The sequence below is a fragment of the Oscillospiraceae bacterium genome (assembly GCA_025758045.1).
GTDB lineage: Bacteria > Bacillota > Clostridia > Oscillospirales > Ruminococcaceae > Gemmiger.
Genome location: CP107208.1, coordinates 1,724,068 through 1,781,144 on the forward strand (window position 1 = coordinate 1,724,068; position 57,077 = coordinate 1,781,144).

Annotated in this window: 56 protein-coding genes (1 of these 56 running past the window's edge); 45 read left to right on the forward strand and 11 right to left on the reverse strand. The window is 55.1% G+C overall.

Going from position 1 to position 57,077, the window contains the following annotated elements; genetic code table 11:
- Window positions 1-172 precede the first annotated feature (172 nt).
- Both OGM81_08105 and OGM81_08110 read left to right on the forward strand, forming a co-directional pair.
- Window positions 173-1,018, forward strand: a complete 846-nt coding sequence (locus tag OGM81_08105; GenBank protein UYJ42314.1) for a glycerophosphodiester phosphodiesterase family protein — start codon at window positions 173-175, stop codon at window positions 1,016-1,018.
- A gap of 59 nt (window positions 1,019-1,077) precedes the next feature.
- A complete protein-coding gene (locus OGM81_08110; protein UYJ42315.1) occupies window positions 1,078-1,596 on the forward strand; it encodes a DUF4830 domain-containing protein in 519 nt (172 codons plus the stop codon).
- 177 nt (window positions 1,597-1,773) lie between these two features.
- Here OGM81_08110 and OGM81_08115 read toward each other — a convergent pair whose 3' ends face one another.
- The gene (locus OGM81_08115; protein UYJ42316.1) at window positions 1,774-3,036 is read right to left on the reverse strand and encodes a hypothetical protein; all 1,263 of its coding nucleotides are present in this window, start codon (window positions 3,034-3,036) and stop codon (window positions 1,774-1,776) included.
- Window positions 3,037-3,153: 117 nt separating this feature from the next.
- Here OGM81_08115 and OGM81_08120 point away from each other — a divergent pair, with 117 nt between their 5' ends.
- Window positions 3,154-3,696, forward strand: coding sequence for a phosphatase PAP2 family protein (locus OGM81_08120; protein ID UYJ42317.1), 543 nt, complete (start codon window positions 3,154-3,156; stop codon window positions 3,694-3,696).
- 53 nt (window positions 3,697-3,749) lie between these two features.
- Here OGM81_08120 and OGM81_08125 read toward each other — a convergent pair whose 3' ends face one another.
- Window positions 3,750-4,370, reverse strand: a complete 621-nt coding sequence (locus OGM81_08125; GenBank protein UYJ42318.1) for a flavodoxin family protein — start codon at window positions 4,368-4,370, stop codon at window positions 3,750-3,752.
- A 346-nt stretch (window positions 4,371-4,716) separates the two neighbouring features.
- Here OGM81_08125 and rlmD point away from each other — a divergent pair, with 346 nt between their 5' ends.
- The 9 genes from rlmD to OGM81_08170 all read left to right on the forward strand — a co-directional run bounded on the left by rlmD (window position 4,717) and on the right by OGM81_08170 (window position 15,347).
- The gene (gene rlmD, locus OGM81_08130) at window positions 4,717-6,132 is read left to right on the forward strand and encodes a 23S rRNA (uracil(1939)-C(5))-methyltransferase RlmD (protein UYJ42319.1); all 1,416 of its coding nucleotides are present in this window, start codon (window positions 4,717-4,719) and stop codon (window positions 6,130-6,132) included.
- Window positions 6,133-6,289: 157 nt separating this feature from the next.
- A complete protein-coding gene (locus OGM81_08135) occupies window positions 6,290-6,517 on the forward strand; it encodes a helix-turn-helix transcriptional regulator (protein UYJ42320.1) in 228 nt (75 codons plus the stop codon).
- Window positions 6,514-8,046: a type I restriction-modification system subunit M gene (locus tag OGM81_08140; protein UYJ42321.1), complete on the forward strand. Its 1,533-nt coding sequence runs from the start codon at window positions 6,514-6,516 to the stop codon at window positions 8,044-8,046. Before OGM81_08135 ends, OGM81_08140 begins: the two co-directional genes overlap by 4 nt.
- Entirely contained in the window at window positions 8,046-9,209 is a 1,164-nt protein-coding gene (locus tag OGM81_08145; protein UYJ44988.1) for a restriction endonuclease subunit S, read from the forward strand. Before OGM81_08140 ends, OGM81_08145 begins: the two co-directional genes overlap by 1 nt.
- Window positions 9,210-9,218: 9 nt before the next feature.
- On the forward strand, window positions 9,219-9,410 hold the full coding sequence (locus OGM81_08150; GenBank protein UYJ42322.1) for a hypothetical protein: 192 nt from the start codon (window positions 9,219-9,221) through the stop codon (window positions 9,408-9,410).
- Between the two features lie 9 nt (window positions 9,411-9,419).
- Window positions 9,420-10,187 (forward strand): hypothetical protein, encoded by a 768-nt coding sequence (locus OGM81_08155; GenBank protein ID UYJ42323.1) that lies wholly within the window; start codon window positions 9,420-9,422, stop codon window positions 10,185-10,187.
- 18 nt (window positions 10,188-10,205) lie between these two features.
- Entirely contained in the window at window positions 10,206-10,880 is a 675-nt protein-coding gene (locus OGM81_08160; GenBank protein UYJ42324.1) for a hypothetical protein, read from the forward strand.
- Between the two features lie 98 nt (window positions 10,881-10,978).
- Window positions 10,979-11,965, forward strand: coding sequence for a DUF4238 domain-containing protein (locus OGM81_08165; GenBank protein UYJ42325.1), 987 nt, complete (start codon window positions 10,979-10,981; stop codon window positions 11,963-11,965).
- A 4-nt stretch (window positions 11,966-11,969) separates the two neighbouring features.
- Window positions 11,970-15,347, forward strand: a complete 3,378-nt coding sequence (locus tag OGM81_08170) for a DEAD/DEAH box helicase family protein (protein ID UYJ42326.1) — start codon at window positions 11,970-11,972, stop codon at window positions 15,345-15,347.
- A 518-nt stretch (window positions 15,348-15,865) separates the two neighbouring features.
- On the opposite strand, the gene OGM81_08175 is transcribed toward OGM81_08170, so the two are convergent.
- Complete coding sequence (locus OGM81_08175) at window positions 15,866-16,708, reverse strand: helix-turn-helix domain-containing protein (GenBank protein UYJ42327.1); 843 nt, start codon at window positions 16,706-16,708, stop codon at window positions 15,866-15,868.
- Window positions 16,709-17,024: 316 nt separating this feature from the next.
- Here OGM81_08175 and OGM81_08180 point away from each other — a divergent pair, with 316 nt between their 5' ends.
- The 15 genes from OGM81_08180 (at window position 17,025) to OGM81_08250 (ending at window position 30,949) form a co-directional block, all read left to right on the forward strand.
- Window positions 17,025-17,645 (forward strand): CHC2 zinc finger domain-containing protein, encoded by a 621-nt coding sequence (locus OGM81_08180; GenBank protein ID UYJ42328.1) that lies wholly within the window; start codon window positions 17,025-17,027, stop codon window positions 17,643-17,645.
- Window positions 17,617-18,990 carry a phage/plasmid primase, P4 family gene (locus OGM81_08185; protein ID UYJ42329.1) on the forward strand — a complete coding sequence of 458 codons (1,374 nt, stop codon included), beginning with the start codon at window positions 17,617-17,619 and terminating at the stop codon, window positions 18,988-18,990. The genes OGM81_08180 and OGM81_08185 overlap by 29 nt, the downstream gene beginning before the upstream one ends.
- 395 nt (window positions 18,991-19,385) lie before the next feature.
- Entirely contained in the window at window positions 19,386-19,604 is a 219-nt protein-coding gene (locus OGM81_08190) for an LLM class flavin-dependent oxidoreductase (GenBank protein UYJ42330.1), read from the forward strand.
- On the forward strand, window positions 19,601-20,578 hold the full coding sequence (locus tag OGM81_08195; GenBank protein ID UYJ42331.1) for a plasmid recombination protein: 978 nt from the start codon (window positions 19,601-19,603) through the stop codon (window positions 20,576-20,578). The genes OGM81_08190 and OGM81_08195 overlap by 4 nt, the downstream gene beginning before the upstream one ends.
- Window positions 20,568-20,744 (forward strand): hypothetical protein, encoded by a 177-nt coding sequence (locus tag OGM81_08200; GenBank protein UYJ42332.1) that lies wholly within the window; start codon window positions 20,568-20,570, stop codon window positions 20,742-20,744. The genes OGM81_08195 and OGM81_08200 overlap by 11 nt, the downstream gene beginning before the upstream one ends.
- A gap of 83 nt (window positions 20,745-20,827) precedes the next feature.
- Entirely contained in the window at window positions 20,828-21,832 is a 1,005-nt protein-coding gene (locus tag OGM81_08205) for a virulence RhuM family protein (GenBank protein UYJ42333.1), read from the forward strand.
- A 20-nt stretch (window positions 21,833-21,852) separates the two neighbouring features.
- Window positions 21,853-23,529, forward strand: a complete 1,677-nt coding sequence (locus OGM81_08210; GenBank protein UYJ44989.1) for a recombinase family protein — start codon at window positions 21,853-21,855, stop codon at window positions 23,527-23,529.
- A gap of 38 nt (window positions 23,530-23,567) precedes the next feature.
- On the forward strand, window positions 23,568-25,307 hold the full coding sequence (locus tag OGM81_08215; GenBank protein UYJ42334.1) for an AAA family ATPase: 1,740 nt from the start codon (window positions 23,568-23,570) through the stop codon (window positions 25,305-25,307).
- Window positions 25,304-26,347 carry a 5-methylcytosine-specific restriction endonuclease system specificity protein McrC gene (mcrC, locus tag OGM81_08220; GenBank protein UYJ44990.1) on the forward strand — a complete coding sequence of 348 codons (1,044 nt, stop codon included), beginning with the start codon at window positions 25,304-25,306 and terminating at the stop codon, window positions 26,345-26,347. Before OGM81_08215 ends, mcrC begins: the two co-directional genes overlap by 4 nt.
- Before the next feature lie 86 nt (window positions 26,348-26,433).
- A complete protein-coding gene (locus OGM81_08225) occupies window positions 26,434-26,934 on the forward strand; it encodes an HD domain-containing protein (protein UYJ42335.1) in 501 nt (166 codons plus the stop codon).
- Window positions 26,935-27,082: 148 nt separating this feature from the next.
- Complete coding sequence (locus tag OGM81_08230) at window positions 27,083-27,544, forward strand: DUF2975 domain-containing protein (GenBank protein UYJ42336.1); 462 nt, start codon at window positions 27,083-27,085, stop codon at window positions 27,542-27,544.
- A 12-nt stretch (window positions 27,545-27,556) separates the two neighbouring features.
- Entirely contained in the window at window positions 27,557-27,769 is a 213-nt protein-coding gene (locus OGM81_08235) for a helix-turn-helix transcriptional regulator (GenBank protein UYJ42337.1), read from the forward strand.
- Between the two features lie 102 nt (window positions 27,770-27,871).
- Window positions 27,872-29,467 carry a DUF4173 domain-containing protein gene (locus tag OGM81_08240; protein UYJ42338.1) on the forward strand — a complete coding sequence of 532 codons (1,596 nt, stop codon included), beginning with the start codon at window positions 27,872-27,874 and terminating at the stop codon, window positions 29,465-29,467.
- Between the two features lie 42 nt (window positions 29,468-29,509).
- The gene (locus OGM81_08245) at window positions 29,510-30,202 is read left to right on the forward strand and encodes a sigma-70 family RNA polymerase sigma factor (protein ID UYJ42339.1); all 693 of its coding nucleotides are present in this window, start codon (window positions 29,510-29,512) and stop codon (window positions 30,200-30,202) included.
- 327 nt (window positions 30,203-30,529) lie between these two features.
- The gene (locus tag OGM81_08250) at window positions 30,530-30,949 is read left to right on the forward strand and encodes a BlaI/MecI/CopY family transcriptional regulator (GenBank protein UYJ42340.1); all 420 of its coding nucleotides are present in this window, start codon (window positions 30,530-30,532) and stop codon (window positions 30,947-30,949) included.
- Window positions 30,950-31,059: 110 nt separating this feature from the next.
- Here OGM81_08250 and OGM81_08255 read toward each other — a convergent pair whose 3' ends face one another.
- Window positions 31,060-32,226 (reverse strand): aminotransferase class I/II-fold pyridoxal phosphate-dependent enzyme, encoded by a 1,167-nt coding sequence (locus OGM81_08255; protein UYJ42341.1) that lies wholly within the window; start codon window positions 32,224-32,226, stop codon window positions 31,060-31,062.
- A 157-nt stretch (window positions 32,227-32,383) separates the two neighbouring features.
- On the opposite strand from OGM81_08255, the gene OGM81_08260 reads away from it, so the two are divergent.
- The 6 genes from OGM81_08260 (at window position 32,384) to OGM81_08285 (ending at window position 38,641) form a co-directional block, all read left to right on the forward strand.
- On the forward strand, window positions 32,384-32,881 hold the full coding sequence (locus OGM81_08260) for a hypothetical protein (protein ID UYJ42342.1): 498 nt from the start codon (window positions 32,384-32,386) through the stop codon (window positions 32,879-32,881).
- Between the two features lie 81 nt (window positions 32,882-32,962).
- The gene (gene rffA, locus OGM81_08265; GenBank protein ID UYJ42343.1) at window positions 32,963-34,093 is read left to right on the forward strand and encodes a dTDP-4-amino-4,6-dideoxygalactose transaminase; all 1,131 of its coding nucleotides are present in this window, start codon (window positions 32,963-32,965) and stop codon (window positions 34,091-34,093) included.
- On the forward strand, window positions 34,083-35,600 hold the full coding sequence (locus tag OGM81_08270) for a hypothetical protein (GenBank protein UYJ42344.1): 1,518 nt from the start codon (window positions 34,083-34,085) through the stop codon (window positions 35,598-35,600). Before rffA ends, OGM81_08270 begins: the two co-directional genes overlap by 11 nt.
- 34 nt (window positions 35,601-35,634) lie before the next feature.
- The gene (locus OGM81_08275) at window positions 35,635-36,162 is read left to right on the forward strand and encodes a GNAT family N-acetyltransferase (protein ID UYJ42345.1); all 528 of its coding nucleotides are present in this window, start codon (window positions 35,635-35,637) and stop codon (window positions 36,160-36,162) included.
- A gap of 28 nt (window positions 36,163-36,190) precedes the next feature.
- Window positions 36,191-37,696, forward strand: a complete 1,506-nt coding sequence (locus OGM81_08280; protein UYJ42346.1) for a hypothetical protein — start codon at window positions 36,191-36,193, stop codon at window positions 37,694-37,696.
- A gap of 15 nt (window positions 37,697-37,711) precedes the next feature.
- Entirely contained in the window at window positions 37,712-38,641 is a 930-nt protein-coding gene (locus OGM81_08285) for a glycosyltransferase family 2 protein (GenBank protein ID UYJ42347.1), read from the forward strand.
- Between the two features lie 69 nt (window positions 38,642-38,710).
- Here the strand turns inward: OGM81_08285 and OGM81_08290 are convergent, their stop codons facing one another.
- Window positions 38,711-38,905 carry a hypothetical protein gene (locus OGM81_08290; GenBank protein UYJ42348.1) on the reverse strand — a complete coding sequence of 65 codons (195 nt, stop codon included), beginning with the start codon at window positions 38,903-38,905 and terminating at the stop codon, window positions 38,711-38,713.
- A gap of 2 nt (window positions 38,906-38,907) precedes the next feature.
- On the opposite strand from OGM81_08290, the gene OGM81_08295 reads away from it, so the two are divergent.
- From OGM81_08295 to OGM81_08305, 3 genes are read left to right on the forward strand one after another with little or no spacing between them, the layout of a single operon-like run.
- On the forward strand, window positions 38,908-39,072 hold the full coding sequence (locus OGM81_08295; protein UYJ42349.1) for a hypothetical protein: 165 nt from the start codon (window positions 38,908-38,910) through the stop codon (window positions 39,070-39,072).
- Between the two features lie 33 nt (window positions 39,073-39,105).
- Window positions 39,106-39,468, forward strand: a complete 363-nt coding sequence (locus tag OGM81_08300; protein ID UYJ42350.1) for an EamA family transporter — start codon at window positions 39,106-39,108, stop codon at window positions 39,466-39,468.
- The gene (locus OGM81_08305) at window positions 39,465-39,812 is read left to right on the forward strand and encodes an EamA family transporter (GenBank protein UYJ42351.1); all 348 of its coding nucleotides are present in this window, start codon (window positions 39,465-39,467) and stop codon (window positions 39,810-39,812) included. Before OGM81_08300 ends, OGM81_08305 begins: the two co-directional genes overlap by 4 nt.
- 92 nt (window positions 39,813-39,904) lie before the next feature.
- Here the strand turns inward: OGM81_08305 and OGM81_08310 are convergent, their stop codons facing one another.
- The 6 genes from OGM81_08310 to OGM81_08335 all read right to left on the reverse strand — a co-directional run bounded on the left by OGM81_08310 (window position 39,905) and on the right by OGM81_08335 (window position 46,812).
- Window positions 39,905-40,582, reverse strand: coding sequence for a phosphatase PAP2 family protein (locus OGM81_08310; GenBank protein UYJ42352.1), 678 nt, complete (start codon window positions 40,580-40,582; stop codon window positions 39,905-39,907).
- Window positions 40,583-40,976: 394 nt separating this feature from the next.
- The gene (locus OGM81_08315) at window positions 40,977-42,623 is read right to left on the reverse strand and encodes a CTP synthase (GenBank protein UYJ42353.1); all 1,647 of its coding nucleotides are present in this window, start codon (window positions 42,621-42,623) and stop codon (window positions 40,977-40,979) included.
- Window positions 42,624-42,768: 145 nt separating this feature from the next.
- Window positions 42,769-43,293, reverse strand: coding sequence for a response regulator (locus OGM81_08320; GenBank protein ID UYJ42354.1), 525 nt, complete (start codon window positions 43,291-43,293; stop codon window positions 42,769-42,771).
- An 82-nt stretch (window positions 43,294-43,375) separates the two neighbouring features.
- Window positions 43,376-43,720 (reverse strand): Hpt domain-containing protein, encoded by a 345-nt coding sequence (locus OGM81_08325; GenBank protein ID UYJ42355.1) that lies wholly within the window; start codon window positions 43,718-43,720, stop codon window positions 43,376-43,378.
- A 37-nt stretch (window positions 43,721-43,757) separates the two neighbouring features.
- The gene (locus tag OGM81_08330) at window positions 43,758-46,160 is read right to left on the reverse strand and encodes a diguanylate cyclase (protein ID UYJ42356.1); all 2,403 of its coding nucleotides are present in this window, start codon (window positions 46,158-46,160) and stop codon (window positions 43,758-43,760) included.
- 220 nt (window positions 46,161-46,380) lie between these two features.
- A complete protein-coding gene (locus OGM81_08335; GenBank protein UYJ42357.1) occupies window positions 46,381-46,812 on the reverse strand; it encodes an RrF2 family transcriptional regulator in 432 nt (143 codons plus the stop codon).
- A gap of 331 nt (window positions 46,813-47,143) precedes the next feature.
- Between OGM81_08335 and cysK the strand changes: the two genes are divergently transcribed.
- From cysK to OGM81_08380, 9 genes are all read left to right on the forward strand, one after another.
- Window positions 47,144-48,076 (forward strand): cysteine synthase A, encoded by a 933-nt coding sequence (gene cysK / locus OGM81_08340; protein ID UYJ42358.1) that lies wholly within the window; start codon window positions 47,144-47,146, stop codon window positions 48,074-48,076.
- Window positions 48,077-48,159: 83 nt separating this feature from the next.
- Window positions 48,160-49,239: a tRNA 2-thiouridine(34) synthase MnmA gene (mnmA, locus tag OGM81_08345; GenBank protein UYJ42359.1), complete on the forward strand. Its 1,080-nt coding sequence runs from the start codon at window positions 48,160-48,162 to the stop codon at window positions 49,237-49,239.
- Between the two features lie 640 nt (window positions 49,240-49,879).
- A complete protein-coding gene (locus OGM81_08350) occupies window positions 49,880-51,169 on the forward strand; it encodes an O-acetylhomoserine aminocarboxypropyltransferase/cysteine synthase (protein ID UYJ42360.1) in 1,290 nt (429 codons plus the stop codon).
- Between the two features lie 183 nt (window positions 51,170-51,352).
- Window positions 51,353-52,180: an RNA methyltransferase gene (locus tag OGM81_08355; protein ID UYJ42361.1), complete on the forward strand. Its 828-nt coding sequence runs from the start codon at window positions 51,353-51,355 to the stop codon at window positions 52,178-52,180.
- Window positions 52,181-52,328: 148 nt separating this feature from the next.
- Window positions 52,329-53,696, forward strand: coding sequence for an MFS transporter (locus OGM81_08360; GenBank protein ID UYJ42362.1), 1,368 nt, complete (start codon window positions 52,329-52,331; stop codon window positions 53,694-53,696).
- Window positions 53,697-53,755: 59 nt separating this feature from the next.
- Window positions 53,756-54,673, forward strand: coding sequence for a zinc dependent phospholipase C family protein (locus tag OGM81_08365; GenBank protein UYJ42363.1), 918 nt, complete (start codon window positions 53,756-53,758; stop codon window positions 54,671-54,673).
- Entirely contained in the window at window positions 54,670-55,140 is a 471-nt protein-coding gene (locus tag OGM81_08370; GenBank protein UYJ42364.1) for a peptidylprolyl isomerase, read from the forward strand. Before OGM81_08365 ends, OGM81_08370 begins: the two co-directional genes overlap by 4 nt.
- Before the next feature lie 300 nt (window positions 55,141-55,440).
- The gene (locus OGM81_08375) at window positions 55,441-56,424 is read left to right on the forward strand and encodes an NAD-dependent 4,6-dehydratase LegB (GenBank protein ID UYJ42365.1); all 984 of its coding nucleotides are present in this window, start codon (window positions 55,441-55,443) and stop codon (window positions 56,422-56,424) included.
- A 72-nt stretch (window positions 56,425-56,496) separates the two neighbouring features.
- Window positions 56,497-57,077, forward strand: the beginning of a protein-coding gene (locus tag OGM81_08380; GenBank protein UYJ42366.1) for a DUF2142 domain-containing protein. The gene runs 1,036 nt beyond the window's last position; only the first 581 of its 1,617 coding nucleotides appear in the window; it begins with the start codon at window positions 56,497-56,499; its stop codon lies off the right edge, out of view.

Here is a 57,077-nt window from a genome sequence, read left to right on the forward strand (position 1 = left end):
TAGCGCTTCCTTTACGTCCGCAAGGGTGCCATCCTCTACCGCACCCCGCATTGCGAGCACGTCATGCGGGCGGGCAGCGGCGGCATGGTCAACAGCAACATGTTGCCATAAGTAAAAACAGCTTGCATTTTGCCGCGCCGCGCGGTACAATGGCGGCGGAGCGTGAAAGATTATGATTTTGCTAGTAATACTTGTGATTTTGGCTGCGCTGGTGCTATTTGCCGTCTGGCCCGGCGCTAAGCGCGAGGACCTGCGGGCCCCGTTCTATGGCCGCAACTATGCCCACCGCGGCTACTTCGGCAAGGACCAGCGCCCGCCGGAAAACAGCCTGCCCGCTTTTGCCGCCGCGGCCCGCCACGGCTACGGCATTGAACTGGACGTACAGTTTACGTCTGACCATAAGCTGGTGGTTTTCCACGATGATACGCTGGACCGCATGACCCCCGGCAAGGGCTTTGTCCACGATGTCGCATGGGCGGAGTTCTCCGCCATGCCGCTGGCGGGCAGCGATGACCACCCGCCGCTGTTTGCCGACATGCTGCGCACTGTGGCCGAGGCCAATCCCGCCACGCCGCTGATCGTCGAGATTAAGAGCCGCCACGAGTACACCAAGCCCTACCTGGAGGACCTTTGCCGTGCCACCCTGGCCGCACTGAAAGCCTACCCCGGCCCCTACTGCATCGAGAGCTTCGACCCCCGCGTGGTGGGCATCATCCGCCACCAGGCGCCCGGCGTGCTACGCGGTCAGCTGTCCGACAGTTACCGCAGCTACCGCCATGACGGCACCCATCCCGTCCCGGCGTATGTGTTGTCCCACTGCTTTGGCAACTTTTTGGGCCGGCCGGATTTTATTGCCTGGTGCCCCGATAAGCGCAACTGGGCTGTCCGCCTGGCCGACGCCCTGGGCGCGATGCCGGTGATGTGGACCGCCCTGCCGGAACATAACACCAAGCAGCTGGAAGCCGAGAACGATGCTGTGATCTTCCAGTGGTACGAGCCGGTGGAAAAATACAAATAACATACAAAACGCAGCCCCCGCATACCATTATGTGAAAACGAATGGCAGGGGGGCTGCGTATGTTTTTATTTACGGTAACAAAACCCGGCTTGCGGCAGGCGGGGGCGCTTGCCCTGTGCGCGGTATGCCTGTGCGGCACGGTGGCGGCAGCGGTGCATTTCTCCGGCGACGCGGTGGCTGCGGCTGCACCGGTGACGGCCACGGTGGAGACCACCCAGGACATCGGCACCTACTTTACGGGCTACGGGTTCGAGACGGACCTGTCCAGCGCGGCGGTGGATAAGGTGAAGATCCCCAAAAAGTGGGACGACAGCTTTACCGCTTTCAACCAGGTGGTGCAGGAAAGCGGCCTGGACCTGGGCAGCTACAAAGGCAAAACGGTGGAAAAGTGGACGCTGCTTTGCCCGCAGCTTTCCACCGGCGACGAGGATACCTACTGCGTTTTGCTGGTGTACAAAACCAAACCGGTAGGGGCGTACCTGCTGGAGAAGCCCTCCGGCGAGGTAAGCGGGCTGGTTACGGCGGCGAAGACCGCCGCGGAAGCCGACGGCGTGGAGATCGAATACCCTGAGGATTAAGGTACAGCCCTGCGGGCGTCACCATCATGCGGTGACGCCCTTTTATCATGGGTTGCATCCATAAGGGCTTCCCTTTTTGGTCACAAAAGAGTACGCATAACGGTTAGATGCCGTTAAAAAAGTGGCTCACCGCAAGGTGGTGAGCCACGTAAGCCAGCTGCGACAAGCGGGCCAAAATCAATCTGAAAGCGAATCCCCAAACACTGCTGGTACCAGCAGCAACAGCGCCGGGTCGCTGGTGATGTGGATGACCTGCGTCTCCATATACCCATAAAACAGCGCCACCAGCAAACAGGCCGCCGCCTGCCAGCGGCCGTGCCGGGCCAGCCGGTACAGCGTCACGGCCATCAGGATGCCCGCCAACACCACCAGTACCGGTCCAAACTGGTACAGGAAATACACAAAAATATTGTCGATCGCCGGCCAGTCCATCAGCATCTGGCCGGCAATTTTTATGTCGTATATGCGGTACGCCGCCCACGCCAGCGAGATGCGGCAGGTCAGCAGGCTGTCCAGCTTTGCCAGCCACGCAGGACCGATTTCGTCCGCCCAGGGACCAATTTTTACCACGAACAGCGGCAAAATATAGCTGATGGCCCCCACCACCGGCACCATGGCGGCGCACAGCCCGGCGGTGAGCTTGCGCCCTTTGCGCGCGTCCATCGGTTTGGCGCAGACCAGCAGCACTGCCAGCAAAAACGTGCACAGCGCAGGCGACCGAGACGCCGGGCCCTTGTATAAAAACAGCCCCACGCCCGCTACGGCGGCGATCTCGGCCCAGGTGATCTTTGCCTGGCGCAGCAGCACCCAGGCCAGCACCAGCCCAAGCACGATGCCGCCAAAGGTGTTGGGGTGCCCGTACCCGAACATCAGCCGGTAGCTGCCGCTGCGCTCGCTCAGCGCGTCGGGGGCGATAATGCCCGCAAAATGCAGCACTTCCACCAGCGCCAGCGTGGGCACGCCGCAGCCTAAAAACGCCTGCAAACTGCGCCGCAGCGGCACAGCTTTGGCTGCCAACAGCACCATCACAAGGCCCAAAAACCAGATGTTCTGCCCGTTGAAATATACCCACCGCGCCACAAAATACAGCGCACCGGCGCAGATCAGCTCCCGCCAGGTGTAGCGGGTGCCCAGCAAAATCTTGCCGCACAGCAGCGTGTACATAATCATGTCTAACACCGGGGCAAGCTGCCCCTGCAAAAAGGGCCAGTTCTCCCGCGCCATGCTGTTGCAGAACACCACCGTGAACTCATACAGCATCAGCGCCAGCAAAAAGGCACGCTGCCCCCACCGGGCACGGGCCTCGCCGCCCCAATCCCCAAACAGATAGTGCGGCACGGTAAACAGCTGCCCCACTGCCTTGCGGCGCAGCGCCAAAACCAAATCAACACCCGCTGCGGCAAACAGGGCCAGCAGCAGCGCATTTGCAAAACCAAACAAAACAGGATCCTCCTATTTTTACATTACACCTATTATATTGTGCGCCGCTGCGTTTGACAACCCTTTTGCGCGGTGTTATGCTTATGCTGTACTATTTTACACTAGGGAGGTCTACCCATGAACGAACAGCAATATCGCACGGTGATCGGCTGGTTCAACGCCCGCCCGGCGGCAAAAAAGGCGCTGCGAGCTGTCAGCACGGGGGCTGTGGTGGCGGTGTATCTGCTGTATCTGGGCCTGCTGGCCTGGTTGGCCTGGCATGCCATGTGGGTGCCGCTGGGGGTTACTGCCGTGGTGCCTGCGGCGGCGTTTGTGGTGGGTACGGCTCTGCGTGCGGCCATTAACCGTCCGCGCCCTTATACGAAATATGGCTTTGTACCATTGTTTCCAAAAGATAAGACCGGCCAGAGCATGCCCAGCCGCCACTGCTTCTCAGCCGCGGCCATTGCAGCGACGGTGTGGTACGTGCTGCCGCCGTTGGGGGCAGTGTTGGCGGTTCTGGCCGTCATCATAGCGGTCTCCCGCGTTGTCACGGGCGTACACTTTGTCAGCGACGTGCTGGCCGGGCTGGCCTTTGGGCTGGTGTTTGCCGTGGCCGGGCGTGTGGCCTATATCGCGGCGGCTTCGGCGCTGGGATTTTACGCCATCATGGTAATTTAATTTGTACCCATAAAAAAAGGAGCCGCCGCGCGGCTCCTTTCAAAAACAGCTTATCAACGGATAAAATTCGTCCGCTTGCCGCCCTCGGCGGTGGGGACTTCCACACCGGCGGCCTTGCCGGCCTCGATGCACTTCAGCAGCCAGGCCATATTGGTGCCCAGGTTGCGCATGATCTGGCAGCCCTCCTCGTCCAGGGCCACCTGATCGCCGCTGGTGCCGTGGACCATCGGCCAGTAGGTGGAGCTGACCAGCGGCATCTCGTAGAACTGCGGGATCTTTTCCATAGCCTCAATGGCGGTGGTGGTGCCGGCGCGGCGTGCGCTGGTCACGATGGCCGCCGGTTTGTGCCGCAGATACCGCCCGGCGCTGTAGGCCAGCCGGTGCATAAAGCCCAGCATGCTGCCCGCCGCCGTGGCATAGTGTACCGGCGCACCAAACACGATGCCGTCGGCCTTTTCCACCAGTGGCAGCACATCCACCACCGGCCCGCCGAACACACAGTGCCCGGCCTTGGCGCAGCCGCCGCAGCCTACACAGCCGCCCACCGGCGCGGGGCCGATGTGGTAGATCGTCGTCTCAATGCCCGCGGCGTTCAGCGTATTGGCAACCTCACACAGGGCATGGTAGGTGCAGCCCTCCTTGTGGGGGCTGCCGTTGATCAGCAGTACGTTCATACAAAGTCCCTCCGTTTGTACAATATGCGGCACACGCCGCAAAAAATGCTCTAGCTTTATTGTAACATACCGCGCAAGACCTTGGGCAACACCGCACAATTCCCGCCTAACGGCTTAAGCACCGCTCCGGCGGATCTCCGCGCCAAGAGCCGCCGCAAAGCGTCGGTTGCGCTCCGAAGCGCCTCGCTGCGGCTCGGTGTGCGGCACGGCATCTGCGTTGCCAAAATGCTCGATAATACACAAAGTATTATCTGCGCTTTTGGCTTAGCAGCTGCCGCACCTCGCTCGCCGTATCGGCACTTAGAATTATGCGGTATTGCCCTTGCAATTTTAAAGGAGATGCCCCATGGCCAAGACCTGTGTTAATTTTAGTAAAAAGTGCGGCGGCTGCCCGCTGCTGGCACTGCCCTATCCGCGCCAGACCGCCGAAAAGCAGCAGCGCCTGCAAAAGCTGCTGGGCGGTTTTGCTCCGGTGGCCCCGCTGCGCACCATGGCCGAGCCGTGGCATTACCGCAATAAAGCCATCGCCAGCTTTGCCACCCAGCAGGGCAAACTGGTCTGCGGTTTGTACGCCGAGGGCACCCATAAGGTGCTGCCCTCGGCCGACTGCCTGCTGCAAAACGAGGTGCTGAACCGCACGCTGGCCGCCGTGCAGGACGCCGCCCGCGCCTGCCGCTACACGGCTTTTGACGAGGACAAGCGCACCGGCCTGCTGCGCCACGTGGTGCTGCGCTGCTCCCGCAAGGGGCAGGTGCTGGTCACACTGGTCACGCCGGGGCCGGAGCTGCCCGGCAGCCGTAATTTCTGCGCGGCTCTGCGCAAAAAAGCACCGTGGGTCGTCAGTATTGTGCAAAATATCAACCCCACTTTAAGCAGCGCTGTGCTGGGCAACCGGGAAAAAACGCTCTACGGCCCCGGTTTTGTGTTGGACACGCTGTGCGGGCTGCAGTTTGCCATTTCCTCCCGCAGTTTTTACCAGGTCAACCCCCGGCAGACCGAGGTGCTGTACCGCGCCGCGCTGGACGCCGCCAAGCTGACCGGCAAGGAGACCGTGGTGGATGCCTATTGTGGCATCGGCACCATCGGCCTGTGCGCCGCGCCCCACGCAGGGCAGGTCATCGGTGTGGAGCGCAACCCCGCCGCCGTGAAAGATGCCGCCGCCAACGCCCGGCATAATAAACTGTCCAACGCCAAATTTGTATGCGCCGACGCTACCGAGTGGATGGCCGCCGCCGCAGACGAGGGCCTGCATCCGGACGTGGTCTTCCTGGACCCGCCCCGCGCCGGCAGCACGCCCGAGTGCATCACCGCCGTGGCCAAAATGGCCCCCCGCCGGGTAGTCTACGTCAGCTGCGACCCCGAAACCTTGGCGCGGGATGTAGCGCTTTTTGCCCGCCATGGGTATAAGGCAAAGGGCTTCACCCCGGTGGATCTCTTCCCCCAGACTCGGCACGTGGAGACGGTATGTTTATTGTCCAAACTTCAAAGCAAGGAACATATCGAGATCGAAGTGAAGATGGACGAGTTGGATTTGACTTCGGCGGAGAGTAAGGCAACCTATGATGAGATCAAAGCCTATGTGCTGGAAAAGCACGGCCTGAAGGTGTCCAGCCTGTATATCTCCCAGGTTAAGCGGAAGTGCGGGCTAGATGTGGGGCAGAATTATAATCTGTCAAAGAAAGAAGACGCGAAAGTACCACAGTGCCCGCCGGAAAAGGAAGCTGCAATTATGGATGCACTAAAGCATTTTCAAATGATTTGATGGCAAGCCTGTCTTGCTCAAAGCAAAACGTGGTCTGGGATTCCAATATCCAGACCACGTTTTTGCCAATCAATAGCTCACGATTTCGTGAATTTTATTTGTCTTTTAGCACAATATCCGTTATACTAGTAAATAGGAAAAAATCAGGAGGTGCGGGATGGCAATCAGTTACAATCGGCTGTGGAAACAGTTGATCGATCATGGTTTGAGCAAAACCGACATGATGCACCGTGCAAAAATCAGCACCAATGTTTTAGCACGATTAAGTAAAGGTGAGCCTGTCTCCATGGACAGCATGGAAAAAATCTGCACCATGCTGGGATGCAATATCGGAGACGTGATGGAATTTATCCCTGATACAGAAAACGGAGGAATAGATGCATGATTACAGGTGTGATTAAAAATAAAGTAGATAAAATCTGGACGGACATCTGGGCGGGCGGCATTACCAATCCTCTAACCGTCATCGAACAGCTGACCTATCTTATGTTTATCCGCTCTCTGGACGAAAAAGAGCTGGAAACGGAAGAATTTGAGCATATGACTGGCGAGAAGATGGAGAAGATTTTCCCCCAGTCTGCCGTTGGACAGTCCATGCGCTGGAGTAAATTCAAGAACAACGATCCCCGCGATATTTTCAATGTAATTTCCCAGCGGGTCTTCCCTGCCATCAAAAACATGAAACATGGCCGCCTGCCGGACTTCACCGAGCAGGGGGAACTGGTGGAAATCGCCGACGATTCCAGCAGTGATGTGCAGAATGAGACGGCCTTTGCCCGGTACATGAGCGATGCGATGTTCCTGATTCCTACGCCGCAGGTGTTGCAAAAAATCATCACAGGGTTGGATGACCTGTATGAGCATGACATTGCCGATTTGGATATGCAGGGCGACTTGTACGAGTACATGCTGGGCAAACTGGCTACCGCTGGGCAGAACGGCCAGTTTCGCACTCCCAAGCACATCCGGGAAATGATGGTGGAATTGTTGCAACCCACCCCGAACGACACCATCTGCGACCCGGCCTGCGGCACGGCAGGCTTTCTGGTCTCCGCCGCGGAGTACATTCGCAACCACTACGAGGATACCATGACTTCCGAGCAGTGGGAGCACTTTGCTGGGGATGCCTTCACCGGCTTTGACACAGACCGCACCATGCTGCGCATTTCTGCGATGAACCTGATGCTGCACTCCATCAGCCACCCGGAGATCGACTACAAGGACAGTGTTTCCAAGCAGAACCAGATCAGCGATAAGTTTACCATGTGTCTGGCAAATCCACCTTTCAAGGGCACCGTGGACGCGGAAAGCATCAACGACAACCTGAAAGCCGTGACCAACACCAAAAAGACCGAGCTGTTGTTTCTGGCCCTGTTCCTACGGATGCTGAGAAAGGGTGGTCAGTGCGCCTGCATCGTACCGGATGGCGTGCTGTTCGGCTCCTCCAAGGCCCACAAGGCCATCCGTAAGGAACTGGTGGAGAACCACCAGCTGCGCGCAGTGATCTCTATGCCCTCCGGCGTGTTCAAGCCTTATGCGGGCGTGTCCACGGCGGTGCTGGTGTTCACCAAGACCTGCGCGGGCGGCACGGAAAACGTGTGGTTTTATGACATGAAGGCCGACGGCTTTTCCCTGGACGACAAGCGTAGTGAGGTGACGGAGAACGACATCCCGGACATTATCGAGCGGTTCCACCATCTGGACCAGGAAGCCGAACGCCAACGCACCGAACAGAGCTTTTTTGTGCCCAGGCAGGAAATTGCCGACAACGACTATGACCTGTCCATCAACAAGTACAAAAAGGTGGAGTATGTTCCGGTGGAGTACCCCTCAACCACGGAGTTGATGGCAGACTTGCATGAGCTGGAAATGGAGATCAACGCAGGGCTGGAGGAATTGGAGGGGATGTTGTGATGGCGAGATTGGGGGATGCTTTTTCGGTTATAAGAAATGGAGCATCAATTAGACAAGCAGATGGAGCAGGCGGGCTTCCGATTACGAGAATTGAAACAATTTCAAATAGAGAAATTGATCGAAGCAAGTTTGGCTACGCTGGGATTGAAGATGCAGATAAATATCGTGAGTACATTCTTCAGGATGGGGATATTTTGATGTCCCATATCAATAGCGAAAAACATTTGGGGAAAGTTGCACTCTATAAAAAACAGGGAAATGAAAAAATCATTCACGGGATGAATTTGCTAATGTTGCGCGCGAATAAGTCCATTGTTTATCCGCCGTTCGCAACTTACTTTTTTGCAACAAATATATTTTTAGGCCAGATTCAAAAAATTACAAAAAAATCTGTTAACCAAGCAAGTTTTACTGTTTCTGCATTAAAAGAAATTGAGATGGATCTACCAACCCTTGACGAACAGCGTAGAATTGCGTTGGTGCTGGACAAAGTCAGCGACCTGATTGCCAAACGCCGCCAGCAGTTGGGCAAGCTGGATGAGATGGTCAAGGCAAGGTTTGTGGAGATGTTTGGAGACCCAGTGGAGAATCCTATGGGGTGGGAGAAACTTGCACTGGGAAAACGATGTGATATAGTTACCGGAAACACACCCTCTCGTGCTGAGCCGGAGAATTATGGGAATTTTATTGAATGGATTAAATCAGATAACATCAATACCCCTGCTGTATTGCTTACAGAGGCACAGGAATACTTATCGGAGACAGGTTTTCATAAGTGCAGATTTGTAGAGGCAGGCAGCTTGCTCATGACTTGTATTGCTGGAAGTATTAACTGTATAGGCAATGTAGCAGTAGCGGATCGCCGGGTGGCATTTAATCAGCAAATCAATGCTATTGTCCCAAAGCAAGATGATGTGCTGTATTTATATTGGCTTATGCTACTATCAAAGCCTGCAATACATAGCACCATAAATATGTCACTTAAAGGGATACTAAGCAAGGGACAACTATCAGAAATGACCTTTCCTTTCCCACCCCTAGAACTACAAAATCAATTTGCTGTGTTTGTAAAGAAAACCGAAAAGACAAAAGCCAACATCAGCCGCAGCCTTGAAAAGCTTGAAACGCTAAAAAAGGCACTAATGCAGGAATACTTTGGGTGAGGTAATAAAATGGAAGAATATAAATTAACACTGGGGATGGAGCCCACAGACGATTATAAAAAAGCAAAGCAGGATTTGATTCAGGCAATGAGATCAATTCAAAAATTATCCCCTCAACAGCAGCAAATGTTGGCAGAGGAGTTATTTGGAGCAGCAAATGTTATGGTTTTGAGTCAAATACTACGCCAGTATCTGAGGTGAGTATAAAGTATGTTAGAGTTTATAAAAGATAACTGGGCAAACATTTTGCTTATTATCGTAGGTAGCTTTGCCCTTGCAACTTACATATTGCAGGAACGGAAGAAAAAGATTGATGCAGCTTCTCTTATCGTCCTTCAAATTGATGAATTCCAGGAGCGGTTAAGGGAAATCTCTACGTTCATTGTTGACGGACAATTAAACGAAACGGCGTTCTATGAATCACTACCCTTGATGGATACGGATTATTGGAACAAGTACAAACATTACTTTGTCCGAAAAATGGACGCGACCAGCTATACAGCACTGAATCAACTATATGAGTATGTGTCAGAGATTCAGGAACAACAGATGCTCATGAAGGCTTTCCAAAAGAATTCCTTTCAGATAACACAAAATGTTTTGGCAAATATAGAATCGCAGTTTATTGTGGCCGATCTTAATAATGCTTGCACCGGAGTTACAGCGCAAAATATCACTTCTGCTATGGGAAATATGATTCCGCAAGGCGTTTCGGAAGCAGATCGAAATACGCTTAACGCAATGGTGCAACAAATAGCGGCACAGAATCCCAATTTTGATATGAATCGTTTTTGGAGCCTCTATAATCAGCAAAGAAATTGGACGAAGTCTATCATTAACCAAGGGGCATTAACTTCTTATACCCCTGTCCAAATTCGTATAAGTTTAGAGAAAATGCTAAAGAAATATTCGATGCTTGAAATTAGCGGAACAGAAGGCTATCAAATGCTCAAAAAGACTTCTAAACAAAAGTTTTAAGCAAGTGAGAGGTCTATTATGGAAGAAGATGTTACAAAGATATATGAGGAATATTCGGAGGAACTTCTGTTTTGCAAATATTTTATAGCTGAAAAGTTAAAACATCATGCTGAGATGGGTAGATGTGGAGAAAACATTCTCAAAAAATGTCTCCAGGAACGGTTTCAAATGCTAGAATTTGTTACCGGCTTTATTGCTTGGGCTAATCATCAAAGCCCACAATGTGACATCATCGTATGTAGGAAAAATTTTTATAGACGTCAACTAGCCGGAGACATTTTCCTGGTTGAACCAAATGATTGCATAATGGTTATAGAAGTCAAGGGAAATGCTACCTTGGATGATTTAACAGAAACGATTGAAAAAAATAAATTTTTCCAATTGCATGATGAAACAAAACATATAAAATTAGCGATGTTTGCTTTTAAAACTCGTATTGGAAAACAACGATTATATAAAGAGTTCGGTTATAAATATGACAGAAGTACAAAAGGATATATCCAGGAACGGCTTCCAGAAGAAAAGACATTAGACTATTTTGTATGCTTACATAGAGAGAGCCTAACTAGCTCAGCACGGGATAAACAAGTATTCTTCTTGAAAGATGGGCAAGATCGGCAGTTCTATGTACTAGATAACCATTTTCCAATAATGCAGAATTTTTCGAGGCTAATACAAAGCTTGCAGAATTAGGGCTAGATAAAATGATGATTTCTTGATCGATTTTAGTGCTGAGACCGCGATGCTGAGAAGATTTGAATATAGGAAATATTGGTGGGAGCAACATTGTCATGGAATATACAGAGGTTTTAGACAAGCAAATCACGAGAAAACAACATTATGTCCCCAAGGCTTACTTAAAAAACTTTTCTGTGAGTAATCAAAAATCAGAACAAGTTTATGTTGTTTTTGCTAATGATGAAAATGCAAAAATGGTTTCAATCGACAATATTTGCTGTCGTTCTTACCTATATGATCAAATTGCAATTGATCCAGATAGCAAAACTCATGTTTTTGCAGCACCAAATGAGATCGAGAACAGTTTTATCGAACTGGAAGGCGAATACGCAACAATTATCTCAAAGATAAAAAATGCTTTACGAGATTCAGATGAATTTGAGTTGGCGCGGGTGGAAATTGATAAACTAAGGCAATTTATGTCATCACTACTGTTTAGAAACCCTGTTTTTGTACATCTGTCAAATTATATTATTGATACACAATACAAAAACGATCCGCAGCATATTAAACATGTAAAGGACATGTTTCCTGATGTACCGCAAAATGTTTACCTGGCCATGCTGGCAAACGAGTTTTTGAAGATAAACATTGCTCCGGATGTTGGCTTGTTTCCTCGGGCTTTGGCTGAGACAATGAAGGAATCGCAACTGTGTATTTTTAAAGCCAAAGGTTCCGTATTTGTTACAAGCGATATGCCGGTAGTCAATATTTACGGTGAAAAAGATGGTATAGAATATGACTTGCTTGGTATGCCAATTACGCCAGAATTATTTTTGGCGTTTGTCGATACTGTTCAGCGCGTTCCCAGAATAATCATAATTGATGACAACAGTGTAAAGCGCATGAACAGCAAGCAGATAAATAAAGAGCTGTTAATTTCTAACCGTATAGACTTATTATCGTATATTGATTTTTCAATAGATGCCGAAAAAGAAGATGATGAACAGGTTTACCAACTACTTCATACAGATAAGGAAACCGCGTTGAAACAATATGAGGACATGATGAGTTCAAAAGAAATAAAATACTGGAGATGATGTGATGACTAACTTCTCCTTTCTCAAAGCCAAAACTGAATATGCCCTCTTCGCCCCCGCCTGCATGGAAGCTGAGAAAATTTATGTTTCTGCTCCTGCCATGTGTGCAGTAGGCTGCCGTAAGGCATTGGAGCTGGCAGTAAAATGGGTATATGCAGCGGACAAGTCCATGAAAATGCCCTACAAAGACAATCTGCAATCCCTCATTCACGAGCCAACTTTCCGCTTCGCTGTGGACTCCGACACTTGGGGCAAGATGCCTTTTATCATCAAGTTGGGCAATCTGGCGGTACATACCGAGCGCAGCGTTCAGCCAAGTGATGCGCTTGCTTCTCTGCGCGGTCTGTTTGAGTTTGTGCAGTGGATCGACTATTGCTATGGCGCGGACTATCAGGAGCGCACCTTCGACGAGAATCTTGTCCCCACCGGAAAGGTGGCGGTGGACACCCGGAAAATCAAGGAACAGGAAAGTCTGCTGGACCAGAAAGATGCCGAGATCGAGGCGCTGCGCAAGCAAATCGAGCAGATGTCCACCCGATACACCGCCGAAAAGGAGCAGCATCAGAAGGAACGCACCTTCCAGCCGGAGGACCTCTCGGAATTCAAGACCCGCAAAATCTACATCGACGTGGACCTCAAACTGATGGGCTGGAAGTTCACCGGCCCAGATGCTGATGTACAGGAGGAGTATCGTGTGGAGGATATGGCCGGGATGCCAGGTCAGCCTGGCTTCTGCGACTATGTGCTGTTTGGAAAGGACGGCCTGCCCCTGGCGGTGGTGGAAGCCAAGCGCACCAGCAAGGACCCAAACATTGGACGCAAACAAGCGGTTTTGTATGCGGATTGTCTGGAACGGAAATTTGGCCGCCGCCCCATGATGTTCACCACCAATGGCTTTGAAACCTACTTCTGGGATGACCAGACCGCCCCGCAACGGAAGGTCAGTGGCATTTTCAGCAAGGATGACCTGCAAAAGCTGATGAACCGGCGCACCGAGCGGATGGATTTGATGGGCGTTTCCATTGATGACAAAATCACTGACCGGTATTACCAGAAGGAAGCCATCCGAGCGGTGTGCGAACAGATTACGCAGGGGTTCCGCAAGCATCTGCTGGTGATGGCCACCGGCACCGGCAAAACCAGAACCGCGTCCAGCCTGACCGATGTGCTCAGCCGAGGCAAATGGGTGACCAACATTCTGTTTCTGGCCGACCGCACCGCGCTGGTGAAGCAGGCAAAGGACGATTTCAAGAACTATCTGCCGGATATGTCCCTGTGCAACCTCTGCTCCAACAAGGACGACCGGAACGCCCGCATTGTGTTCTCCACCTATCCGACCATCCTCAACGCCATTGATGACACCAAGTCCAAGGACGGGCGGCAGCTGTTTACTCCGGCGCACTTCGACCTGATTATCATTGACGAAAGCCACCGGAGCATCTTCAAAAAGTACCGGGCCATCTTTGAATATTTTGACGCCTTCATGGTGGGTCTGACCGCCACGCCGAAGACCGATGTGGATCGGAACACCTACGACTTTTTCGAGATGGAACACGGCGTGCCCACCTATGCCTATGATTATGAAACGGCGGTGCAACAGGACCATGTGCTGGTTCCCTATTACAACTACGAGGTCAAGACCCGTTTTCTGGAAGAAGGCATCTCCTATGATGATTTGTCCGAAGAGGACAAAGAGCGATATGAGGATGATTTCATCGAAGACGGTCAGTTGCCAGACTTTATCCCCTCTGCTGCCCTCAATAAATTTGTGTTCAACGAAACCACCGTGGACATCGTACTGCAAGACCTGATGGACCGGGGTATCAAGGTGGCGGGCGGCGACCGTCTGGGGAAAACCATCCTGTTTGCCCAGAACAAACGCCACGCGGAGTTTATTCTGGAGCGGTTCAATAAGCTGTACCCCCAGTACCGGGGCAGCTTCGCCCAGCGGGTCATTTGCGACGACGCCTATGCCCAGACCATCATTGATGATTTCAAGCAGCCGGAAAAAGAACCGCACATTGCCGTATCGGTGGACATGATGGACACCGGCATCGACGTGCCGGAATGCGTCAATTTGGTGTTTTTCAAAAAGGTTCGGTCAAAGGCAAAGTTCTGGCAGATGATTGGCCGCGGCACCCGGCTATGCAAAGGGCTGGCCTGCGTGGACCAGATTGACGGAACCTATACCGACAAGCGGCGCTTTCTGATTTTTGACTACTGCGGCAACTTCGAATACTTCCGGCAGCACAAAGAAGGCTACGAAACCAGAGAAACCAAAACGCTGTCGGAAAACATCTTCGGCAAACAAATCAAAATCGCCATGGCGCTGCAGGAAAACACCTTTGCCGGTGAGGATTATCAGGCATGGCGCAAGGAGATTGTCAACACCTGTCACAAGCAGGTGATGGCGCTCAACTCAGACCTGATTGCCGTAAAATTGCGGATGCAGTATGTGGAGAAATATAAAAAGCCGGAAGCCTTCGTGTCCATAAGCGAAGGTGACAAGGGCGAGTTGCTCACACAGATTGCACCTCTGGTACGCTCAGACGAGGCTGACGAGTTTGCAAAGCGGTTTGATAATTTCATGTATGGCCTAATTCTGGCACACATCGAGCAGATGCCCGCTTTCCAGTATGCAAAAAAGCAACTGTGCGACACCGTTTCCCTACTGGAGCGTAAGGCCAGCATTCCGCAGATCAAGGCAAAGTTGCCCATGCTTCAGGAGATTCACACCGATGCATTTTGGGACGCGAATGATATTTTGCTGTTTGAGCAGGTTCGGAAGGAGCTGCGGGAGCTGATTCGATTTTTAGACGAAGGTGGCGTAGCACAGAGGCAGATTGTCACCAAGCTGACTGACCCGATTATTGACAGTCAGGAGGGCGTCCAGCTGGAAGCTGCCTATGACTTTGAAGACTACCGTGCCAAGGTCAATCGCTATGTGAACGAGCATGGAAATACGCTGGCCATATATAAGCTGACCCATAATATTCCGCTGGCTATGGGCGATTATCAGGAACTGGAGCGGGTGCTAACTAGCGAATTGGGCAGCAAAGAAGATTATGCCCGAGAGTTTGGCGACACACCCTTTGGCTTGCTCATTCGCAAGATCGCTAAGCTAGATCATGAAGCGGCTATGCAGGCGTTTTCCGCTTTTATCAATGACCAATCTCTGAATCAAAAGCAGATTGCTTTTGTAAACAAAATCATCAATCATATTGAGTTGAACGGATATATGGAAAATGTCGCAGAGCTGACCAAGCCACCGTTTGACAAGCCAATCAGTTTTATCAAATTGTTTGATGCAAAAACCAGAACCGCTTTGATGGAGACTATCAATCAGGTTCGAGAAAATGCGGTTCAAATTACAGCGTCATAAACAATGAACCAGGCACGGAAATTCACCCTTATTCTGGGTGGATTTTCGTGCCTGGTCTTTTCTGTTCGGGTATGGGGGCACCATTGTGCAGGAGCAGGATGGATAGCCACTGCACGAACAGGCGAGGTGTCCAGAGGGGCAAAGCCCCTTTGGCTCTGGGTCATCCAATAGGGGCGAGTAGCATCCCTGTTGGCAAAGGGAGTCTAGAGGGGAACAGCGTTCCCCTTGGCGGGAGGTTTCCAAAGGAGGGCAGTGCCTTCCTTGGCACACGACTTTCCCTCGGAAAGTCTAGTGTGTTATACCTTTGCTTCCGTCTGACGCGGGAAAGGGGTTGACGGTGTACTCTGCGGTGCGGCAGAGGGTGGCGGCAAACGCTTTTTCGCGGCAGTAGGACAGGCGGATTTTGTGATGTGAGCTACAGCACAAACGCAGGATTTTTGAGAAACAAAATCCGCCTGTCCGGAAAAGGAAGCAGAGGTATATAAAAGCCTTCGTCCCACCACAGCGCTGCCTTTGTTTCAGCGTTTCTTCCGCTTTCCCTTGCCGTGGGTCATGGTCGTTTTCCCACGCTGGCTGATGGGAGTTTTCAGGTGTTTGGACAGCTTTAGTACCTCGATCAAGTTGACAAATTGTTCCATTGTGATGGCATCGTAATCAATCCCCAATGTGGAAAGCAATGCTTTCGCTTTCTTTTCCTCGGAGCTTCCCTCAAAGTTCATCGCATCCTGTAACTGATCCTGCATAGTTGCTGCAAGGGAGATTTCATCCGCCGTCATGGTGTCGGGGCGGTGTTCACTCCGAATGTCACGAAGGATACCTTTCAGATCATCCGCAATCAGGCTTCCGAAATATTCATCTTCCCGAATCTGCGCCACTTCTAATGTCCGCAGATGCAGGTCATTTTCTTCGCCGCCATTTTTCATCAATGCCATCTGCCGGACAGCTTCCAGCACGGCATTCATATCGTTGACCCGCATATCCGCGATCCGGTCAACGTAAATCTCAGCGTCCAGCATGAACCGCTGGAAATCCTTGTGGCAGATCAGCTCCGACAGCAGCCGGTGGTTGAACTTGCCCGTTTTCAATACATCAATCGAAGCATCACCCAAATGCAGCTCATGCAGAGCTGCGTTTGGGTGATTTTTTGTTTCCGTCCGCCCCATCAGATAGTCGCAGGAAACACCGTAATAGTCAGCCAGCACCAAAATGCTATACGGGCTGATGTCCTTGCCGTTATCCGATTCATATTTGCCGAGTGCGGATTTTGAGATGCCCACCTCGGCGGCAAGCTGCTCCAACGTCAGCTTTTGTGCTGTTCGTAAATCCTTCAAACGTTCCCCGATTGTCAGCTTAACCTGCATACACCAGCCTCCTTTGCAGCTTTTTCTGTATTGTATCATGCTTTTTCGCTTTTGTCTAAGAGCGTGGAAAAATCCTACTTTCATCCCACTTTTCCTACCTCTCGGATATACGGGAAAGAGCCTGTTTCCTTACTAAAATTTAGACGTAAACCACGCAGCACCTTGAAAATTTCATGACCGTCCGATGAGGATATGCTTTCCAGAGAAGTATCGCATTCCGCGTGCCAAGGAAGAGACAACGCCGGGGTAAGGACTCGGGCAGGAACGGCATCGGGTAGAACGGCGAAGTTCAATTATTTTATAGGAGGAAACAGGTATGGATTTATTTACACAAGTCAAGATGGCAGTTTCCGTAAAAGAGGCTGCCGAATACTATGGATTGGAAGTAAAACGTGGCAGCATGGTCTGCTGTCCCTTCCACAATGACCGTACACCCAGCATGAAGCTGAACGAGGATTACTTTTACTGCTTTGGCTGTGGGGCAACTGGTGACGTGATCGACCTTGTGGCAAAGCTGTTCAACCTGAGCAGCTATGACGCAGCGAAAAAGCTGGCGGATGACTTTGGGATCGACCCGGACAAGCCCCCGGCTGCGGCAGCGCTGCGGAAAACAAAATATCCGCTGGCAAAGACGTTCCAGAATGAGACGCTGCATTGTCAGCGGATATTGTGCGATTATCTGCATCTTTTGGAGCATTGGAAGATGCAGTACGCACCCAAAACGCCGGAGGATACTCTTGATGACCGCTTTGTGGAAGCCTGCCAGATGCTCGATTATATCGAGGATCTGACAGATATTTTAACCTTTGCGGAGCTGGAGGCTCGTGTGAAAACTGTGGATATGCTTCAAAAGGACGGCATGATCGACCGGTTGGAAGAACGCCTGAAAAGGACGGCAAAGGAGGTGGATGCCCGTGACGAAACGGAAATCGGCTGATTTAGACGCGCCCATCTGGTTTGACGGCACGAATATTAACGAGGCACTGTTCTGTGATGAATTTCTGAACAGCCGGAAAATCATCTTTGCCAACGGTGCTTTCTTCACGCCGGACGGCAGGGTGACCGACGATCTGCCGCTCCGGGGCGAAATCTATGAGAAACTGAAATGCTGCGCTGTGAACAATATCCCTCGAAAGATCACCAACATTCTGGAAGTGATGAAGCTAGCAGCTCATGTAGAGGACTTTACACCGGAAGCAGATAGAGTCCATCTGGCAAACGGCACTTTGAAGCTGGACGGCAGTTTCACCGAGGGCAGACCGACCATTGTACGGAGCAGACTGCCGGTGGCATACCGCCCTGACGCACCGGCTCCCGTTCGGTGGCTTTCCTTTCTGGATGGACTTCTTTACACGGAGGACATTCCAACCTTACAGGAGTTTATTGGCTATTGCCTGATTCCCAGCAATAAGGGGCAACGCATGATGGTGATTAAGGGAAACGGTGGTGAAGGAAAATCGCAGATCGGAGCTGTGCTGGGTGCGCTTCTCGGCAGCAACATGAAGGACGGCAGCATCGGTAAAATTTCTGAAAACCGGTTTGCCCGCGCGGATCTGGAACACATTCTGTTGTGTGTGGATGACGATATGCGAATGGAAGCACTGCGGCAGACCAACTATGTCAAGTCCATCGTGACCGCCCAAGGAAAAATGGATTTGGAGCGCAAGGGTAAGCAGAGCTATCAGGGCTGGATGTTTGCCCGGCTGCTGGCGTTCTCCAATGGCGATCTGCAAGCGCTATATGACCGAAGCGACGGATTTTACCGCCGCCAGCTTGTACTGACCACCAGGGAAAAGCCTGTGGGACGGATAGATGATCCCGACCTTGCGGAGAAAATGAAAGCTGAAGCCGAGGGCATCTTCCTGTGGGCGTTTGAGGGCTTGCAGCGGCTGGCTGCCAACAACTTCAAATTCACAGAGAGCCAGCGTACGCGGGATAATCGGGAGGCAGTCAAGCGGGATAGCAACAACGTCTTTGATTTTCTGGAATCCGAGGGCTATATCCGGCTGAAGGCGGACTGCACCATCAGCTCTAAAGACTTGTACGAAATTTACCGGATGTGGTGTGAGGAAAATAATCTGACACCGTTAAAGCGCCGCAGCTTCAGCGAGAGTGTGATTGCGAACCAAAGCAAGTACAATCTTGAATACTGCAACAAGATCACCAATGCTGCCGGACGGCGTGTATGGGGCTTCTTCGGTATTGAAGCGATTGCCAGACCTAATATAAACGGGTTTTCTGATGTTTCAGAGCATACGTACGTACCGGAGGACTGGCGATGATTTTTCTGCGACTGCGCCGTGTACGTATGTACGTTTTACTTTCCTGAAACGCCGCTATATGAAAAACTCTGACCGGCAAAGCCTATATTTTCGGGCACGAAATCAAGCCAAGTGAAATCCGTAAATTATTTGCCTGATGGCAGAAATGGTTTCACGGAATCGCGCTTCTCGGAACAGCAAAGCGAGTACGTGGAAGCGTGGAGAATCACACGTTTTAGAGTAAAGTCACACAGAACAGAAAAGTCGATAGGTGCCACCTGTGGACAGGACATCATAACGGCGATTCTGAGCGGATTTGACGACAATAGAATTTTTCACGATACAGCGAAGCGGATGCGCCGAATGGCGTGCTGGCTTCGCTTTTTCATCATCTGAATTTTGGAGGGAATTTGAATATGAGTGTACGCAATGAGATCAAGGCGCAGATCGTTCGCGCCGGTTTTACCATGCAGGAAGTTGTTGACCTGTTACATGATGAATATGGTTGGTCGGACAGCGTTCCCAATTTGTCCGCCAAGTTGCAGCGGGAGAGCATCCGCTATAAAGAGGTCGTCGAGCTTGCCGACGCGCTGGACTGCGACATCGTGTGGGTGAAGCGAGGGGAGCGCCGATGAAAGCACAGTACGCCATTCTCCGCTTTGCCAAGTACAAGGGGCCGGAGATCGGGCACATCGAGTCCCACAACGAGCGCACCAAGGAGAAATACGCCAGCAATCCCGACGTGGACACGTCCCGCAGTCACTTCAATTTTCATCTGGTGACGCCGCAGCGCAAGTACCGCGCAGAAGCGGAAAAGCAGATCGCCGAGGCGGGCTGCCGCACAAGGTCAGACAGTGTGCGCGTGGTGGAGGCGCTGGTGACAGCCAGCCCGGAGTTCTTCAAGGGAAAGAAGAAAAGCGAAGTCAAAGCCTATTTTCAGGAGGCACTGGACTTCATCCGGGAACACCAAGACCCGAAAAACATTATATCTGCCGTGGTGCATATGGACGAGAAAACGCCCCATATGCACCTTTGCTTTGTCCCGCTGACGGAGGACAAACGGCTCAGCGCCAAGGAAATCGTCGGCAACAAGAAAAAGCTGACGCAGTGGCAGGACAGGTTTTGGGAGCATATGGTGAAGAAATACCCCGATCTGGAGCGCGGCGAGAGTGCCAGTGAAACCGGACGCGACCATATCCCACCGCGGGTATTCAAGGAAATGACTCGCCTGACCAAGCAGAAGACCAAGCTGGAAGAATTGCTTTCAGGCGTCAATGCGTTCAATGCCAAAGGAAAAGCAGCAGAAATCGGCGCTTTTTTGGACAAGTATATTCCTGCTGTGGAGCAGATGCACACGACACTGAAAAAGTACAATACGGCGTTCACGGTCACAACTGCCGAAAATAAAAAGCTGAAAAAGAAAACGGAGCAGTTGGAGCAGTCGCTGGACAAAGCTACACAGGAAAGCACCTTGAAAAAGCTGGCTGACGCCAAGCTGCATCGGGATTATGAGGATGCCGTCGCCGTGCTGGATCGTATTCCGAAGGAAGTGCTGGCGGCATATACGCACAGAACGGAGAAAGAGAGGGAGCCTGCCTATGGTAGATGAATGGAGCGGTTTCGCCGCTTTGCTGGCAAATTTGATTGAAAAGTATGCCGTGGTTCTGAATCTTGACGCGCTGCCCAATCTCGTTATAGAGGAAGCCGTGTCTGAAAAAGATGATGCTGATAAGAATATTCACGAAAACGATATTGAACCCGTGAAAGCGGCATGATATAATCGTCATGAAATAAGTGTCCAAACCGCCATTGCAGGAGCAAAAGTTCCTGCAATGGCAGAAAACGAGGTGAAGTGACAATGGAACGCTGGGAGAATGAGCAGAACAATTCTGAAATGATGATTTATACCACAGAGGATGGCTTGACAAAGATCGAAACGACCTTCGATGGAGATACCGTTTGGCTGTCCATTGACCAGATGGCAGAGTTGTTTCAGAGAGACAAGTCTACCATTTCCAGACATATCAAGAACATTTTCACTGAGGGCGAATTGAAGCGAGAAGCAGTTGTTGCAAATTTTGCAACAACTGCCGCTGACGGTAAGGCTTATCAGGTGGATTACTATAATCTCGATGTTATCATTTCTGTCGGCTACCGTGTGAAATCTCAGCACGGCGTACAGTTTCGTATTTGGGCAACAGGGATTTTGAAGGAGTATATGCGAAAAGGCTTTGCTCTGGATGATGAGCGCCTGAAAAATCTGGGTGGCGGCGGATACTTCAAGGAGCTGCTGGAGCGTATCCGCGATATCCGCGCTTCCGAAAAGGTGTTTTACCGTCAGGTGCTTGAAATCTACGCAACCAGTATTGACTATGACCCCAAGGCGGAAATCTCCATTCAGTTTTTCAAGAAAGTCCAAAATAAAATTCATTATGCCATTCATGGGCAAACAGCGGCGGAGGTCATCTACACACGCGCCGATGCGGAGAAAGAATTTATGGGCTTGACCACCTTTGCGGGCAGTCAGCCCACGCTGAAAGAGGCGGTAGTTGCCAAGAACTATCTGAACGAGAAAGAGCTTCGTGCTATGGGGCAGCTTGTGTCCGGCTATCTGGATTTTGCGGAACGGCAGGCGGAGCGGGAGCAGGCAATGACCATGCAGGACTGGTCGGAGCACCTTGATCGGATTCTGACCATGAGTGGAGAGCAACTGCTGATTGGCAACGGAAGTGTCAGCCATAAGCAGGCTATCGACAAAGCAACCGGCGAGTACAGAAAATACAAAGCCCGTACTCTCAGCGAAGTTGAGTGCGATTATCTGGATTCCATCAAGTTGTTGGAGCAGAAAACAGATAAAAAGTAGACTATGGCGGAGAAGATATGATGAAAAAAGGAAAGATAAAAGTCTATATCTATACTCGCGTGTCCACTGCTATACAGATTGACGGATATTCTCTGGATGCACAGAAATCCAGAATGAAAGCCTATGCCGAGTTCAATGACTATGAGATTGTCGGTGAGTATGAGGATGCCGGTAAATCCGGAAAGTCCATTGAAGGGCGTGTAGAATTTAACCGCATGATGGAGGATATCAAGTCCGGTAAAGACGGCGTATCCTATGTGCTGGTGTTCAAGCTTTCGCGCTTCGGCAGAAATGCGGCAGACGTTCTTTCCACTTTACAGGTCATGCAGGATTTCGGTGTCAATCTGATTTGCGTGGAGGATGGGATCGATTCCTCCAAGGACGCAGGAAAGCTGATGATTTCTGTTTTGTCAGCGGTTGCAGAGATTGAGCGTGAAAATATCCGTGTGCAGACGATGGAGGGCAGAATCCAGAAAGCCCGTGAAGGGAAATGGAACGGCGGTTTTGCGCCTTATGGCTATAAGCTGGAAAAGGGACAGCTTTTCATCAATGAGGAAGAAGCAGCGGCAATCCGCGTGATTTTTGACCAGTATGTGCATACGGATACCGGTGCAAACGGTCTTGCAAAATATCTTGTGACCCACGGGATTCACAAAATCCAAAGGCAAAACGGGAAAAATCCCCTGTTTGATTCTGCGTTGATCCGCAGGATTCTGAAAAATCCGGTATACTGCGGGAAAATCGCCTATGGCAGACGTCGGACGGAGAAGGTGCATGGCACAAGAAATGATTACCGGCTGGTGGAGCAGGATGACTATTTGCTGGTTGACGGACTGCATGAGGGAATTGTCTCCGAAGAACTATGGCATGAGGCGCAGGTCAAGCTGCTGGCGCAAGCGGAAAAATACGAACGCGTCAACAGGGGCAAGGACACCAAAATTCATCTGCTGTCAGGTATCGTAAAATGTCCGGTCTGCGGCGTGGGAATGTACGGAAACAAAAGCATCAAACACAAGGCGGACGGTACGAAATACAAGGACTTCTTTTATTACGGCTGCAAGCACCGCACGATGACCCATGGACATAAATGCGACTATAAAAAACAGATCAATGAAGAACTGCTGGACAGCGCCGTTGCGGAGGTCATTGTAAAGCTGGTAAGCAATCCGAAGTTCGCCGCCATGATGCAGGAAAAGATCAGCATGAAGGTGGATACCTCTGCCATTGAGCAGGAGATCGCGGCGCATGAAAAGCAGCTTCGCCAGAGTTATTCCGTAAAAGTGCGGCTGATGGATGAAATTGATTCCCTCGACCCGGACGATAAGCACTACATCAAACGCAAAGCAGACCTTGATGACCGGCTTTACAAGATGTATGATAAGATCGAGGATACAGAAAACCAGCTCGTTGCCGCCAGAGCCAAGAAGATGGCGATTGAGGCGGAAAAGTTGACGGGCGACAACATCTACAAGGTGCTGATTTACTTCGATAAGCTCTATTCCGTCATGGACGATCAGGAAAAGCGGCAGCTCATGGAATCGCTGCTATCCGAAGTCCAGATCTATGAGGAGCGGCAGCCTAACGGCCAGTGGCTCAAGTCCATCAAATTCAAGCTCCCAATCATTGCGGAAGATATGAGCTTGAGTTTGGACAATGATACACATATGGAGACGGTGGCGGTGCTGGAAAAGAAATAAGTGGAAAACAAACTGAATCAAACAACAAGGAGAAAGCAATGCAAGAAGAGAAAACGACATCGAAATCTTCCTTCCTGAAATGGTTTGGACCTTTGATTCAGGCGCTTCGGGATCTTGGAGGCTCGGCAACACCAGCCGAAGTGAGAAATAAAATTATTGAAAATGAACACCTTACCCAAGACCAAATCAATGAGAAAAGGGGGAAAACAAAAGTAAACAAATTTGACAATGAGGTCGCTTTTGCCAGAACTTACTTGGTATCTGCTGGATATATCGACAAAAGCATCCATGGTATATGGACCTTGACGGGTGCGGGGAAAATGGTTGAAATGACAGATGCGTTGGCCACTGATATTTTCAAAACGGTTGCCAAGGACAACCGCAGAAAAAAGACGAACAAAGATGCTCTTTCGGATAATGACGTAGATACAGTACATTACTGGCTGTATGCACCAGGCCCTGGCGCTGAAAAATGGGAAGAGTGCCAACAGAATGGTGTAATGCTATTGGGCTGGGGTGAGATCGGCGATTTGAGCGAGTATGGTTCAAAAGCCGAAATGAAGCGGAAGATGCAGCAAGCGTATGACAATGAAAGCAGCTACACAAATTCCGCACATGCTACCTGGCAGTTTGTTCATGAAATGAAGATCGGTGATGTGGTTTTCGTAAAGAAAGGTACCAGCGAGATTCTGGGCAGAGGCATCGTTGAATCTGATTATATGTATGATTCTACCCGCCAGGATGCGTACAAAAATGTACGTGAGGTAAGATGGATCGATAAAGGCGATTGGACGATCGATCGTCAATCTGTGCAGAAAACCCTGACGGATATTACGTCTTATGGTGAATTGGTGCAGAAAATCAAAGCGTTTTTTGAAGCGGATGAACTGGACGTAGAAGAAGAGGCACCGACGGACCTTCCAGAATATACCCGCGAAGATTTTCTGAAAGAGGTCTATTTAACAGAAAACGAATATGACCGCCTGACAGGTCTTTTGCGCCGCAAAAAGAATGTGATCCTACAGGGTGCTCCAGGCGTTGGCAAAACTTTTATTGCAAAGCGGCTGGCCTATTCGATGATGGGCGTTAAGGATAGTGAACGGGTCATGATGGTGCAATTCCACCAGAGCTATTCTTACGAAGATTTTATCATGGGATACCGCCCGACCGAAACAGGGTTTGAACTGCGGAAAGGCACCTTTTACAATTTCTGCAAAAAGGCAGAAGTTGACGATGAGAATGATTATTTCTTTATTATTGATGAAATCAACCGCGGCAATATCAGCAAGATATTTGGCGAGCTGTTTATGTTGATCGAGCCGGATAAACGTGAACAATCCCTGCAATTGCTGTATGCAGATGAAAAATTTAAGGTCCCCGAAAATGTTTATATCATTGGCATGATGAACACAGCGGACCGCAGTCTGGCTATGCTGGACTATGCCCTGCGAAGAAGATTTGCTTTTTATGATATAAGGCCCGGGTTTGAGGCGGCAGGCTTTAAAAAATACCAGGAATCTTTAAACAATGACAAGCTAAACAAGCTGATTACCTGTGTGAAAGAACTGAACGTAAAAATTGTGGCGGATTCTTCGTTGGGGGAGGGGTTCTGCATTGGGCATAGTTATTTCTGCGGCCTAGAGCAGGACAAAGTGAACGACCAGCTGTTGCGTGAAATTGTAGAATATGAGCTGATCCCTCTGCTGAAAGAATACTGGTTTGATGAAGGTAGCAAAGTAAAAGAGTGGAGCGAAAAACTGCGGGGTGCAATTCAGTGATACCGATACAAAATATCTATCACATGCTGGCCTACGCGTTTCAGATCCTGAACGAGCAGGGGTACAAAGATCTTGCCACGGAACCTTTTGAAAACACTGCGGAACTGCTGGCGGCGATTCTGGAAAAAGGTGTTACCTTACAGCTTAAGAGGGGCTTGAACCGGGAATACCTTCCGAAAACGGAAGCATTATCCTCTCTGCGGGGCAGAATCGATATTCCAGAGTCGATCAAACAGCAAACCATGCGCAGAAAACAGATGGTTTGCACCTATGATGACTTTTCGGTCAATAGTATGCTGAACCGTATCATCAAATCTACGGTGCTATTACTACTGCGCTCAGATATTTCGTCACAGCGCAAAAAGCAACTGCGAAAGCTCATGGTTTTGTTCGGCGAGGTTGACCCAATCAACTTGTATACGGTCAACTGGAATGTGCAATATAACCGAAACAATCAGACCTATCGGATGATGATTTCGGTTTGCTACCTTGTGGTTAAAGGGCTTTTACAGACCAACGCGGATGGAAGTACATGCCTGATGGATTTCCTGGACGAGCAGCGCATGAGCCGTTTGTACGAGAAATTTCTTCTGGAATATTACCGGACGGAGTTCACGGAGTTGGAAGTTAATGCATCACAGGTTGCATGGCAGCTGGATAATGGATTTAATGAAATGTTGCCGACGATGCAAACGGATGTCACCTTGCAGCGCGATAGCACAGTTTTGATTCTGGATGCTAAATATTATGCGCATACCACGCAGATACGGTTCGATACCCATACGATCCATTCCCATAATCTGTATCAAATCTTCACCTATGTAAAAAACAAAGAGTATGAAATGAGAGGCAAGCCCCATACAGTTTCCGGCATGCTTTTGTATGCGAAAACGGACGAGCAGATCCAGCCAGACCACACATATCAGATGAGCGGCAACCAAATCAGTGTGAAAACACTGGACCTTAATTGTCCGTTTGATGAGATCAAGGACCAGCTGAATATAATCGTGCAGGAACATTTTGGGGTGAGTAAGCACTAATCCTGTGAATTTTCCCCCGACCCATTGCCGGAGCGCTTGCGGCGCGGTATAATAAAGGTGACTAACAGGGAAGGAAGGTGCCGCCGATGGTTTGCCAGCTGACGCCGGCGCAGGAAGCACGTATGTACGAGATCCTGCGCGGCATTGCCGATGACCCCCACGCGCTGGAGATGCAGCAGTTCATCCAGCACGGCACCGTCACCACCTACGAGCATTGCCTGCGGGTGACCCGCATCGCCTACTGGCTCAACCTGCACTGGCATTGCCATGCCGATGAAGTCAGCCTGGTGCGCGGCGCGTTTTTGCACGATTTTTATCTGTACGATTGGCACAACTGTTCCAACATCACCCACTGGCACGGCTTTAAGCACCCCCTAATTGCACGCTACAACGCCGATGCGGTGTTTCAGCTCAACAACAAGGAGCGCAATATCATCCAGACCCACATGTGGCCGCTGACCATCACCCAACTGCCCCGCTGCCGCGAGGCCTGCCTTGTCTGCCTGGCGGACAAGATGTCTTCCAGCTGGGAGACGTTGATGGAGCGCCGCGCCAAGCGGGAAGCCAGCCACGCCGCCCGCAGCTGAATATGCCCCACAGACCCCGCCGTACAAAAACGGTGGGGCCTTTTTGTATAACAACACAAATATATCGAAAAACGATAAAAAACACTTGCAAAACGATAACGCATATGCTATACTGCAGCCATACCAAAAACCGGGAGGAGACACGACCATGAAATTTTGGGACGACGAAAAAAGCATCACGCTGACACGGTGCGTGGTGGTGGCCGCACTCATCGGCAGCATTTCCATGACGCTGGGCGGGCCGTGGGTGACGGCGTGGTTCATTGCAGTGGCAGGGCTGCGCCCTAGCACAGGCCTGACCGCCACACTGCTGGTGCTGGGCTATGCCTGCGCGGCGCTGGCTATCGGCATGCTGGTCAGCCTGTACAAATTCTTGCGCCGTATCGAGAAAGGCGAGGTCTTTGTGCCCGAGAACGTCGCGGCGCTGCGGCGCATCAGCTGGTGCTGTGCCGGGGCGGCGGTGCTCTGCTTGGCAGCGGTTTTCATCTGCTACCGGCCCTTTGCGGTGCTGGCCGCAGCCGCTGGGTTTATGGCGCTGCTGGTGCGGGTGCTGAAAAACGCCTTTGCTCAGGCCGTGCGCATGAAAAACGAACTGGACTATACAATTTAAGGGGGACGCATCATGCCCATTGTCGTAAACCTGGATGTGATGATGGCCCGCCGCCACAAAGGCGCGGGAGAACTGGCCGAGGAGATCGGCATCACCCCGGCGAATCTGTCCATCCTGAAAAACAACAAAGCCAAAGCCGTGCGGTTCTCCACGCTGGAAGCCCTGTGTAAGGCGCTGGATTGCCAGCCGGGCGAGCTGCTGGAGTACGTGGAAGAGGAACCATGATGCCTTTTATGCAGGGGCGAATGCTTGCATCCGCCCGCGGGTCGATGCGGGCATCGACCCCTACAAAGTGCATGGCTCAAGAATGAAATAAGGAGCAACCCTATGAAATACTCCCATCAAGAGGGCGAGATCCGTCCCCTTTATTCAAGTGTACCCAAAAATCAATGCTTTTGGCCCTGGGCGGTGGTGGGTAGTTATCCGCTGGCCTACTTTTACCTGCGCTGCATCCTGTTTGGGGAGGCTGGCCGTTACCGCGGCTGGGCCATGACCGCCTTTGCCGTGGTCTTTCTGCTGGGCGTTGAGGCTGCCGCCCGCGTCTGCCGCCGCACCGCTGCCAGGGAGACGCCACTTTGGGCCGCGTGCTGGCTGGCACTGTCGGTCACGTTAGCGGTGCCAGGGCACTTTTACTTCCTCGGTCTTGTGCAGGAGCTGGCGTGGCATCTGCTGGCCATCTGGTGCGTGCTGGCCCGCTGCGGCATGCTGGCCCAGGGGCACACCGGGGTGTTGGCCCCGCTGGATGCCCTGGCCGGGTGCTTCACCCTGCCGTTTGGCAGCTTTTTTGCGCGGGCGGGTGCCGTTTTCTCCGCCCTGCGCGGGCTGGCCGTGCGGCGCGTCGGGGCCAAAAAGTGGCTGGCGGCGATAGGTACACTGGTGCTGACGGCGGTGCTGTGCAGCTTTGCCGCCGCCCAGCTGGCCGCCGCCGATGTCCACTTTGCCGCCCTGGGCACCTGGCTTACCGCGATGTGGCAAAATTTCTGGAGCGCCCGCCTGCTGAGTGAGCTGTTCAACATCCTGCTGTCGCTGCCCGTGGGCGCGTGGCTGTTCGGGTTGGTCTACGGCGCCGCCCGGCGGGACGGCCCGCCCTGTGACGGCCCTGCTTTTTATAAAGCACTGGCTCCTTACAAGCGCCTGCCCCGGCTGACCTGCGGCATTGCCACGGGTGCCTTATGCGCACTGTACAGTCTGTTTTTTGCCCTGCAATTGGCTGAGTGGACCGCCGCCATGGGCGGCCCGGGCCTGACCGCACCCGAAGCCTCGGCCTTTGCGGTGGACGGATTCTGGGAGCTGCTGCGCATCCAACTGCTGGACATTGCCGTGCTGGCGGGGGTGCATTTCCTCGCAAAGAGGCCGCTGCCTAAAGCGCTGGCGGCACTGTTCTGCGGTTTCGGCGTGGCGTTTGCACTGCTGGCCGGGGCCAAGCTGGCGGCGTATATCCGGCTGTTCGGCTTCACGCCGCGCAGGGTCGCGGCCGGGTGGTTCCTGATAGTGCTGCTGGTGTGGGGCGTGCTGTTGTTGGTGCGGGTGTTCAAGCCTATCCCGGCGGCGCGCATCGGCATTGCGGTGCTGGCCGTCAGCTTTGTGGTGCTGGGCTGCACTGACCCCGACCGCCGCATTGCTGAGGCGACCCTGACCCGCTGGGAACAGGGCATAGACCCCATGCTGGATACCGGCGTGTTGTCCGCTTGTGGGGCCACCCAGTACAGCGGCGAGGAAAAGGAACCTCTGCTGATGTCCACCACCACCCGCCTGGTGCAAGACGGCTGGTTCATCGGGCGCAGCCTGGACGATATATACCAACTGTACTATTTTGATAGAGATGACCAAACTGTATATTCAACCCGACTGGATGCTACCCACACATTACGCCTGACTGTGCAGGGCAATACCTGCACCGCCGCCGAACTGCTGACTGCATAAAACCACCCCCCGCCCGCATACAAAAGGGTAGGGGGTGTTGCTATGTGGGGCATTTTGGGCGTGTTTTTGCAGGCGGCAGCCGGGCAGATTTTGTATTTGGCGCTGCATCTCGAAAGCGGCAGCTTCCCGCGGCCGCTTTCCCCGGCGGCCGAGCGTGCGGCCTTTGCAGCCCTGCGCACGGGCGGTGTGGCCGGGCGGGATGCCCGCGACCAGCTGGTGCGGCACAACCTGCGGCTGGTGGCCCATGTGTGCAAGAAATACTATGCTGCCACGTCCAATCAGGATGACCTGATCTCCATCGGCACCATCGGGCTTATCAAGGCGGTGGATACCTTTGATCCCGCCCGCGCCAGCAAGTTTGCCAGCTACGCGAGCCGTTGCATCGAGAACGAGCTACGAATGGAACTGAGAAAAATTCGGCGTGAAGGTGCGGCTGTTTCGCTGCAGGAGCCACTGGAATCCGGCAGCGGACAGCTGACTTTGGCCGACACCCTGCCCGATGACACCGTGATGGAAGACGATTGCGAGCGCCGCGCCGATGCCGCCCGCCTGCGCCGCCTGGTGGATACCCTGCCTGCGCGGGAACGGGCGCTGCTGCAGCTGCGCTACGGCCTGGGCGGGGAGCGTCCGGCTACCCAGCAGCAGACTGCCGACAAGCTGGGTATCAGCCGCAGCTATGTTTCCCGGTTGGAGAAACGCGCCCTGACTCGGTTGATGAACGCCTGGCGCCGATGAACGAAAAATCCATGTGAAAATTATGCAAAATTTGCCGAAATGCATGACTTACATGACAGAAAAACCAGCAGGGAAAGCAGGTGAATCACAAAGCGGACACAGTGTGACAAAATTTGCCACGGATTTGCCACACCTTATGAATCGCGCGATGAGCCGTCAAAACGAAAACAAAGTGTGGCAGAAGTGTGGCAATGTTGTACAAATACGTAACGTTATATTATAACAAATGAAAAATCTAAAAAATTACTGTTAAAGTATTGACAATTGATTCATTTACCTATATTATGGTAATAGATTTGCAACTATGCAGTAAGGGAGAGTTCAAGCGTGCACCTGACAAAAAGTGAACAGCAGATTATGGAAATTTTCTGGCAGGCAGACCACCCCATGGCCCAGACCGAGGTCATCCACACCTGCGAGGACCGCAAGTGGAAAGAACGCTCGATCTTTTCGATGCTGAACAGCCTGATGGCGAAAGGCGTTTTGCGGGAGGTCGGCTTCGTGCGCAGCGGTAAAACCTACGCCCGCACCTTTGAGCCTGCCATCTCCCATGCCGAGTACCTGGCCCTTGTGGTAGCTGAGCAGCTGCCTGCCAAACAGTTCCCCGAACTGTTGGCATCTTTGCTGCAGCGGGTGGAGATCACCCCGGCTATCCAGAAGGCCCTGCGCGCCGCCGTGCGTGAAAACGGACCCCAGGCCCGCGAAGCTGCCGCGGCAGAGGCTGCTGAGACCGAGAGCGAGCAGTAAGCTGCAACAAGTGGCTGAAAGCGGAAAAGTCCATAATAGCATATAACAAAGCCCCCGCCTGTTTAACGCAGGCGGGGTCTTTTCTGTATATGAGGTGCGCTATAAAAGATTTAGCGGATCATCCCGCTGACGGCGATGGACGCGACCGCCTCGCGGATGCGCTCTACCGGCAGGGTCAGGGCAAAACGGACGTACCCCTCACCGCTGGGGCCAAAGCTGAAGCCCGGCGTGCAGATAACGCCTGCCTTGTCGATCAGCTCCAGGCAGAAGGCCATGCTGTCGGTGTAGCCGGTGGGCAGCGGAGCCCACACAAACATGCTGCCGTGGCTGTCGGGTACGTTCCAGCCGATGCTGCGCAGGCCGCCGCACAGGGCGTCGCGGCGGGCCTGATACTCGCCGCACTGGCGTTTTACGCTGTCCAGCGGGCCGGTCAGGGCGGCGATGGCGGCTTTCTGCACCGGCAGGAACATGCCAAAGTCGATCTGGGTGCGCAGCTTTTTGCAGGCGGCGATCACATCCGGACGGCCCACCAAAAAGCTGATGCGCGCGCCGGTCACGTTGAAGCTCTTGCTCAGGGAGAAGAACTCCACCGCGCACTCCTCGGCTCCCGGCGTATTGAAAATGCTGCCGCCGTGGGCGCCGTCAAAGATGATGTCGCTGTAGGCGTTGTCATGCACCAGTAAAATATCGTACTTACGGCAGAAATCAACCAACTGAGCGTACAGCTCCGGCGTGCCGATGCTGCCTACCGGGTTGGCCGGCAGGCTGACCAGCATAAACTTTGCCTTGCGGGCCACTTCCTCGGGGATGGCGGTCACATCGGGCAAGAAGTGGTTTTCTTTTGTTAGTTTGTAGTACCAAGGGTCGGCGCCGCCCAGCTTGCTGCCGGTCATAAAAACGGGGTAGCAGGGGTCGGGCAGCAGCACCACGTCACCGTCGTTGCACAGCGCCAAGCCTAAGTGGCCGATGCCGTCCTGGGAGCCAGAAAAACTCATCACCTTGTTCGGGGTGATGGTGTCTACGTCAAAGCGGCGCTTGTAGTAGCTGCACACGGCGTCCAGCAGCTCGGGCAGGTCCCGCAGGCTGTACTTCCAGTTTTCGTTGTCTCTGGCGGCATCGATCAGCGCCTGTTTGATGTGGTCGGCCGGGGCAAAATCCGGCGTTCCCACGCTTAAATTGAACAGGTGGCGGCCCTCGGCCTCCAGCGCGACCTTTTTATCGTTCAGCGCGGCAAAGATCTCCGGCCCGAACAGGTCCAAACGATGGGAAAATTCCATATTGCACAACTTCCTCTCCATACATGTCTGCCGCTTTAAATCGCACACACGGCAGAATGGTTTTATTATACGCCGTGCGGCTTTCCCTTGCAAGTCCTCACGGTTCATGGTATGATAAAATGATAATAATTGTTGAAAAATCGGAGGATTTATCCCTATGGATAAACGCAATCGTCCCGCCCTGGCCTACCTGCTGGTGGGGGTAGCATCTGCCGGCCGTGCTATGTTGGCTATGCCCGATGCCGTCGCTTTGCAGGAAGTCTCGCTGACTGTGCTGGCGCTGGTGGGCTACCTGCTGCTGGGCCGCCGCGCCCTGCCCGTGCTGGCCTGCGGCACCGTGCAGTTGGTGCTGGAACTGGTGCTGTGCGGCACTCTGGCTGGTCCCGCCTGGCTGGCCCCGCTGCTGCGGGCCGCGGCCCTGTGGCTGCTGTGGGCCACTGTGACGCAGATGTTGAAAATTGCTGGCTATACGACGGGAAAAAGCGCCAAGATGCCGGTTGTGGCTGCCGTGCCGCTGGCCGTATACTGCGTTGCACACTTTTCTGCCGTGGCGGCCACCGTGGCGTCCTTTGCCTTCATCGTGTTCAGCATCATGCTGCTGTGGTACGCCGTGCTGCTGTTGCGCGCCTACAACACCACCCGCGTGAAAAAGTGAGCCCGCGCCTTGTGAAAACAGGCATAGTGTGCTATACTATCTAATAAGTATCGAATTTTGTAAGGAAAGAGGGCTTTTGCCATGATCCCTTTTAATGTGCCCCCCTGCGTTGGGGATGAATTGGAGTATGTCAAACAGGCGATTGATGCCCATAAAATCTGCGGTGACGGTACGTTTACCAAGAAGTGCAATGCGTGGATTGAGGAACGCTTCCACGCCCAGAAGGTACTGCTGACCACCAGCGGCACCACCGCTCTGGATATGGCCATGCTGCTGTGCGATATTCACCCCGGTGACGAGGTCATCCTGCCCAGCTTCACCTTCTCCAGCACCGCCACCGCTGCCGTGCTGGCCGGGGCCAAGCTGGTGTTTGTGGATGTGCGTCCCGACACGATGAACATTGATGAAACCAAGATCGAAGCCGCCATCACCGACAAGACCAAGGTCATTGTGGCCATGCACTACGCCGGTGTCGCCTGCGAGATGGACACCATCATGGACATTGCCCGCCGCCACAACCTGATGGTGGTCGAGGATGCCGCCCAGGGCGTGATGAGCAGCTACAAGGGCAAGGCACTGGGTACCATTGGCGATTTTGGCTGCTACTCTTTCCACGAGACGAAAAACTACTCGATGGGCGAGGGTGGCGCTCTCGTCATCAACAACCCCGATTATAACGAGCGCGCCGAGATCCTGCGCGAAAAGGGCACCAACCGCGCCAAGTTCTTCCGCGGCCAGGTGGACAAGTACACCTGGGTGGATTTTGGTGACAGCTACCTGCCCAGCGAGTTGAACGCTGCCTACCTGTGGGCTCAGTTGCTGCATGCTGACGAGATCAACGAGAACCGCCTGACCAGCTGGCACCGCTACCGTGAGGCATTCCTGCCTTTGGCTGAAGCCGGCAAGATCGAGCTGCAGCATATCCCGGCTGAGTGTACCCACAACGCTCATATGTTCTATCTGAAGTGCAAGAATTTGGAAGAACGTACCGAGTTCATCCGCTTTTTGAAAGAGAACGATATTCTGGCGGTGTTCCACTACATCCCGCTGCACTCCGCCCCGGCGGGCGAGAAGTTCGGCCGCTTTGACGGCGAGGACGTCTACACCACCGCCGAGAGCGAGCGCCTGGTGCGCCTGCCCATGTACTACGGCCTGACCGAGGACGACCAGAACAAGGTCATCGCCAAAGTGCTGGAGTTCTATGAAAAGTAAGACCCTGCCCGCCTGGGCAAGGCTGGTCTGCACGGCGGCCGCCGCGCTGGTGTTTTTGCTGGTGTATGAGTGGGCTGTCTACGGCGTGCCGCTGGGCAGGATTTACCTGCCCGCCAGCGCGTGGAGCGACGAGGTCTACTACGCCAAGCAGCTTTCGGCGGTGGTGACCCACGGCGTACCGCAAGGGTACTTTGGTTTTAACGAGTCCCACGCCGAGATCGGCCGTTTTGCCGCCTGGGGGCCTGCGGTGTTCTACCTGTACGCCATCCCGGGGCTGATTTTCCGCGGACAGAACGCCTTTTTATATTGCAACCTGTTTTGGATGCTGGCGGGCTGGCTCTGCTTTGTGTGGGGTACCCGCCTGGACTGGAAGCGCCAGTTGTTGTTCGGCGTCGGCATCGCCGCGCTGAACGCCCCGGTGCGGTATGTATTCTCCGCTATGCAGGAGCCGCTGCACTACGCGCTGGTGCTGGCCGTGCTGGGCCTGGCCGTAGGCATCCGCCGCGGGTGCAGGCATGCGGGCGCGGTCTGGGCGGCGCTGTTTGCGCTGTGCGCTGCCGCCACGCTGGTGCGGCCCTATAACGCTGTGCTGTGGCTGTTCCCGCTGGTACTGGCCTGGCCCCGCCGTAAGGCGGTGGGCGGCACGGTGGTCGGGGCGGCTGCTTCCGCCGCCGGTACGCTGGTGCTGATGAAAAAGTTCTATGCACCGTACCTTTTTGCCAATGTGGATCTGGGCGCTGTGGAGGAACTGCTCCACGGTCACTTCTGGGCCGCCGCCCGCAGCGTTTACTATAAGCTGTTGGGTGCGTGGCAGCAATTGGGGCAGGAGATCGCCGACGGCACCCGCGTGGGCAGTTGCTATCTGCTGCTGTTTGCGTTGCTGCTGGTCACGCTGGCCTGTGTGATTTGGAACGCTGCGCATAAGCAGCCGGTGTTCTGGAAAGTATGTGCACTGGTGGTCACGCTGGTGGTGTTTTTGGCGCTGATGCTGATGTACCGCCCTGGCGAGGCCTCCCGCCATACCATCGTGTATGATCTGCTGCTGTTGGCGGCGCTTGTGGCCGAGCAGCCGCCCCTGACCGCCGCTGCGGCCCCGGTGCTGCTGGCGGTGCTTAGCGTGGCGGGCATCCGCATGACCACGGCAAGAGGGGACAGCGATACCTCCACCTTTACGATGCCTGTGTATAATGCAGGATTATCGCAGGAAGTTGCCGACCTGCAAACGGCGCTGACCGAGAGCCAGGCCCGCCTGACAAGCGACGACCCGTGGGACCATGTGTGCGCCTACGCCCTGGGCGGCGGCAGCCACTTTGGCATGCTGTACGCTGTGCCCGATGGCATGGGCCTGCAATTTGATGAAGACACGTATCTTCTGGACCCTGCCAACGAAATTCATTCCCGTTATGTCATGGCAAATACCGACAGCGACGTGGCCCAATATCTGGAAGAAAACGGCTGGGCCCTGCTGTACGAGGGCGCGTCTGCTGCTGTGTACGAGTGCGGCTAACCGCCGGATCTTAGAAAACGCGAAAGGAACCTGTATGGAAAAGCTTCCCATCCTGACCGGTGAAAAGGTTGTCTTGCGGCCCATCACCGATGCCGACACCGACAACATCGTGCGCTGGCGCAACATCCCCTCGGTGCGCGATAACTTTATCTTCCGCCAGACCTTTACCCCTGAAATGCACCGCAACTGGCTGAAAACCAAGGTTGCCACCGGCGAGGTCGTGCAGTACATCGTCGTGGATAAGGCCGCCGATACGGCGGTGGGGTCGGTGTACTACCGGGATGTGGACCATACTTTTAACAGTGCCGAGTACGGCATCTTCATCGGCGAGGAGAGCGCCCGCGGTAAGGGCTTTGGAACCGAGACTGCCCGCCTGTTCACCGATTTCGGCTTCACAGCGCTGCACTTGCACCGCATCAGTCTGCGCGTGCTTGCCGAGAACACCCCTGCCCGCCGCAGCTACGCCGCCGCCGGCTTTGTGGAGGAAGGCACCTTCCGTGACATGGTCCGTCTGGACGGCGTCTACCGCGACGTGGTCTTTATGGCAAAAATTGCACAATAACGTATAAAAGCAGACGGAGAATACCTGTATGGATAAGTTGAAACGACTGCTGAAAAAGACGCCCCCGGTGCCCCTTGGCATCGCGGGCGCGTTGCTGTTTCTGCTGCTGTTTTACACGCTGGCGTTCCGCACCCCGTTGTGGCAGGTGTGGATGCCGCCCAATATCGATAACGACGAAGTGATCTACAACCGCCAGGTGGTCAGTGTTATTGCCCACGGCGGCCCGCTGGGCTACTTTGGCTATAACGAGGGCACCGCCGACATCGGCCGCTACGGTGCCTGGGGTCCGGTGCTTATCTGGGTCTACGGCCTGGCCGGACGCCTGTTCGGCGCCAGCGTTAACACGATGTTCTGGTGCAATGTGCTGTTTCTGGCATTGGGCGTGGTGGTGTTTACGATCGCCGCGCGGCTGAACATTGGTCAGCAGATTTTGTGCTACGGCGGCTTGGTCTGCCTGTGGATGCCGCTGGCGGGCAGCTTTTGCGGCTCGTCCGAAGCGCTGCATTATATGCTTGCACTGGTCATTGCCGGTTCCACGGCGGCCTTGCTGCGGGGCGGCTCCCATTGGTGGCTGGTGCCCGCGGCACTGGCCTGCGGGCTGGAGACCATCTTCCGCCCCTACGCGCTTTTGTTCTGGGCGTTCCCGCTGGTGGCTGTCTGGGCCGATAAAAAGCGGCGCAATTTCTGCCTGGGCGAGGCAATCTTCAGCTTTTGTGTTGCCCTTTTCTCTATGACGAAACTTTCCGCCTCCTATTTCAGCGGCGGCGGTATGGATTTCGGCGGTCTGGAACTGCTGGCCCACGGCAAAATTGGCGAAGCCATCGTGTATGAGATGAACCATGCCGCCAAAGAATTAGTAACCGTTGGTCAGGATATTCCGCGTACCTTTGTGGAAAAGACATACTTCGGCCGCGGCTGCATTATCTTTTTGATGATTTTGGCGGTAACACTGGTCTGCTTTGTGCTGGACCGCCGTGCCCACCGCCCCAGCCCACTGAAAGCCTGCGCCCTGGGCTGCACCGGCATTATTGCGCTGGTGCTGGTGTTCCTGTATAACATCGCGCCCCGCCACCTGATGCTGCTGTCCATCCTGCTGCTGGCGTCGGTGGTGGTCGAGGATGCCGCCCGCAGCCTTGTCTGGCTGCCGGTGCTGGCGGTCGTGCTGCTGCCCATCAACGCCGAGCGCAGCACCCTGTCCACCTATTTTGACGAGATGGGCAGCCAGATCACGGCCGTGGAGACTGCCCTGCAGGAGCGCATGGACGCCCGCGCCAGCGCCGATCCCTGGGACAACACCCTGGCTTACGCTTACGCGGACGATGTGTTCCACGGCTACCTGTACGCTCTTCCCGCAGGTATGGGCATTGAGTTCGATATGAACACCTACATCGCCGACCCGGAGGAGACAATCTACTCCCGCTATGCCATGGTCAACCATGGTACCGACGCCGAGGCCCGTCTGCTGGCGGACGGCTGGCAGGAGGTCATCTCCACCGAGGACCTGATCGTGTATGAACGGCCCGATACGCAATAAAAGGACGAAAATAACATGCAGAAAATTTCTTTTGTGATCCCGTGCTACCGCTCGGAGCATACGCTGGCGGCAGTGCATGAGGAACTGACGGCGACGATGCAGACTTTGCCCCAGTATGACTACGAGGTCGTGCTGATCAACGACTGCTCGCCCGATGACACCATCGGCACCATCCGCAGGCTGGTGGCGGCAGACGCCCATGTACAGGGCGTGGATCTGGCGAAAAACTTCGGCCAGCACGCCGCGTTGATGGCTGGTTTCCACCAGTGTACCGGCGATATTATCGTCTGTCTGGACGATGACGGCCAGACCCCCGCCAATGAGGTGGGCAAGCTGCTGGACAAGATCAACGAAGGTTACGACGTCGTTTACGCCAGCTACGATAACAAGCGCCAGGCAGGCTGGCGCAATCTGGGCAGCTGGGTCAACAGCAAAATGACTGAGGTCATGTTGGGCAAGCCGCCGGAGCTGGTGGTCAACAGCTACTTTGCCGCCCGGCGGTTCATCGTGGACGAAATGCTGCGGTACGAGCATTGCTACCCCTACGTCATCGGCCTGGTGCTGCGCTCCACCAAGCGCATTGCCAATGTGTCGGTGCATCACCGCGCACGGGAGGAGGGACGCTCCGGCTACACCATCAGCAAGCTGCTGAATCTTTGGATGAACGGTTTTACGTCCTTTTCTGTCAAGCCGCTGCGCCTGGCCACCTACGCAGGCACGGTGTTTGCGGGCTTTGGTTTTTTGTATCTGATCTACATCATCATCGACCACTTCGTCCGCGGCGCCGCCCCCATGGGCTGGGCGTCCACCACGGCGCTGCTGCTGTTGTTGGGCGGCATGATCCTGCTGGTGCTGGGCCTGATCGGCGAGTACGTCGGCCGCATCTACATGTGTGCCAACGCCGCCCCGCAGTATGTGGCAAGGGAGTATATCAAGCATGAGTGAGCCAACAACTGCCAGAAAATATTACGTAGGGCTGGATTTTTGAAGGCTTTTGCCGCAATCTTCATCGTGCTACACCATTACCAGCAGTACACCGGCACCTACTAGGAGGACTCCTTCAACTTTTTTCCGCTGATGGATTCCCAGCTGCATGTGGGCTACTTGACGATTCTGTATTTCATGATCTCCGGCTTTTTTGCCGAGAGCCAGGAATTGCGCGAGGATGCCAGAGGTCAGTTTAAATCCCTGCCGGGTAAGTTCTGGCATAAATGCCTGCGCATCTACCCGGTGGCGATCGTGGCCTGCGGGCGGCGGTGTTCGTGGTCGTTGTGGAGCTACTGGCCATCCCGTTGTATCTGTTTGTGGAAAAGCCGCTGGCTAAGTACATGAAAAAATATGAGTGGCAAAATCTGCGTCCTGTGGATCCGCTGTGATGCCATATCCGATAAAAAGTAAGGAGGGCTACCATGCGCAACAGCGCTAAATGGTTCCTGTTGCTGCACTTGATTTTGGGGGTGTATGCCAGCAGCAGCGTGTGCAGCAAATTGGCGGCGCAGCAGCCGTTTTTGAGCGTGGGATTTATCCTGCTGTACGGCGGCATGCTGGCGGCGCTGGTGGTGTATGCCTTTGGCTGGCAGCAGGTCATCAAGCACCTGCCGCTGACCACCGCCTACGCCAATAAGGCCATCACCGTGGTGTGGGGGATCCTGCTGGGCTTTTTGCTGTTTGGGGAAAGCATCACCCTGCGCCAGTTTATCGGTGCAGCGGTTATTATTGTGGGCATCGTGCTGTTTGTGCGGGCCGACAACGAAGGGGAGGGCGGCCAATGAACCAGGCACAGCTGCCCTACGTGGTACTTTATCTGCTCAGCACCTTTTTGGCGTCGGTGTCTCAGGTGCTGCTGAAAAAAGCCGCCCTGCGGGAGCATAAGTCCCTGCTGGCAGAGTACACCGATTGGCGCGTGGTCCTGGGCTACGGCCTGTTTGTGGGCTGCTCGCTGCTGACGATGCTGGCCTACAAGGGCGTGCCGCTGAACGTCGGCCCCGTGCTGGAGGCCACCGGCTATATTTATGTGACCTTCTTTGGCGTGGTGATCTTCCATGAGAAGATGAACCCTAAAAAGATCGGCGCGCTGGTGCTGATTATTCTGGGCATTTTGATTTATGCATTATAGCGCAAAAAATAAAAGTCTGCACGGCGTTAAAACCGTGCAGACTTTTATCTTTATAAGCGGCCTCCTCTGTGAGAGGGAGGCTCAAGAAGTAGTTACAACCATTCGGGCTGGCGTTCACGGCGGTTGCGGCGGCTGGGCTGAGGATTGCGCTGCACCTCGGTGGCAATGGCATCCAGGGCAAAAGCCAGCAGCATGCCAAACACCACATCAATGACGCTGTGCTGTTTCAACAACATGGTGGAAAGTGCGATGGACACGCACAGCACGGCGGCTGCGGGGCGCATCCAACGCAGGCGCGGGGCATCGAAGCAGCGGGTGCGGTAGTAAGCCAGCATCAGCGTGACCGAGTTGAACACATGAATCGACGGGCAGACGTTCATCGGCGTATCGGTGCGATACAGCGACTGCACCGCTTTGGCAAAGATGTCATTGCCGGGTACGTAACGGGGGCGCAGGGCCAGGCCGTTGGGTACGATAGCGTAAAACAGGAGCGCCATCGTCATGCCGGCAAACAGCGGCAGACATAACCGCCAGAAGTCCGACCGTTCCCCTTTATACAGGATGAAAAAGAGGGTAAACGGGATCCACGGAAACCACAGCGAATAGGGGATGATCGCGTACTTGCAGAACGGGATCAGATCATCCAGCCGACAGTGAACCCACAGATCGGGGGTCTGGATCGTGCGCTCCAGCAGGGCGAAGAAGGTTAAGTAAAACAATGCGTACAGCCCCATAAAGTAGATGGGGTGACGCGCACACCAGTTGCGCATAGAAAACTCCTTTGGAACACCGCAGGGCAAAGGCCTTTCCGCGGATTCTATGATATAGCATTATACGCCGGGAAACCCGGCGAAAACAAGACAAAAACACACCAAGAAACTCTCGACATTCGCAGGGGAATTTGTGTGGTTTTTCGCTTGCTTTACAGGGCAGTATTTCAGAAGCTTCTATAGTTATAAACGACGGATGTGTCAGAATTGTTGCAGGAAGAGGGAAATTTTTTTAAATTTTTTGCGGGAAATGAAAAGGCCCCCTTGTGTAAAGGGGGCAGAATGCCGTTTGTGCGGCCCCCTCTGGGTGGGGGGCTCCCCTTCTGGCACTTCGTGCTATCTCCCCCCGTGCCGGAGGAGTCTGTCTCGCAGAGGGAGGCGTTAAAGGTTGTGCTTATTCCCCAATCGAAGCCGGATGGTCGGTGGGGGTATGCTCGTTCTGGTACTTCAGGGAAGCGGCAATGAAACCCTTGAACAGCGGGTGAGCGCGGTTCGGGCGGCTCTTGAACTCGGGGTGGAACTGGGCGCCCAGGTGGAAGTCCCGGCCCGGAATCTCCACAGCTTCTACCAGGCGGCCGTCGGGGCTGGTGCCGGCAATGACCAGGCCCTTCTCCTCGAACTCGGCGCGGAACTCGTTGTTGAATTCATAGCGGTGGCGGTGGCGCTCGTCGATCTCCAGCGTGCCGTAGCACTCGGCCATCTTGGTGCCGGGGGTGATGGTGCAAGGGTACTTGCCCAGGCGCATCGTGCCGCCCTTGGTTTCCACGCCCTGCTGGTCCGGCATCAGGTCAATTACATTGTGCTGGCCCTCGGGGGCAAACTCGCTGGAGTTGGCATCGGCGTAGCCCAGCACGTTGCGGGCGTACTCCATCACCATGATCTGCATGCCCAGGCAGATGCCAAAGTAGGGCATACGGTTCTCACGGGCGTACTGGGCGGCCTGGATCATACCCTCGATGCCGCGGTCACCGAAGCCGCCGGGCACGATGATGCCGTCCACATCGGCAAATTCTTCGGCGCAGCGGTCCTGGTCCACCAGAGTCTCGCTGTCCACCCACTTGATCTCGACCTTGCTCTCGTTCTCGAAACCGGCGTGGTACAGGCTCTCCATCACGCTCAGGTAGGCATCGTGCAGCTTAACGTACTTGCCCACCAGGGCAACCTTGCAGTTGCGGCTGCGGGTGGCAATGCGGCTGATCAGTTCCTTCCACTCGGTCAGGTCTGTGGGCGGGGTCTGCAGGTGCAGCTGGCGGGCCACCACATTGGTCAGGCCGGCGGCCTCCAGCATCAGCGGGCATTCGTACAGGCTGGGCATGGTCAGGTTCTCAATAACGCAGTCCGGGCGGACATTGCAGAACATGCTGATCTTGCGCTTGATGTCGCTGCCAACAGGGCCGTCGGCACGCAGCACGATGACGTTGGGGGCGATACCCATGCCCTGCAGCTCCTTGCAGGAGTGCTGAGCCGGCTTGGACTTGTACTCGTCGGAACCGGAAATATAGGGAACCAGCACCACGTGGATGTAGCAGCAGTTCTCGGGACCCTGCTCAATGCCCACCTGGCGGATGGCCTCCAGGAAGGGCTGGCTCTCGATGTCGCCGGTGGTGCCGCCGATCTCGGTGATGACAACGTCGGCCTCGGTGCTCTTGGCCAGGTTGTAGATGTAGCTCTTGATCTCGTTGGTAATGTGGGGGATGATCTGGACAGTCTGGCCCAGGTAGGCACCCTGGCGCTCTTTGTTCAGCACATTCCAGTAGACCTTGCCGGTAGTCAGGTTGGAGTATTTGTTCAGGTTTTCATCGGTAAAACGCTCGTAATGGCCCAGGTCCAGGTCGGTCTCGGTGCCGTCGTCAGTCACAAAGACCTCGCCGTGCTGCAGCGGGCTCATCGTGCCGGGATCCACGTTGATATACGGATCCAGCTTCTGGCTTGCCACTTTCAGGCCGCGGGTCTTCAGCAGGCGGCCCAGGCTGGCGGCGGTAATGCCCTTGCCCAACCCGGAAACGACGCCGCCGGTAACAAAAATATACTTCGTTGCCATGATACATCCTCCCTCTACACATAAAGACAATGCCGCACAATCCTTAGCGCCGAGACGGCGGGAATTGTGCGGCGCTGATTACAACAATAATCAACTTATTATACGCTTGTCAGATGCCGGATTGCAATAGGAAAGCGCCAACTTTTTAATTTCCTAATTTTGTAAAGTCTGCGCTCTCCAGCAGGGCGGTGTAGCGCCGCACCTGGCGGCAGATCTCCGCCGCCAATACCTGCATATCCAGCGGTTTGCCTACGTGGGAGTTCATGCCCGCTTCCAGGCAGGCTTTCACGTCGTCGGCAAAAACGTTGGCGGTCATGGCGATAATGGGGATGCCGCTCTCCGGCGGGCAATGCTCGAAGGCGCGGATGGCGCGGGTGGCCTCCAGGCCGTTCATCTCGGGCATCATCACGTCCATTAGCACGGCGTCAAAGGTGCCCTGGGGCGCGTTCTGGAACAACTCCACAGCCTCGCGGCCGTTCTCGGCGGTGGTGATGGCGGCACCCTGTTCTTCCAGCAGGGTCACGGCGATCTCCCGGTTCAGCTCGTTGTCCTCGGCCATCAGCAGGTGCAGGCCAAGGGCAGGGGAGAGGAACAGGCCGCCCAGCAGCAACAGCGCCGCCGCCAGGGCCAGGACCAGGTGCAGAAGGCAGGGACGTTCTGCGGCATTCATCGTGGCAACACTCCTGACAGAGAGGAATGGCCCCCTCTGGGAGGGAGGCTCCCGCGAAGCGACAGAGGAGCCTTATAGGTGCTTACAGTTCTTGGATCGCTGCCAACACCTGGGCATGGGCCTCCTCTACGGGAGGCCACAGGGCAGGGTCGGTCAGGGGCTTGGAGCCGCGCACAGCCTCGCACAGGGCCGAGGATACCTGATACAGATGCTCCATCCCCAAATTCTGGGCCACGCCCTTCAGCGTGTGGGAAGCCCGGAACGCGGTCTCCCAATCCTGGGCGGCCAGGGCGTCTTTCAGCTGGCCAAAGCTGGGGTCGTTGGGGTACTTCAGCACAAACTTGCGCACGAGGGCTTCGCTGGGGATGCGGCGGAGAGTGTCATCGTAATTGCCGCCAATGCGGGTGTAAAATTCCTGCAGGGTCATGATCGTGAATACTCCTTTTAAACTTCCTTATTCTACATCAAAATCCCGTTGTGGGGGGGGGTAAAATAGACACGGACACGTGGTTTCTCTCGTGCTTGGCGTCGTACATTTTCAGGTCGGCACGGTGGATGGCATCGGCCAGCGGGTGGGCACCGTACACGCCGCCAATGCTGACGGTGGGCTTGAAGTTCGGGCAGCCCGGCACGGTGATGCTCTCCATCCGGCGGCGAATCTCCTCCAGGCGGGAAGCAAAAATGTCCGAGGGGATGCTGGGGAAGAACAGCAAAAACTCGTCCCCGCCGTAGCGGATGAGGATGTCGCTGCTCCGGATGCAGTCGATAATGCCGCGCACGATCAGACGCAGCGTTTCGTCGCCGGCCTGGTGGCCGTAGGTGTCGTTGACGGCCTTAAAATTGTCCACGTCGATCATCGCTACGCCCTCGGCATTGGCGAAAGCCTCGCTCTGCTCGGTGTAATAGCGGCGGTTGTAGGCGTTGGTCAGGGGGTCGCGGTAGAGGGCCTGGCTGTAGGCGCTCATGTTATCGCTCAGCAGGTTGCGGCCGTCCACGGTCAGCAGCGGGTTTTCTTTCAGCTTATTTACCAGTTCCAGTACGCAGGGGGTGCCGTCCACCTCAATATACTTGGAAAGCACCTGATAGGCCTTGCCGTCGTTGAACTCCAGCTTGGAGATCTGGTTATGCTGGGTAAAGGCGCGGAAGGACGAACAGTTGCTGCAGGGCAGGTTCTTGTTCCACACCGCATGGCAGGGGTGATTGGTGGGTTTTAACTTGCCGGCTTCATCAAAAGTCCATACAGTATTCTTTTTCACATCCACCAGGCGCACTACGTCAAAGATCTGTTCCATGCCGCGCATCATGGCCTGTACGCCCTCGGTGGTGACCAGGTTGACATTCTCGCCCTTGTCCGGCAGCTCTGTGCTCTGCACAGGGTGACATTCACCCACTGCGCCGAGATAGACCGGGTTGGTATCGTCCAACCAGATGGCCCGGGCGTAAACGCGGAACCAGCGGTACTTGCCGTCCATCGGCAGCTGGGCGCGCATTTTTACCTCGGGATTCTGCGGGGTGGTGGCATGCAACAGTTTTTGCAGCTTGCGCATATCATCCTGCGAGAAGAAATACTGCGAGGTCGCCTCGGTCAGCTGTTGGGTCTGGGGGCCATGCAGATGCCGCGCCGCGTAGTCCGAAAGGGTCAGCACATTGGTGGCGGCGCTGTAGTCGAACTGCACCGAGTGGGTGTGGTGGAGGAAGAAATCCGTCTTGATGGAGGATGCCGACAGCGCACGGCTGGTGTTGTCCTGCTCGGGCAGGTTGCTGTTGTGCAGCACCTTGGCGGAGATCTGCTGGGCTTCGGCCAGGTAGTCGTGGTCCACCGCGCCGCTGTGCAGTTTGCTGCGCAGATCCTCGCTGATCTCCACCAGGCACTCCATCAGCAGGGGATTGAAGGCGCCGCACTCGCCGTTTAAGATCATGTGCAGCGCGGTATCATGGTCAAAGGCTTTTTTATAGCAGCGCTCGCTGGTCAGGGCGTCGTAGACGTCGGCCAGCGCTACGGCCTGGGCACCGATGGGGATGTCGTCGCCCTTCAGCCCGTTGGGGTAGCCGCGGCCGTCGTAGCGCTCGTGGTGCCAGTGGCAGATCTGACGCGCGGTTTTGACCAGCGGCGCGTCCTGCTCGAACGGCAGCTCGTGCAAAATCTTATCACCGATGGTGGTGTGGGTCTTCATGATCTCGAACTCTTCCTGCGTGAGCTTGCCGGGCTTGTTCAGGATGGTTTCTGGGATGTTGATCTTGCCGATGTCGTGCAGGGCGGACGCCATGGTGATGAGGCTGATCTCCGTCTCGGTCAGCGGGTACTTGTCGGTCATCGTGATGAGCTTGCGCAGGATCATCTCGGTGAAGGTGCGGATGTGCAGCACGTGCATGCCGCTCTCGCCATTGCGGAACTCGACAATATGGCTGAGGATGGTAATCATCAGCGAGTTGGATTTTTCGTTTTCGTAGATCTGGTCGGCCACCAGCTGCATCAGGCGCTTCTGCTTGCCGTACAGCATCAGGGTGTTGACCACACGGCGGTGCACCACCGCCATATCAAAGGGGCGGCTGATATAGTCGGTCGCGCCCAGATTGTAGGCGCGCTCTACGAAAGAGGTGGCGTTTTCGGCCGAGATCATGATGACCGGCAGTTCGTCGATCCAGTGATATTGATTCATGGCAGTCAGCACATCGAAGCCGTCTTTTACCGGCATCATGATGTCCAGCAGCAGCAGATCAATGCCGCTGTTTTTCTCGATCATTTCGATGGCCTGCTGTCCGTTTTCTGCTTCCAGGATCTCGTATTCCTCGCCCAGCATTTCGGTAAGGATGGCGCGGTTCATCTCTGAATCGTCAGCTATTAAGATCCGTTGTTTATCGCTCATTCAGTACCCCAGTTTCTTTTGCGGTAAATTTAACAGTTTTATACCTTATTATAGTATACGATGTGACAAAAAAGCAATAGAAACCGGTAAATAAAAGTCGAAAACTGTCAAATGAGACAAAAAAAGGGGGATTGGATGCCGATAAAAAAGGCCCCCTCTGGGAGGGGGTTCCCGCGAAGCGGGTGGGGGGAGGCTGTCTCGTAGAGGGAGCCTTTCCATATCAAATAACGTAATCGTTCCCCACCTGATCCGTGTCCATCAGGTCGGCCAGGGTGATGCCGTCGAAAAAGTCCTGGATCATCGTGTTCAGCTTGCGCCACATGGGCAGGGTGCGGCAGTCCGCCATGCGGGGGCAGTCCACATGCTCCTGCTCCAGGCAGGCCACAGGGGCCAGGCTGCCCTCGGTAATGCGCAGGATGGCGCCCACGGTGTAATCCTCGGGCGCACGGGTCAGCCGATAACCGCCGGACTTGCCCCGCAGGCCGGTGAGGTAACGCTCCTTCACCAGCCCTTTTACGATGGCCTCCAGATATTTTTCCGAGATGTCCTGCCGATAGGCGATCTCTTTTAAGGGGATATAGCCATCGCGCTGGCTCTCGGCAATATCGACCATGACCCGCAGCGCATAACGGCCCTTCGTTGAAATCATCATGTGTGGTACTCCTTTGTTCTATATTCCTATTATACAGGTCGGTAAATGGGAATGCAACAGGGGCGGGCAAAATATTTCTGCAAAAATTCCCTCAAACCCTATTGACAAATAGGGAATTATGCGGTACAATCCAATCAACCTACAAGTGAGGTATGAATATATGAAAACGAATTCCATGTTTCGATGTTGATAGCAGCCGTTTAGCCATAGGCCCCCCTCTGTCGCTTCGCGACATCTCCCCGCACTGTGGGGAGTCACCCTCGCAGAGGGAGCCTTTATGAACATACAATAACATAAACAATTACCTTATATAAATTAGGAGGACACCACCATGAGCAAAATCTACACTTCCGCTGACCAGCTGATCGGCCATACCCCGCTGCTGGAACTCACTCATATCGAGGCTGCCGAGGGCCTGCAGGCCAAGATCCTGGCTAAGCTGGAGTACTTCAACCCGGCCGGCTCTGTCAAGGACCGTATCGCCAAGGCCATGATCGATGACGCCGAGGCCAAGGGCGTCCTCAAGCCCGGCTCTGTCATCATCGAGCCTACCTCCGGCAACACCGGCATCGGCCTGGCCTCCGTGGCTGCTGCCCGCGGTTACCGCATCATCATCGTCATGCCCGAGACCATGAGCGTGGAGCGCCGCCAGCTGATGAAGGCCTATGGCGCTGAGCTGGTTCTGACCGACGGCGCCAAGGGCATGAAGGGTGCCATCGCCAAGGCTGACGAGCTGGCTAAGGAGATCCCCAACGCCTTTGTGCCCGGCCAGTTCGTCAATCCGGCCAACCCCGCCGCCCACAAGGCAACCACCGGCCCCGAGATCTGGGAGGACACCGACGGTAAGGTCGACATCTTCGTTGCCGGTGTCGGCACCGGCGGCACCGTGACTGGTGTCGGCGACTATCTCAAGAGCCAGAACCCCAACGTCAAGGTTGTGGCTGTTGAGCCTGCCACCTCTCCTGTGCTGAGCAAGGGTGTTGCCGGTGCCCACAAGATCCAGGGCATCGGCGCTGGCTTTGTGCCCGACGTGCTGGACACCAGGATCTACGACGAGGTCATCCCCGTTGCCAACGAGGACGCTTTCACCACCGGCAAGCTGGTCGGCCACAAGGAGGGCGTCCTGGTGGGCATCTCCTCCGGCGCTGCTGTCTGGGCTGCCATCGAGCTGGCCAAGCGCCCCGAGAACGCCGGCAAGATCATCGTGGCCCTGCTGCCCGATACCGGCGACCGCTACCTGTCCACCCCGTTGTTTGCAGACTGATTGCATCTAACTGAATAATTTGCTATAATGCAAGGGGCAGACCCATGTCTGCCCCTTTTTTGCATGATTTAGGAGGGTTCCCTATGGAAAATACACCCGGCGCGCTGATCGCCATGAGCGGCGGCGTGGACAGCTCTGTTGCTGCCTACCTGATGAAGCAGGCGGGCTACCGCTGCATGGGCGCTACCATGCGCCTGTACCAGAATGAGGACCTGGGCCAATGCGGCTTCCACACCTGCTGCTCAGCCAAAGATGTGGAGGACGCCGCCGACGTGGCTTTCCAGCTGGATATTCCCTTTGAGGTCATCAACTACACCGATGAATTTCGCGAGAAGGTCATCAAAAAGTTCATAGCTACGTATGAAGCGGGCGGAACGCCCAACCCCTGCATCGATTGCAACCGCTACATGAAGTTTGATAAAATGCTGGCCTTCGCCCGGGAGCACGGCCTGGATTATGTCGTTACCGGCCACTATGCCCGCATCGAGCAGGACCCCGACACCGGCCGCTGGCTGCTGAAAAAGGCGCTGTACGGTGAAAAAGACCAAAGTTACGTGCTGTATGTCCTCACCCAGGACGAGCTGGCCCACACCAGGTTTCCCTTAGGCGGCATGGACAAGCCCAGCATCCGTGTGCTGGCCGAGAAGGCCGGCTTCTGCAACGCCCACAAGCACGACAGCCAGGACATCTGCTTTGTGCCGGACGGTGATTATGTCGGTTTTATGGAACGATACACCGGCAAATTTTACCCGGACGGCGATTTTATCGATACCACCGGCAAGGTGGTGGGCCGCCACCACGGCGCCGTGCGCTACACCAACGGCCAGCGCAAGGGCCTGGGGTTGGCTCTGGGTGCGCCGGTTTACGTCTGCGATAAGGACATGGAGAAAAACACCGTCACTGTCGGCCCCGAGAGCGAACTGTTCACCACCACGCTGGTAGCCGGGGACTTCAACTGGATCTCTATCCCCGAGCTGACCGCCCCCATGCGTGTAAAGGCCAAGGCCCGCTACCGCCAGCCCGAGCAGCCCGCCACCGTGCGCCCGCTGCCGGACGGCAAGGTGGAAGTGGAATTCGATGAGCCGCAGCGCGCCATCACCCGCGGCCAGGCCGTGGTGCTGTACGATGGCGACGTAGTAGTCGGCGGCGGCACGATTTTGTGAATATAAATAGGTATCGCAGGGAGGGGGCAAGTCCCCTCCTTTTTGCGTGGCAGATTCAACAGAGGCCGGAGCTTTAACACACCCCCGCCCCACCTCTGAGTTAACGTTAGTTGTTAAATGAGCCGTGAAAGCCCCCTTCCGGCACTGCCATTTTTTGCGTAAAAATCCTATTTTCCTATTGACAAGGCGGTTTATCCATGATATGATACAAACAACCTACAAATCACATAGGTTTGTTCTTGCGAGAACCCTGTATGTGCTTACAAAAAGGAGGTGCAAAGCGTATGACTACTGTGTTCGGCAGCCTGCTGCGGCAGAATTTCCGTTGTGGACGAATGTGCGGCTCCCGGGCAGAACTGGCCTGGTGCGGGGCGCGCAGCGCTTTGCATTGCCGGTAAAACGGTGTTGGACTGTTTTTTCTGCCCGGGAGCTATATCTATAGCCTTCGGGCATTTTTATTTGCCCGGTTGCCGCATTGGCCCCCTCTGGGAGAGGGTGGGGGAGAGAGCCTACGATTTAGTAGCAGTTAAAGAAAATGTCTCTCCCTCCGGCCCTTCGGGTCACCTCCCTCGCAGAGGGAGGCTTTCACAGCACGAAACAATCATCACAAATAAAAAATAACAGAAATGAGGATTTTATCATGAGCGAGCGTAAATACCATTTTGAGACCCTGCAGCTGCATGTTGGCCAGGAGCAGGCTGACCCCGTCACCGATTCCCGCGCCGTGCCTATTTACCAGACCACTTCCTACGTGTTCCATAACGCCCAGCACGCCGCTGACCGCTTCGACCTGAAGGACGCCGGCAACATTTACGGCCGTCTGACCAACACCACCGAGGATGTGTTCGAGAAGCGCATCGCAGCCCTTGAGGGCGGCGTGGCTGCCCTGGCGGTGGCTTCCGGTGCTGCCGCCATCAACTACACCATCCAGGCCCTGGCCCAGAACGGCGGTCACATCGTCGCCCAGAAGACCATCTACGGCGGTACCTCCAACCTGTTGGAGCACACCCTGCCCGCTTTCGGCGTGACCACCACCTTTGTGGATGCCCACAATCTGGCCGAGGTCGAGGGCGCAATTCAGGACAACACCCGCGCCATCTATCTGGAGACGCTGGGCAACCCCAACTCTGACATTCCCGACATTGACGCCATTGCCGAGATTGCCCACAAGCACGGCCTGCCCCTGGTCATCGACAACACCTTCGGCACCCCGTACCTGATCCGCCCCATTGAGCACGGCGCTGACATTGTTGTTCACTCCGCCACCAAGTTCATCGGCGGCCACGGCACCACCCTGGGCGGCATCATCGTCGATTCCGGCAAGTTCGACTGGAAGGCCAGCGGCAAGTTCCCTGCTTTCTCCGAGCCGAACCCCAGCTATCACGGCGTCAGCTTCGTGGACGCTGCCGGCCCCGCCGCCTTTGTTACCTACGTCCGCGCCATCATCCTGCGTGACACCGGCGCCTGCATCAGTCCGTTCAACGCCTGGCTGCTGCTGCAGGGTACCGAGACCCTGTCTCTGCGTCTGGATCGCCACAACGAGAACACCAAGAAGGTCGTGGAGTTCCTGAACCATCACCCGAAGGTGGCCCACGTCAATCATCCCAGCCTGCCGGACCATCCCGACCACGCCCTGTACGAGAAGTACTTCCCCAACGGCGGTGCGTCCATCTTCACCTTCGACATCAAGGGCGGCCAGAAGGAAGCCTTTGAGTTCATCGACCACCTGAAGATCTTCTCGCTGCTGGCCAATGTCGCTGACGTGAAGAGCCTGGTCATCCACCCGGCCACCACCACCCACGCCCAGCTGTCCCCCGAGGAGCTGGAGGATGTGGGCATCCACGAGAACACCATCCGCCTGTCCATCGGCACCGAGCATATCGACGACATCCTCGCCGATCTGGACCAGGCTTTGAACGCGGTTGAGTAATTTGTAAACAGTTTTTAGAGGGAATAGGGATTTAATAGCCGCCGCACCCGGTACGCCAAGTCCGGGTGCGGCGGTGTTTTTGTGGGTTGCGTTTGGGGCGGGTTTGCGGTATTATTTGTTTAAAAGTTTCTTCGGTTCCTTCTTTTCAAAGAAGGAATAAAACCCCCGTAAAGGAGCCTTCCCATGCCCACCATCATCGAAATCACCGACCTCTCCGCGCCGGAGCTGGCCGTGTATACCAAACTGACCGAGGCGCAGCTGCGCAACAAGCTGGAACCGGAAAAGGGCATCTTCATCGCCGAAAGCCCCAAGGTCATCGGCACCGCGCTGGACGCGGGCTGTGTGCCGCTTTCCTTTTTAATGGAGCGCCCCCACATCGAAGGTTCGGCCGCCGCCGTGCTGGCCCGCTGCCCCGATACCCCCGTGTACACCGCCCCCCGCGAGACCCTGCAAACGCTGACTGGCTACGCCCTGACCCGGGGGGTGCTGTGCGCCATGCGCCGCCCGAAACAGCATACCGTCGAGGAATTGTGCCAGACCGCCCGCCGCGTGGCTGTGCTGGAAGGCATCGTTGACTCCACCAACATTGGGGCTATCTTCCGCAGTGCCGCTGCACTGGGCATGGACGCCGTGCTTCTCTCGCCCTCCTGCTGCGACCCGCTCTGCCGCCGTGCGGTGCGGGTCAGCATGGGCACGGTATTCCAGGTGCCCTGGGCACGGCTGGGGGAGAAAAACACCGAATGGCCCGCGGCCGGTATGGACCGCCTGCACAAACTGGGCTTTAAGACCGCCGCCATGGCGCTGGACGACCGCGCCGTCAGCGTGGAGGACCCGGTTTTGCAGGCCGAGGACAAGCTGGCCATCGTGCTGGGCACCGAGGGCGACGGTCTGGCCGCCAACACGATCGCCCGGTGCGATTACACCGTTATGATCCCCATGCAGCACGGCGTGGACAGCCTAAACGTAGCCGCCGCCAGCGCCGTGGCCTTCTGGCAGCTGCGTGCCAAATAGTATACAACCTGCCACAAAAAAATGACAAAAGTTTTACACCCCGCTGACCAAAACCCTGGCGGGGTGTGTTGTTTTTGGGGCGGGTACATGGTACAATATTTATACACGTAACGAAAATGCGTGCAATAACCAGCAGGGGGAACCTACCATGGGCTTCTTGAAAAAATTTACCAAGCAGGAGATCAGCTGGATGATGTACGACTGGGCCAACAGCGCCCACTCGGTCATCGTCGTTACCATCCTGCCCATCTTCTTTGACTCGGTGGCCAGCTGCACGGCGGACAGCGTTTCCAGTATGTCCATCTGGGGCTATGCCACCAGCATTGCCATGGCCATCGTCGCCCTGGCCGCGCCGTTTTTGGGCGTGTTTGGCGACATCCGCGGCATGCGCAAAAAGCTGTTTACTGCCTTTTTACTGCTGGGCGTTGTCTCGGTGGCAGGCCTGGCCTTTACGCCGCTGATGGACTTTACCTCCTCCACCGCTGTCGCCGGTAAGGTGGCCATGCTGGTGCTGGTGCTGTACATTTTAAGCACCATCGGCTTTGACGCCTCCTGCATTTATTACGACGCCTTTTTGACTGACGTTACCACCGAGGACCGCATGGATTCCGTCTCCACGCTTGGCTACGGCCTGGGCTACATCGGCGGCTCCACCATCCCGCTGCTGATCTTCCTCATCATGAACGCTGTCGGCGTGCCGATGCTGACGAGTTTGGCCATCATCTTTGCCATCACCGCCGTATGGTGGCTGGTGTTCAGCCTGCCGTTGCTGAAAAACTGCGAGCAGACCACCGGCAAACCCTACGAGAAGGGCGACATCGGCGCCAGCATCAAAAACGTGTTCACCACCATGAAGGAGATCGGCGCGGATAAGCCCATGCTGGTGTACATACTTTCGTACTTTTTCTACATCGACGGCGTGCATACCATCATCAGCATGTCCACCAGCTACGGCACCAACCTGGGGCTGGATTCCGCCGGTATGCTGCTGGCTCTGCTGCTGGTGCAGGTGTTGGGCCTGCCCTTCTGCCTGCTGTACATGAAGTTGGCCGCCAAGTTCGGCGCGCGCACCATGGTGGGCGTGGGTATCTGCGTGTACATGTTTATCTGCATCTTTGCGTACTTTATGAACAGCTTGTGGCAGTTCTGGATGCTGGCCGTGCTTTGCGCCACCAGCCAGGGCGGCATCCAGGCACTTTCCCGCTCGATGTTCGGCAAGCTCATCCCGGACAAGGCCCGCAGCGGTGAGTTCTTCGGTTTCTTTGATATTTTCGGTAAGTTTTCCTCCATCCTCGGCCCCACACTGGTGGGTGTCGTCAGCGCCTTTGCTGCCAGCAAAATGATGGCCGCCCAGGGCTTGACCGCCGTGACCGCCACGGCTGAGCAGGTAGACGCCATCAACAAGGCTGCCGGCCCCTACGGCATTTTGTCGGTCATCCTCATCATCATCGCGGGTGCGGTGCTCTACTTTGCCGTGCTGCCCCGCACCCTGAAAGGCGACCAGCGCAAGATTTGACAAAGCGCGCCTGAAAGCTTACAATAGTTTGCATGCTGAACAACAGGAAGTGAACCATCATGCCGGAAGGCTATACCCATGTGCGCACGGCGCAAAAGGCCGCGGCGGCCATCCATTATAAGGTGCAGTGCCCCGCTGCCTTTGCGGCGGGCGCCAACGGGCCGGACAGTTTCTTTTGCTATGAGGTGTGGAAAAAGCGCGCCAAGCGCCACTTTGACCTGCCCACCCTGGGCAACCGCATGCACGAGGAAAAGACCGGCGAATTTCTGCGCTGCCTGTGCCGCCACGTAAAAAGCCGCCCCCAGGTGGAGTATGCCCTGGGCTTTTTAAGCCACTACGCCGCCGACACGGTGGTGCATCCCTTCGTGTACGCCATGTGCCAGCCCGGCCAGCCCTACGCGGGCCCCGGAGGGCACGGCTACCTGGAGATCGCGCTGGACTCCGCCCTGCACGAGGAGGACACCGGCAGTGCGCTGGTGCCCGTCAACGATGTCAGCCCCCTGCCCACCGGTGAGGAACTGGCCGACATTACGGCGCTGCTGCACACATGCCTGCTGGAAGTCTACGGTGTGGATGTCTCGGTGGAGTACCTGGCCGATGCGTTCTACCACACCAAGGTGCTGCGCGGGCTGTTCCCCACAAAAAATCCGCTGAAGCGCGGGTTCTTCTGGCTGGTGGAGCCGCTCTTCGGCGGGCGCGGGTTCATAACGGGGCATATCTCGCCCCGCAAGCTGGCCCCCGACATGCCGGACGCCTGGACCGACCCCTTTACCGGCACCGAGCATACCGGCGGCGTGTTTGCCCTGCTGCCCAAGGCCGAGCGCCGCAGCGAGGAGTTTATGGGCGCAGCCCTGCTGCTTTGGCTGGACAAGTACACCGAAGCCGAATTTGCTGAGAAAATCGGCAGTATGAGTTATACCGAGGGTTGCGTGACACCCGCCAGCGACCCCGCCAACGAAAAGGAGACAACAACATGATCCGTATCACGATGCAGAACGGCAAGACCATCGACATTGAGCTGGACCCCAAGGCAGCTCCCATCACCTGCGAAAACTTTGAGAAGCTGGTCAAGCAGGGCTTTTACAACGGCCTGACCTTCCACCGCGTCATCCCCGGCTTTATGATCCAGGGCGGCTGCCCCGAGGGCACCGGCATGGGCGGCCCAGGCTGGCACATCAAGGGTGAGTTCCTGCAGAACGGCGTCGTCAACCCCATTAAACATACCCGCGGCGTCATCAGCATGGCCCGCGCTATGGACCCGAACTCCGCCGGCAGCCAGTTCTTCATCATGCACCAGGATGCACCCCACCTGGACGGCGGCTACGCTGCCTTCGGCCACGTGGTCTCCGGCATGGACGTCGTCGACGAGATCGCCGCCGTTTCCACCGACTGGAACGACAAACCCCGCACGCCGGTCGTGATGGAGAAAGTGGAGATTATCTAATTGTTTAATTGTTACTTTTCTTGAAAGAAAAGTAACCAAAAGAACTTTTAATGTAATAGACCCACGAACGGGTTGCACGGTATAAAGGCTCCCTTGTGTAAAGGGAGCTGTCAGCCGATAGGCCTTTGGGAAAGTTACCACAAAATCATGCCCGCCTGGTAGGGGACAACGCCCCGCCCCGGCGGGCTTTTACTTTATAGTTGAAATCTTTGCCGAAATCGGTTATACTATTTTGTAATAATTGAAATTGTGGGGGAATCCACCTTCTGGACGACCCTTTATAGAAGTAAGGAGCAAACAATGGCACATACCGTAATGGTTACCGGTGCAGACGGCTTTATTGGCAGCCACCTCACCGAAGAACTTGTCAAGCGCGGCGAAAAAGTTCGCGCCTTCTGCCTGTATAACTCTTTCGGCTCGCTGGGCTGGATCGACACCCTGCCGCCGGAGATCCGCAACGAGATCGACATCTTCATGGGCGACGTGCGTGACCCCAACGGCGTGCGCACCGCCATGCGCGGGCAGGAGCGTGTCTTCCACCTGGCCGCCCTCATCGCAATTCCGTTCTCCTACCACAGCCCGGACAGCTACGTGGACACCAACATCAAGGGCACCCTCAACGTCCTGAACGCCGCCCGCGAGCTGGACACCCAGCGCGTGCTGGTCACCTCCACCAGCGAGGTCTACGGCACAGCTCAGTATGTGCCCATCGACGAAAAGCACCCCTTCCAGGGTCAAAGCCCCTACTCGGCTACTAAAATCGGTGCTGACCGCCTGGCCGAAAGCTTCTACCGCAGCTTCGACCTGCCCGTCACTATCGTGCGCCCCTTCAACACCTACGGCCCGCGCCAGAGCGGCCGCGCCATCATCCCTACCATCATCACCCAGCTGTTGGCGGGCCAGACTGAGATCAAACTCGGCAGCCTGACCCCGACCCGCGACTTCAACTATGTCAAAGACACCGCCAACGGCTTTATGACCATCGCGGACTGCGATGCCGCCATTGGTCAGGAGCTGAACATTGCCACCGGCGTGGAGCACTCCATCGGTGACTTGGCCAACGAGCTGATCGCCCAGATCAACCCCAACGCCAAGATCGTCTGCGAGGCCGAGCGCCTGCGCCCCGAAAAGAGCGAAGTCAACCGCCTGCTGGGCGACTCCACCAAGCTGCGCAACCTGACCGGCTGGGCGCCCCAGTACACCTTTGAGCAGGGCCTTGCCGCTACCATCGAGTTCCTGCGCGGCAACCTGGACCAGTACAAGGTCGGCCAGTATATCCTGTAATCTATGGAAAATTCGTCAAACAAACGCAAATTTTCACCCACCGTATGGCACCCCGCCGCACGGTGGGCTTTCGTGTTGGGGCTGTGCGCCGTGGCGGGCGTCATCGTCAGCTACTACTGGCGTGTCTTTTACGGGCTGGATGCCCGGGGTGTGCCGCCGCTGCAGATCACCGGCCTTTGCGTGGTGCTGGCCCTGGCGGCGGGTGCGGCGGCGCTGCTGCTGCGGCATTGTAAGGACTTCGCCAAGCGGGGGGCTTGCTGCATTTTGCTGTGCGGAGCGCTGTTCGCCTTTGCCAATCCGCCCCTGCAAACGCCCGATGAAACCGACCATTATCTGCGGACCTACGCTATCTCTATGGGCCGCTTTGACTTTGACGCTAAGCGAAGCTACCCCGAGGATGTCAACGAGCTGATGGACGCCTTCCCTGGTGCGTGGGTCAATGCCCACACCTCGGCGGGCCTGGGCACTGACCCTGACACGAACGCCGAGCAGCCCTACAACACCGCAGGCTACGCCTTAAAACAGTATGGCAAAGACGGCCGGGTGGAGAGCATCTGGGATAGCTTTACCCAGTACATCAACTGGGAAAAGCGCGATTCTGCGGCAGATTCCGTCGCCGAACCCATCAGCTTTCTGATTTTGCCGTTCCTGCC

Bases quoted from the DNA above. Each gene is read 5' to 3' on its own strand.
- OGM81_08175 (UYJ42327.1), bottom strand. From the start codon at position 16,708: ATGCAGGTTAAGCTGACAATCGGGGAACGTTTGAAGGATTTACGAACA.
- OGM81_08245 (UYJ42339.1), top strand. From the start codon at position 29,510: ATGTGGGGCATTTTGGGCGTGTTTTTGCAGGCGGCAGCCGGGCAGATT.
- mnmA (UYJ42359.1), top strand. From the start codon at position 48,160: ATGGAAAATACACCCGGCGCGCTGATCGCCATGAGCGGCGGCGTGGAC.
- OGM81_08320 (UYJ42354.1), bottom strand. From the start codon at position 43,293: ATGAATGCCGCAGAACGTCCCTGCCTTCTGCACCTGGTCCTGGCCCTG.
- OGM81_08270 (UYJ42344.1), top strand. From the start codon at position 34,083: ATGAAAAGTAAGACCCTGCCCGCCTGGGCAAGGCTGGTCTGCACGGCG.
- OGM81_08295 (UYJ42349.1), top strand. From the start codon at position 38,908: ATGCCTGCGCATCTACCCGGTGGCGATCGTGGCCTGCGGGCGGCGGTG.
- cysK (UYJ42358.1), top strand. From the start codon at position 47,144: ATGAGCAAAATCTACACTTCCGCTGACCAGCTGATCGGCCATACCCCG.
- OGM81_08120 (UYJ42317.1), top strand. From the start codon at position 3,154: ATGAACGAACAGCAATATCGCACGGTGATCGGCTGGTTCAACGCCCGC.
- OGM81_08365 (UYJ42363.1), top strand. From the start codon at position 53,756: ATGCCGGAAGGCTATACCCATGTGCGCACGGCGCAAAAGGCCGCGGCG.
- OGM81_08230 (UYJ42336.1), top strand. From the start codon at position 27,083: ATGAAATTTTGGGACGACGAAAAAAGCATCACGCTGACACGGTGCGTG.
- OGM81_08290 (UYJ42348.1), bottom strand. From the start codon at position 38,905: ATGCCAGAACTTACCCGGCAGGGATTTAAACTGACCTCTGGCATCCTC.
- OGM81_08370 (UYJ42364.1), top strand. From the start codon at position 54,670: ATGATCCGTATCACGATGCAGAACGGCAAGACCATCGACATTGAGCTG.
- OGM81_08185 (UYJ42329.1), top strand. From the start codon at position 17,617: ATGCCCGTGACGAAACGGAAATCGGCTGATTTAGACGCGCCCATCTGG.
- OGM81_08240 (UYJ42338.1), top strand. From the start codon at position 27,872: ATGAAATACTCCCATCAAGAGGGCGAGATCCGTCCCCTTTATTCAAGT.
- OGM81_08190 (UYJ42330.1), top strand. From the start codon at position 19,386: ATGAGTGTACGCAATGAGATCAAGGCGCAGATCGTTCGCGCCGGTTTT.
- rlmD (UYJ42319.1), top strand. From the start codon at position 4,717: ATGGCCAAGACCTGTGTTAATTTTAGTAAAAAGTGCGGCGGCTGCCCG.
- OGM81_08160 (UYJ42324.1), top strand. From the start codon at position 10,206: ATGGAAGAAGATGTTACAAAGATATATGAGGAATATTCGGAGGAACTT.
- OGM81_08170 (UYJ42326.1), top strand. From the start codon at position 11,970: ATGACTAACTTCTCCTTTCTCAAAGCCAAAACTGAATATGCCCTCTTC.
- OGM81_08300 (UYJ42350.1), top strand. From the start codon at position 39,106: ATGCGCAACAGCGCTAAATGGTTCCTGTTGCTGCACTTGATTTTGGGG.
- OGM81_08255 (UYJ42341.1), bottom strand. From the start codon at position 32,226: ATGGAATTTTCCCATCGTTTGGACCTGTTCGGGCCGGAGATCTTTGCC.
- OGM81_08330 (UYJ42356.1), bottom strand. From the start codon at position 46,160: ATGAGCGATAAACAACGGATCTTAATAGCTGACGATTCAGAGATGAAC.
- OGM81_08180 (UYJ42328.1), top strand. From the start codon at position 17,025: ATGGATTTATTTACACAAGTCAAGATGGCAGTTTCCGTAAAAGAGGCT.
- OGM81_08260 (UYJ42342.1), top strand. From the start codon at position 32,384: ATGGATAAACGCAATCGTCCCGCCCTGGCCTACCTGCTGGTGGGGGTA.
- OGM81_08315 (UYJ42353.1), bottom strand. From the start codon at position 42,623: ATGGCAACGAAGTATATTTTTGTTACCGGCGGCGTCGTTTCCGGGTTG.
- OGM81_08325 (UYJ42355.1), bottom strand. From the start codon at position 43,720: ATGACCCTGCAGGAATTTTACACCCGCATTGGCGGCAATTACGATGAC.
- OGM81_08225 (UYJ42335.1), top strand. From the start codon at position 26,434: ATGGTTTGCCAGCTGACGCCGGCGCAGGAAGCACGTATGTACGAGATC.
- OGM81_08215 (UYJ42334.1), top strand. From the start codon at position 23,568: ATGCAAGAAGAGAAAACGACATCGAAATCTTCCTTCCTGAAATGGTTT.
- OGM81_08145 (UYJ44988.1), top strand. From the start codon at position 8,046: ATGGCGAGATTGGGGGATGCTTTTTCGGTTATAAGAAATGGAGCATCA.
- OGM81_08310 (UYJ42352.1), bottom strand. From the start codon at position 40,582: ATGCGCAACTGGTGTGCGCGTCACCCCATCTACTTTATGGGGCTGTAC.
- OGM81_08150 (UYJ42322.1), top strand. From the start codon at position 9,219: ATGGAAGAATATAAATTAACACTGGGGATGGAGCCCACAGACGATTAT.
- OGM81_08360 (UYJ42362.1), top strand. From the start codon at position 52,329: ATGGGCTTCTTGAAAAAATTTACCAAGCAGGAGATCAGCTGGATGATG.
- OGM81_08205 (UYJ42333.1), top strand. From the start codon at position 20,828: ATGGAACGCTGGGAGAATGAGCAGAACAATTCTGAAATGATGATTTAT.
- OGM81_08305 (UYJ42351.1), top strand. From the start codon at position 39,465: ATGAACCAGGCACAGCTGCCCTACGTGGTACTTTATCTGCTCAGCACC.
- OGM81_08350 (UYJ42360.1), top strand. From the start codon at position 49,880: ATGAGCGAGCGTAAATACCATTTTGAGACCCTGCAGCTGCATGTTGGC.
- OGM81_08355 (UYJ42361.1), top strand. From the start codon at position 51,353: ATGCCCACCATCATCGAAATCACCGACCTCTCCGCGCCGGAGCTGGCC.
- OGM81_08210 (UYJ44989.1), top strand. From the start codon at position 21,853: ATGAAAAAAGGAAAGATAAAAGTCTATATCTATACTCGCGTGTCCACT.
- OGM81_08375 (UYJ42365.1), top strand. From the start codon at position 55,441: ATGGCACATACCGTAATGGTTACCGGTGCAGACGGCTTTATTGGCAGC.
- OGM81_08285 (UYJ42347.1), top strand. From the start codon at position 37,712: ATGCAGAAAATTTCTTTTGTGATCCCGTGCTACCGCTCGGAGCATACG.
- OGM81_08105 (UYJ42314.1), top strand. From the start codon at position 173: ATGATTTTGCTAGTAATACTTGTGATTTTGGCTGCGCTGGTGCTATTT.
- OGM81_08155 (UYJ42323.1), top strand. From the start codon at position 9,420: ATGTTAGAGTTTATAAAAGATAACTGGGCAAACATTTTGCTTATTATC.
- OGM81_08235 (UYJ42337.1), top strand. From the start codon at position 27,557: ATGCCCATTGTCGTAAACCTGGATGTGATGATGGCCCGCCGCCACAAA.
- OGM81_08110 (UYJ42315.1), top strand. From the start codon at position 1,078: ATGTTTTTATTTACGGTAACAAAACCCGGCTTGCGGCAGGCGGGGGCG.
- OGM81_08335 (UYJ42357.1), bottom strand. From the start codon at position 46,812: ATGATGATTTCAACGAAGGGCCGTTATGCGCTGCGGGTCATGGTCGAT.
- rffA (UYJ42343.1), top strand. From the start codon at position 32,963: ATGATCCCTTTTAATGTGCCCCCCTGCGTTGGGGATGAATTGGAGTAT.
- OGM81_08125 (UYJ42318.1), bottom strand. From the start codon at position 4,370: ATGAACGTACTGCTGATCAACGGCAGCCCCCACAAGGAGGGCTGCACC.
- OGM81_08165 (UYJ42325.1), top strand. From the start codon at position 10,979: ATGGAATATACAGAGGTTTTAGACAAGCAAATCACGAGAAAACAACAT.
- OGM81_08195 (UYJ42331.1), top strand. From the start codon at position 19,601: ATGAAAGCACAGTACGCCATTCTCCGCTTTGCCAAGTACAAGGGGCCG.
- OGM81_08200 (UYJ42332.1), top strand. From the start codon at position 20,568: ATGGTAGATGAATGGAGCGGTTTCGCCGCTTTGCTGGCAAATTTGATT.
- OGM81_08135 (UYJ42320.1), top strand. From the start codon at position 6,290: ATGGCAATCAGTTACAATCGGCTGTGGAAACAGTTGATCGATCATGGT.
- OGM81_08140 (UYJ42321.1), top strand. From the start codon at position 6,514: ATGATTACAGGTGTGATTAAAAATAAAGTAGATAAAATCTGGACGGAC.
- OGM81_08275 (UYJ42345.1), top strand. From the start codon at position 35,635: ATGGAAAAGCTTCCCATCCTGACCGGTGAAAAGGTTGTCTTGCGGCCC.
- OGM81_08280 (UYJ42346.1), top strand. From the start codon at position 36,191: ATGGATAAGTTGAAACGACTGCTGAAAAAGACGCCCCCGGTGCCCCTT.